This window comes from Ruminococcus sp. J1101004sp1_RTP21198st1_B9_RTP21198_201120 (genome assembly GCF_040924245.1).
Taxonomy (GTDB): domain Bacteria; phylum Bacillota; class Clostridia; order Lachnospirales; family Lachnospiraceae; genus Blautia_A; species Blautia_A faecis.
Genome location: NZ_JBCOMI010000032.1, coordinates 1 through 44,079 on the forward strand (window position 1 = coordinate 1; position 44,079 = coordinate 44,079).

Consider the following 44,079-nt stretch of genomic DNA (forward strand, 5'->3'; position numbering starts at 1 on the left):
TTGCGCCGGCGAGTGAGTAATACACATTGTCCAAATGCGTCCGCATTGAAGAACTTTTAATCAACTAAATAGCAATTGATTTATAGGAGATATTATGAATCCAAAAGCTTTAAAATCACTTGAATACTACAAGATCATCGACCAACTGACAGAGAAGGCTTCTTCCCAGATGGGGAAAGACCTGTGCAGGCACCTCCTGCCCTCTGAAGATGTTTACGAAATCCGTCATATGCAGACCCAGACCAGAGACGCCCTCACACGCCTTTTCCAGAAAGGAAACATCTCCTTTGGAAGCGTAAAAGACGTGCGCGGCTCACTGAAACGTCTGGAAATCGGAAGTTCCCTTGGAATTTCCGAACTCCTTGCCATTGCCGGACTTCTGGAAAATACCAACCGTGTCAAAGCCTACTCCCGAAATGAGCGCGGAGATGCAAGAGAAGACTCTCTGGACGGCATGTTTGAGAGTTTGGAGCCATTGACTCCCCTCTCAGCCGAAATCCGCCGCTGCATCATTTCCCAGGACGAAATCAGTGACGACGCCAGTGCCGGTCTGATGCATGTACGCCGCAGCATGAAAGTTGCCAATGACCGCATCCACACCCAGCTGGCCTCTCTGGTAAACGGCAGCGCCCGTAATTACCTTCAGGACTCCGTTATCACCATGCGAAACGGCCGCTACTGTATCCCGGTAAAAGCCGAATACAAAGGTCAGGTTCCAGGTATGATCCACGACCAGTCTTCCACCGGCTCCACTTTATTCATTGAGCCTCTGGCGATTGTCAAACTAAACAACGACATCCGCGAGCTGGAGCTTCAAGAACAGAAAGAGATTGAGGCAGTTCTCGCTGCCTTAAGTGAACAGACAGCCCAGAATGTGGACGCCATTCGCGCAGACCTTGACATTATGATCCAGCTGGATTTCATTTTTGCCAGAGCAGGACTTGCACTGGATATGAATGCCACAGAACCCATTTTCAATACAGAGAAACGCATTCACCTGAAACAGGCACGCCACCCGCTCATTCCCAGAAAAAAAGCCGTTCCCATTGACATCCGTCTTGGAGAAGACTTCGACCTCCTTGTTGTAACCGGACCAAATACTGGTGGTAAAACCGTTTCCCTTAAGACAGTTGGACTTCTGACCCTGATGGGACAGGCGGGACTTCACATTCCAGCCCTGGACCGCTCCGAGCTTTCTGTTTTCCGTGAGGTTTACGCAGATATCGGGGACGAGCAGAGCATCGAGCAGTCTCTCAGTACCTTTTCCTCACATATGACCAACGTAGTGTCTTTCCTGAAAAAAGCAGATCAGGACTCTCTGGTGCTTTTTGATGAGCTTGGCGCTGGTACCGACCCGACAGAAGGAGCGGCACTTGCCATCTCCATTTTGTCCTTCCTGCATGAACAAGGCATCCGCACTATGGCAACCACCCATTACAGTGAACTGAAAGTTTACGCCCTGTCCACTGACGGCGTTGAAAATGCCTGCTGTGAGTTTAATGTGGAAACCCTGCGTCCTACTTACCGCCTGCTCATCGGTGTTCCTGGAAAGAGTAATGCCTTTGCGATTTCTTCCAAACTTGGACTTCCGGACTTTATCATTGAGCGCGCCAAAGATCAGATCAGCCAGAAGGACGAGTCCTTCGAGGATGTACTTACCTCCCTGGAAAACAGCCGCGTGATCATCGAAAACGAGCGTCAGGAAGCAGAGCGTTACAAAACCCAGATTGCTTCCTTGAAACAGGAGTTAGAGTCCAAGCAGGAGAAGCTGGACGAACGTAAAGAGCGGATCTTGCGCGAAGCCAACGAAGAAGCCCGTAAGATTCTTGCAGATGCTAAGGAATACGCAGATCAGACCATGAAAATGTTCCACAAATTCCAGAAAGATCACGTGGACACTGCTGCCATTGAAAAAGAACGCCAGAATCTTAGAAACCGCATGAACAAAGCCGAAAAGGGCATGTCCATAAACACCACCGTAAAGAAACCGAAAAAAGAGCTGAAGCCTAAGGATCTTTCCCTTGGAGACACCGTTCAGGTACTGAGCATGAATCTGAAAGGAACTGTCAGCAGTCATCCCGATTCCAAAGGCTTTCTTTTTGTACAGATGGGTATCATCCGTTCCAAAGTTCATATTTCTGACCTGGAGCTTGTTGACGAACCAGTTATCAACACTCCTGGACTTTCCAGAACAGGAGCAGGCAAAATCCGCATGTCCAAGTCTACCAGTGTTTCCACAGAGATCAATCTTCTTGGAAAAACTGTAGATGAGGCTGTGGCAGAACTGGATAAATATCTGGATGACGCTTATCTGGCACACTTAAAGAGCGTGCGTATCGTACATGGTAAAGGTACCGGTGCCCTTCGAAAAGGAGTACACAATTATCTCCGCCGCCAGAAGCATGTGGCAGATTTCCACCTGGCTGAATTTGGCGAAGGAGATGCTGGTGTTACCATTGTAGAATTTAAGAAATAACTATATTTTATAAGGAGAAACTATGGTTGCTAAACAGAAAATCCTCATTGTCGATGATGACAACAATATTGCAGAGCTGATTTCTCTGTATCTTACCAAAGAATGTTTCGAAACAAAAATTGTAAACGATGGCGAGCTGGCTTTAAAAGAATTTCAGACTTTTCGCCCGAACCTGATTCTTCTGGATCTGATGCTTCCAGGTATTGACGGCTATCAGGTCTGCCGTGAGATCCGCCACACCTCAGACGTGCCGATCATTATGCTTTCCGCAAAAGGAGAAACCTTTGACAAGGTACTTGGCCTGGAGCTTGGCGCCGACGACTACATTATCAAGCCTTTTGATTCAAAAGAACTGGTTGCCCGTGTCCGTGCAGTTCTACGCCGTTTCCAGCCCAAACAGGCTGCAGTTGTAAGCGATGAGAAATGTGCCACTTATCCGGATCTTATTGTCAACCTTACCAACTATTCCGTTACTTATATGGGAAAACAGGTAGACATGCCGCCTAAGGAGCTGGAGCTTCTCTATTTCCTTGCTTCCTCACCCAATCAGGTATTCACCAGAGAGCAGCTTCTGGACCACATCTGGGGCTACGAATATATTGGCGATACCAGAACTGTAGACGTTCACATTAAACGTCTGCGCGAAAAAATCAAAGATCATCCGAACTGGTCTATTTCAACAGTCTGGGGAATCGGATACAAGTTTGAGGTAAAAAGCGAATGAGAAAAACGGTTCACAGCAAACTGATCTGCAGTTACATTTTCATTGGAATTGTAGGCTTCCTTTTCGCTACAGCAGGTGGCTCTCATTTCGTGGAAACCTATCTGGAAGAAGAAGTTGGCGCAAGGCTGTATGACAGTGCTGTACGATTTGCTTCTGATGCTGTCACTGTACAGCAGGTTGCAGACAATGATAGCAAAGAACTGGAAAAGATTATGGATATTCTGGCTTCCGGAGAGGAAGCCGGGATACTGATCCTGGATAAAAATTTCCATGTGATCGTGCAGTCCTCAAATCTGGAATATAACTTCAGTTCTGCGAAATCCACTGCCGATTCTGAAGTTCAGACTTCAGAAACAGATAAAATCCCAGAGAATGGAGCATCCTCTGAAAAAGTCTCTGCTGCAAACACAATTTCCATACCCTATTCTGATCTGGATTCCTGGCTTAATACCCAATATCAGATCAGTAATTTTTATGGCTATTTTTCCAGTCCCCATCTTAATGTGATGATACCGGTGGAAAATTCCGGTGTAACAGAAGGCTATGTTACCTACCATTATGACATGCAGCAGCTTTATCAGAAACGAAGCGGTCTTCTTGGAATTCTTCAGATGGTTTTTTTTGCCGTGTATGCCTTGTGCGGACTGCTCCTTCTCTGCTATCAGAAATGGATCCATACTCCAATGGAGCAGATCATCAAAGGGGCATCCGAATATGCCAACGGAGATCTGAGTTATCGCATTCCAGTGAAATCCGAGGACGAAATGGGCTATCTTGCCAAAACCCTGAACTACATGGCAGACAAGATCAACCAGAACGGAGAATACCAGCGCACCTTTATTGCTAATGTTTCCCACGATTTCCGCTCTCCTCTGACTTCCATCAAAGGATATGTGGAGGCAATTCTGGATGGCACCATTCCCCCGGAATTACAGGACAAATATTTAAACATCATTTCCCATGAAGCTGACCGTCTGGAAAAACTGACGCGAAGCCTTCTGGTGCTGAATGATCTGGATGAACGGAAACGGATGATGAATATCCGCAAATTTGATATTAATGATGTGATCAAAAATACTGCCAATACTTTTGAGGTAATCTGTTCCAAAAAGAATATTGACCTGGAACTGCTGCTTTCCGGAAGAGAGCTGTTCGTAGAGGCAGATATGGAACAGATTCAGCAGGTACTGTACAATTTATTGGACAATGCAATCAAATTCAGTAATGACAATTCCTCGATCAACATTGAAACATCCGTAAAAAATGATAAGGTTTTCGTTTCTGTGAAGGATCACGGAGTGGGAATCCCCAAGGACAGCCTGTCCAAGGTGTGGGACAGATTTTACAAGACAGATACCTCCCGCGGAAAAGACCGGAAAGGTACAGGACTTGGGCTTTCTATTGTAAAAGAGATCATCAAAGCTCATAATCAGAATATTAATGTGATCAGCACAGAAGGTGTTGGAACAGAATTCATTTTTACTTTAAAGAAAGCAAAATAAATTATTCAGCAATTCTTTTTATAAACGAAGACCTGGAGCGTGTTCGAAAAAAGCTCCAGGTCTTTTACTATTTCCAGTCATACTTGCGCAGATGCCCCTCCAGTTTCAGATGGGCAAAGTCATGCTGACGAAAGGCTTCATAAAGAATAATGGCAACCGAATTACTCAAATTCAGAGATCTTGTTTCTCCCAGCATGGGAATCCTTACGCAGGTCTCCTGATTGTCACGGAGAAGCTCTTCCGGGATTCCTGCACTCTCCTTGCCAAACATGATAAAGCAGTCGTCCTCATACTTCACATCCGCATAAGTCTGAGGAGCTTTTGTAGTCGCATAATAAATCTTCGCTCCAGGATTTCTCTCCAGAAAATCTTCATAATCCAGATAAGTAGTTACATCCAGATCTTTCCAGTAGTCCATTCCGGCACGTTTCAGTGCTTTCTCACTTAATGAAAATCCCAACGGCTCGATCAGATGGAGCCTGGTTCCTGTAGCCACACAGGTACGTCCTATATTTCCTGTATTTGCCGGAATCTCCGGCTCATGAAGTACAATGTTTAATGTTCCCATAGTTTTTATACTCTCCTGTAATTACTGCAGTTTTATTTCGATTTTAAGGCAGAATCTTATATATCTCGTCTTTAGCCGGCCGCTCCAGATACCTGCCATTCCCGTTGTAGTAAAGCATTCTGTCATTTCCAGCATTCGTCTGTCCAATCACGGCTGCCATCATGCCCATTCTGCGAAGCTCCTGCACCAATGCTTCTCCTGCCGGAATACCGATCAGAACAGCCCCTTCCGAATTCAGCTTATAAGGATTAATGTCAAAGATTTCACAAATTTCAATTGTTTCCTGGCGTATGGGTACCTTGGAAAAATCCATTTCCAGTCCCACCTGGGAAGCCTCCGCCATCTTCCACAGAGCACTCAGAAAACCGCCCTCGCCCATTGCATAAAAAGCGGTAGCGCCAGCTTCTTTTACATTTATCTCATCCGCTATCCCGTAAAGGGTTCTCAGATTCTCTGCCTCCCGCAAAAAACCTTCTGAAAAATGCTCTCTTAAAATCTCATGCTTTTCCCTTGCAATCTGCGCTGTGCCGTAAAGAGCAATGGCTCCAGCCACCACCAGTTCGTTTCCAGGCGTAAGAAGCCCGCTGATTTCAGCCTGCAGTGCTTCCATAGCCGCTTTTCCAAGCCTCATTTTCTCTTTTCCCTACAGAAGAAGAGAAATGACAGTAGGAACTACCATTGCCAGAACAAGAATAACAGCAATGATCGCAGTTACAAGTTTTCTTTTCTTTGGATCAAACATTCCCATAATTTTTTAACCTCTCATAACCATCCGGCACTTTACAGACTACAAATATACGCCATGTCAATACGGCCAGCCGAACAGTTACACCCTTTCTTTATTATATCTGAATTTCCTTCACTGCCGCATTATGAAGCAGTGGATCCCGGTTTTCATAGTCAAACAGCAATATTTTTCCATCCCGGAACACCTCAATATGTGCTGTCCTTGGCACCTTTTCCTGGCGCCTGTACTCCCAGACTGCTTTCTCATAGGGCTTCTGGTCATACTCAAAGGATGGATGGCTTTTCAGGTTTTCGCGAAGATACAGGTCGTAGATCATGCTGTCTGCCACCTTTTCCCAGGTCGCAGTTTCCATTCCTCTGCAATCTTCCGCAGCTTTTCCCGCAGGATTCTCCACCTCAGGATCCTGATTTCCAGATTTTCCTGCGGATTTTTCTTCCAGTTCTTCCTTCACAAACTCCAGCAGGATCTCATATCTGCGCATTCTGGAATGGGAAATCTCTGAATAACCTTTTTTCTCATAAAACTGTCCCAGCTTCTCATACAATGTGAAAGCATCCTCAAACAAAGGCTCCACACAGGCGATGGTATTCTGAAACTGTCCACTATTATAGTACAGTTCCACCATACTTTCCACCATTTTCAGCTTCAAAATGTCTTCATATGGCAGCCACCTGGTTCCCAGTACTTCATATGGCTCCAGTTCTTTATGCACAATGCCATATTCTTCTGTCATCGCTTTCATATGAGAGCCCTTCAGAACCTTCAGAAATCCAAGCTGAAGCTGCTGGGGACGAAGTGCATAAACATCATTGAAGGACCGGTGAAAGCTGTCATAATCCTCATAAGGAAGACCAGCGATCAGATCCAGATGCTGGTGAATATTCTTAAAACTGTGGATGCGTTTTACAATCCCTGCCAGCTTCGGAAAATCCATAGTCCTGTGGATAGCACGAATAGTGTCCGGATTTGTGGACTGTACACCGATTTCCAGCTGGATCAGCCCCGGACGCATGGTGCTCATCAGTTCCAGTTCATTTTCCCTCAACAGATCTGCGGAAATCTCAAAGTGGAAATTGGTAATTCCATTATCATGGTCTTTTATGTACTGCCAGATGGTCATTGCATGATCGTGCCTGCAATTAAAGGTTCTGTCCACAAATTTCACCTGTGGTACTTTGTGATCCAGGAAAAACTGAAGTTCTTTCTTTACCAGTTCCAGGTCGCGAAAACGCAGTTTCTTGTCCACAGAAGACAGACAATAGCTGCATGAAAAAGGACAGCCCCGGCTGCTCTCATAATAGATAATACGGTTTTCAAAATCCTTCAGATTTTCGTAAGCAAAAGGTACCCTGCTTAAATCCATGATCTGCCGCCATCCGTTATTCTGAATTGTACCGTCTGGTTTACAGTACACAAGTCCGGTGGTTTCCTCCAGAGAAGGACTTCTATTCACATAGTGCTTCACCAGTTCCAGGAAGGTCTCCTCTCCTTCTCCAACCATTATACCATCAAATGCCGGATTTTTTTTCAGAAATTCCTCTGCATCATACGATACCTCCGGGCCTCCCGCCCAGAAAGGAACATCCGGCAGGATCTTTCTCAGATCCTGCATCAGTTCCCGCACAAAAGTAATGTTCCAGATATAGCAGGATATGCAGATCACATCCGGGTGACATCTGTAAATATCCTTCAGAATGTCATCCTTCTGCTGATTGATGGTGTATTCCCGAAGTACAACATTGCTGTCATATTCTTTTGCGCAGGCTTTCAGGTTAAAGACAGCCAGATTGGAATGTATATATTTTGCATTACATGCTGCAAGTAATATCTTCATCGTTCTTACTCGTCCAGAAGTTTCTTTAACTCTTCTTTATCCGTAAGACCAACCAGACGGTGTGCTTCTGCTCCGTTCTTGAAAATGATCAGGGTAGGAATGCTCATAACCCGGAACTGCTGTGCAAGCTCCATGTTCTGATCCACATCAAGCTTTCCTACTGCATAACCTTCCTCTCCCAGTTCCTCCACGATTGGCCCCTGACGCATGCATGGTCCGCACCAGGTTGCCCAGAAATCAAGAAGAAACGGTTTCTCGGATTTTAATACTTCCTCTTCAAAATTCTGTGTTGTGATTACTTTTGCCATAATTGATCCATCCTTTCTATCGGTCTATTCTTCTCTCTGATTTCATGCCGAAATTCTACTTTTTTTGTCTGTTTCTCACATACTGGTTTGCACTGAGTCCTGCCTGGGCACCATCGTAAACTGCCTTTGCCACCTGCAAAAGACCGCCGGTACAGTCACCTGCTGCAAAAAGCCCCGGAATGGTGCTCTCCATCTTTTCGTTTACCTTGATGTTACCTTTCTCAGTAAGTGCCGCGCCCATCTGTCTTGCCATCTCTGCACTTCCTGCAGTTCCAAGAGCTACAAAAACGCCGTCTGCCGGGACAAATGTCTCCGTGGAATCCCTTACCGGACTCTCCGGGTTATGGAGCTCTGAAGCTTCCATTTCAGCTTCCTTTCCTTCTGGCAAAAGCTGAAAGTTCTTCTCTCCGTCAGTATCTGATTTTGCATCCGTCTCAGACTGAGAGATCAGACGCAGTCCGGACACCTTCTCGTCTCCCTCTACAGACTGAATTTTCATTGTATTCACCGCAAAAGAAGATTTCCTGGAAAACTCCGGTTCTTTCCCATCTGTGTAAATGGTAACAGAACCAGCCATAGGTGCCAGTTCTTCTGCCTCATGAAGAGCGAAGTCGCTGTTTCCAAGCACTGCAACATCCTTTCCCCTGTAGAAAAATGCGTCGCACACAGCACAGTAGCTGACACCTCTTCCCTCAAGTTCCTTAATCCCCGGAATTGCAGGAGCCTTTCGTTTGCTTCCTGTGGCAAGGATCACGCTGATGGTGTCAAAATCACCTGCTGTTGTCTTTACTGTAAAAGTATCAAACCCGCCAATCCCCAGCACCTGTGCCTCCAGGATCCGCACGCCTAATGCTTTTGCCTGTGCAAGTCCTGTCTCAAATAATTCTTTCCCGGAAACAGGATGTTCCATACCATAATAATTCTCTATTTTTTCTGCTTTTTCCAAAGCACCAATGCCGTTATTGATCACCAGTGGATTCATATTTGCCCGGGCAGCATACAAAGCTGCGGAAATTCCTGCCGGTCCGGCACCGATAATGATTATTTTTTCCATATACTTCAGAATCACCTGCCTTTCTCATGATTCCAATCTTTCCCATATATTGTTATTTTTCTTACAATTTCACGGTTCAGTATCTTCACAGTTATACCCTTCCCGGAATAGTACCTGTTAAATAGTTACCTGACAATATACTTTCCATAAAAGAAATTCAGACTTTTCATTTTTCGTCGGTTCTTTTTTCGTCTATAGCCTTCTCTGCATAAGCCAGTCCCCAGAATATCACAGCTGGCATACACGCCATCAACGGAAACGCATAACGCAGAAGACCGTTTACCGGAGAAGCTATACAGATTGCCACATTCAGCGCCGGGGCAGCCAATACCAGGATTCCTTTCCATCGCTTCCTGTAGATCAGATATCCAAGGAGCAGAATCACGATCCATGTGTAGGTTCCCGCATTGCAGATCTGCGCAAGACCTGGAATCTGACTCCACAGATCGGCATAGCGTTTCAGCTGATTCCTTGTCTCTGCGGAAAAGATCTGATGATAATCTGACTCTTCAATCAGCGGCTCATTTACTGTATAGAAGCGGTAGGAGCTCTGCGCGGTGCAATTATGAAATGGGTAATAATATCCATAGCTGTTATGAAGTGTGGCTTCTATATACACCCCCGGATGCCTCAGAAACATGCTGAACCAGGCATTAAAGTAGCGTTTCAGCTTCGCCATGGTAATATGTCCGCCGCGATAAGTTGCCTTTACCGGATCAGACAGTTCCGGATTATACAAATCCGCAATCTCATCATACTTCATCACCCCGTCAATTGCTTTAGCTTCTTCCTTTGTCACATCATCCGGATATTCCTTCAGATATCTGGCTGTCTGCTGCATTGGAATTGAGAAAAATACTCTGGATGGGAAATTACCAATGTATAGTCTCGGTGCCACTTCTTTCTGAAGCCCCATGTAGCCCACTGTCACAAGGATCACCATTCCAACTGCATACAGTCTGCGTTTTTTTCCAAGGAAAAAGAATAACAGGATAAATGCAGGAAGCACCATGTAAAGTCCATTATTTCTGGTAATGCACATGCCAAAGCCAACCAGAAACAGCACTGTCAGCTGCTGTCTTAAAGACTGACCGCTTTTTTCCCGAAGGGTGGGAATGCAGCATTCCACATAGATTACCATGAAAAGGGAAAACAGAGCGCTGAAACTTCCATCCTTAATGATCGTCTGGGAATAAGCTCCAAATACAGGCACAAGACTGAAAAATGCAATACAGCAGATATTGAACCATCTTGGTGCTCCCCATGATTTCAGTTTATAACAAACAGTGGCATAACATACCGCATAAATCAGTGCCAGCACGCCAACCACCATGAAAATGCCCCAGTTATCACTGATCACATTTCCAATTGTCATCAAGGCTCCCATTATAAGGCTTAATTCCCATGGATGCTTGTTTGTAAATCTCTGATTTCCGGCAAACATATTCAGCTGCCGGAAGCCATCATAGGGAACACTTCCTGGCCAGAAGATCAGGATATAGGGAAGCCATCCTGCCAAAATCAGCAAAAATGCTACCAGAAGGTAGTGTTTTTCCATAAATTCCGGAAATTTCTTTATATTCCTGCTGTGCAGAAAAGGATGCTTCTCTCCATATGCATATAAAAGACTGATCACTATATCAAACAGAAAAAAGAATCCTGCCCATGTAAGCAATGCGATCAGAATCTGATTTCTCCCAGCTGTAAAGAAGGTCCAGTTTCCCTGCACGGAAAAGGACATTCCGATCAGCATAAAAACAGAAAACATGGCGGCGATCAGATGCGTGATCCATTTACAGCTTCTGCAAAAATTCTTCCAGCATTTCATGTACAATGCAATGATTGCAATGAGAACCACCAGTTTGTCGATTCCGATTCCTGTCATCTCTTTCTTGCATAAAGAAAGAAATGTTTCTCCCGGATTATCTGCCGAACCAGCATACAAGCCCGTCATGGAAAGAGCAAACACTGTTAAAATGGCGGCAATAAACGGCAAAGTATATTTTTTTAATTTTTTTTCCACCAATAAATCCTCCCGACTTTTATCACACTGCCATTCTAACATTACTATATATGAAAAGCAAGGCGTGGTTTTTACAAGGTAAATTTTTGGAATTTACAGATTTTTTGAAATTTTTGTTGCGTCAAAGCAGTTTCTATGCTATTATATGCACTGTAAGTTCAGAGAACTTATAAATGCCCAGATAGCTCAGTTGGTAGAGCAGAGGACTGAAAATCCTCGTGTCGCTGGTTCGATTCCGGCTCTGGGCATTTTTTATTTTTCAAACACGCTCTGGAAAAAGCCGCCCCCGAAGGGGCGGCCTCATTTATTTTGTAAGCATTTTATCTAATGTTTCGTTCAGCATCTCTCTGGATGTCACCTGTATCGCCTGAATTCCTACCTTCTTCGCACCTTCCACATTATCCATGCGGTCATCGAAAAACAGACACTCTTCTGCTTTCAGACTATATTTCTCCAGAAGGATTTCATAAATTTTCCTGTCTGGCTTCAGGGCATGAACCTGATAGGAAACAACTCCCCCATCAAGTACATTCAGGAATTTCGCTTCCTTGGTGTGCACATGGAACAGCTCTTCTGAGTAATTGGAAAGCAGGTAAATCTTATAACCCTTTTCCTTCAGCGCTGCAACCTTGTCCCAGACCTCCGGGCGCTTTACAGCCATCTGCTCTCCGTTTCGAAGGAACCAGCCCATCACATCCACATCGTCCGGGTACTTCAGTTCATACTGATGAATGGCTTCCTCAAGGCTCAGCTTTCCTCCGTCAAGTCCCTGTACCCAGATCTCATTGTCAAACATTTCCCCGCCAATTCTCTTCGCCTCAGCTTCAGAAAGACCGTAGTCCCTGGTCAGCATCTCAAACCAGCGATACTCCACCAGTACATCTCCAACATCAAAAATTAAATTCCGAATCATTAGTCTTCATAACCATTCGGGTTATTGCTCTGCCATCTCCAGGAATCCTCGCACATCTCACGGATGCCATTCTCAGCTGTCCAGCCAAGCTCTTTCGCTGCCTTGGAAGCATCACAGTAGCAGGTAGCAATATCGCCTGCACGACGTGGTTTGATCGCATATGGGATCTTAACGCCTGTTGCAGCTTCGAAGTTCTTCACAATATCAAGAACACTGTAGCCTTTTCCTGTGCCAAGGTTGTAGATTGCAAGTCCAGGATTCTCCTCGATCTTTTTAAGCGCTTTTACATGACCTTTGGCAAGATCTACTACATGGATATAATCTCTCACGCCGGTTCCATCCGGAGTGTCATAGTCATTACCGAATACGCCAAGCTCTTTCAGTTTGCCAACAGCAACCTGTGTGATGTATGGCATAAGGTTGTTCGGGATACCATTTGGGTTCTCGCCGATGGTTCCGCTCTTGTGGGCACCGATCGGATTAAAATAACGAAGCAGCATTACGTTCCACTCCGGATCTGCTTTCTGGATGTCTGTAAGAACCTGCTCCAGCATGGATTTGGTCCAGCCATATGGGTTGGTACACTGTCCTTTCGGGCATTCTTCTGTGATCGGGATCTGTGCCGGATCTCCATATACAGTTGCAGAGGAAGAGAAAATAATATTCTTAACACCATGTTTTCTCATTACATCTACAAGAGTCAGGGTTCCTGCAATATTATTCTCATAATATTCCCAAGGCTTTACAACGGACTCTCCAACAGCCTTCAGTCCGGCAAAATGAATACAGGAGTCAATGTCTTCTTTGTCAAAAATCTGGTCAAGGGCTTCCCTGTCCAGGATATCTGCCTTATAAAATTTAACCGGCTTGCCTGTGATCTTGGAAACTCTGTCAAGGGCCTTCTCGCTGGAATTAGACAGATTATCCAGAACTACTACGTCATAACCGGAATTCTGAAGTTCTACAACTGTATGGCTTCCAATGTATCCTGCACCGCCTGTTACTAAAATTGCCATGATATTTTCCTCCTCGTTTACTGCAAAGTTCCCACCACTCATCACAATCAATAAACAAATAACCTTCTGCTGTTTTCTCTTTTCGCAGCACTCCACGAAATGTTATCCGCAAACAGCAGCTGTGATGGTTTATGTCCATTCTTTGCAATCCTTATTAGTAACCTGGAAGGCATTTTTTATGCCTGCCAGGTTTAGAATACCACTATTTATATTTTTCTACAATAGCTTTCATCTTAGATAATTTCTGTTCCATATCCCAGACCAGCTTAAACTGGGTTCTTGCGCGGTCCAGATTATGATTTTCGCGATGAATGCGGAAGTAATGATCTCCCTCCAGATGATCTGCCAGGAAACGCATTCCACACTCAAAGGTCATCAGGATTGCACCCATCGGAAGCATTTCCACCTCCAGATCTGTGAGGGCACCGCCGCAGCCTTCCAGAAATCCTTTTACATACACCTCAAACAGATGAAGGTCACAGGACACTTTGGAAATATCCTGCTCATCCTCTGCTGCCGTGCTTGCGCCGAAACGAATGGAATCACCAAAATCATTCAGAGAAAGTCCCGGCATTACCGTATCCAGATCGATCACACAGATTCCCTTATGTGTAACATTGTCGATCATGATATTATTCAGCTTTGTGTCATTGTGCGTTACACGAAGTGGCAGCTTACCTGCATCCAGTAAATCCACAAGTGTATGGGCCAGCTGCTCTCTTTCCAGGACAAACTGTATCTCCTTCTGAACATCAGCAGCCCGTCCGCATGCATCCTCTTCCACAGCTTTTTTAAAATCAGCAAATCGTTTCACAGTATTATGGAAATTCGGAATTGTCTCGTGAAGCGTATCTGCCGGATAATCTGCAAGAAGACGCTGGAAATTACCAAATGCAAGAGCACTCTGGTAAAAATCTTCATCATTTTCCACCTGTTCAAAACAGGTTGCATCCTCAATAAACAGATATGCTCTCCAGTACTCTCCTTCTTTATCCACCAAATAAGGAGCTCCTGCACGGTCATTTACGATATTCAGGGTTTCGCGCTCTGCATCCCCGCCATTTTCCAGAATTTTCTTCTTCAGCCAGGAGGTGACGCCACTGATATTCTCCATAAGACCAACAGGATCTTTGAAAATCTGCTTGTTCATTTTCTGGAGAATATAGCGCTTCTGTCCGGCTTCTGTGGAAAATACAGCACAGTAAGTCTCATTTATGTGGCCATTTCCAAATATGCCGACCTCTTCAAGTTCACCGCCAAAATCAAAGCTGTTGATTACTTCCATCAGTTCCTGATGGTTTGCATCTTTTGTTTTTCCCACTTATTTTTCCTCCCAAAGCTTCTGAGGATAAAGACCGTCATCTTTCAGCTTCTGAATTGCAGCAACTACTACCGGCTTATCTTCTTTATAAGTAACTCCGTACCATTTGTCCATGGATTTCAGAACTTTGACAGTTGCTTTCTTCTCGCCAAGAAGCTCATCTACAACAAATGGAAGGAAATATTCGCATTTCAGAGGATTCTTTTCCACATTTTCTTTCAGGAATAATGGGAATCTGTCCTTCAGTTCTTTCAGAATGCTTGCAGAAAATCCCCACATATTCATAGACACCGTAGCATCCATAGGAAGCTCTGTCCATGTAGCACCATCATCCTCGGTATAAGCAGCACCGCCATCTCTCTTCTCAATATGGGTGCGCTCATTAATATCCTTCAGATATCCCTCTTCGTCTGTCACACAAACACCACGAGCCACATGTCCATTATCTGTCAATGTGTTCTCAAGCTTGTAGCCTACCATCATGTACTGATAAATACCGTCTTTATCCTGATTCTCTGTAAGGAAATCATACGCCATCTTAAATGCATGACGTCCATAATAATCATCCGCATTAATAACGGCAAAAGGTCCATCAATCACATCAATACAGCTCATGATCGCATGTCCGGTTCCCCATGGCTTCACACGTCCCTCCGGAACTGTAAAGCCTTCCGGCAGATTATGCAGATCCTGGAATACAAATTCCACCTGGATATGCTTACTCATACGATCTCCGATAGCAGCACGGAAATCAGCCTCATTCTCCTTCTTTATAATAAATACAATTTTTTCAAACCCTGCCTGAATAGCATCATAGATAGAAAAATCAATGATAATGTCCCCGTCCTTATCAATAGGATCGATCTGCTTCAGGCCACCATATCTGCTTCCCATACCTGCTGCCATTACTACCAATACCGGCTTTTTCATGTTATTGCTGCCTCCCATTTTTTATTTGTCAAAACGGATATTCCTGATCCGCTTTGTTGCTTATTCATAACGATACCAGGGACAAACAATTGCCCCTGGTTCGATGGTAACAGACAAATCTCTTCTTGTCAATTTCTATCAATTATTTCACAGGAAATACTCCGGTTTTAATATTCCCAGACCGCTCCCCAGCACTTTTCCTGACTTCAGATATTTCTTTGCAGCTCTCTGAAGAGATGTGTTCTCGGAATATACATTCAGGTTCCGCTGTACCTTTCCCCAAATACGCCATTCAGCCTCACGCTCATCCCAATCTGTTTCTACAATCTGAAATTGATTCTGAAACATAATGATATTGCTTTTCTCCGGCAAAATGTCTTTAAGCCCCGGATAGAGCAGCCAGGAATGACACAGATACGGCATCTCTTTTCCCCAGAAAGCCATTCCCTGAATAATGGATTCCCTCACACTCTCCAGTGTGAGCTTTTCGCCCTGTGGAATATGAATACTGATGATCGGATCTCCTTTTTTTACCATTCTTTCTCCTGCTGTAAAATTCCAGCGGGAATCCATGATTTCAAATTGCATTCTTCCAAGCCTGAAAATGGTAAGCTTCATATGGCGGAAAAACCAGTCGTATTCATCAATTCCATACTCTCCATATTCCAGAAAACAGTTTTCACACCAAAAGGTCAGATCGTAAAAAGTGTCCCTGAAAATTTCCCGGCTGATTCCCCGCTTTTCATAAGCATCATAGGTTTCGGCGCCCATGCGGCATAAATAATACAGAAACACAAGCCGATAATCCTTTTCCAAAAGAATTTTTTCATAAAACAAAGCTCTGTCTTTCTCATACAAAAGCTTATTTTCCTGATATTCTTCCTCCCCAATGCGTCCGGATTCCTGAAGCTCATTAAGCAGATGCACAGCCTCCGGCAGCATGTTGATTTCAGCTAAAAATTCATTTATTTTCATTGGCAAATCCTCTGAGATTTACAACCTGTCCCGTTATTCTTGCTTCCTCTGCTGCCAGTGCCATCAGATGACTCTCCACGGAAACAGCAGCGTCTGTTTTACCCTTTCTTCCTTCTCCTACCATACGGACAAAATCATGCATCATACTCATATCACTTCCGTTATGTCCGTTTGCAGGTGTGTGAAGCTCTATTGTCTCCAGATTCCCACTGACAAAATCTCTGATCTCAATAGTACCTGCATCCATATCGCCTTTGATCTCACCTTTTGTTCCCATAAGACGGATCCGTCTAGCACACTGGTCTGTAAAGGCTGTCATAAGGAAGGACGCTGTTACCTGATTTTCAAACTTTATGTCAACGGACTGGTGATCTACTACTGTATTATCACAGTGGAATACACATCTTCCGTAAGGTCCTTTTTTCAAAGCCTCCAATACATGCTCCGGATCTGTCTGATCGGTCACTGCACGTACCAGATAGCCATCTAAATTCTCCAGATAAAAGCGTGGTGCATAGAAAGCACATTCATCTCTATGTGGGCATCCATCCAGACAATAAGCAGGAGCTCCTTCCGGTGCATTTTCCTCTGTAAAATAAGACAGTTCACCAAAGGAACTAAGGCTTTCGCATTTACTGTCTGCCAGCCACAGCATGATATCCATATCATGACAGCATTTCTGCAGGATCATAGGACTGGATTCCTCTGCATTTCTCCAGTTTCCTCTTACAAAGCTATGTGCCTGATGCCAGTAACCTACCTCTTCCATATGCTGGATAGTCATAAGTCTTCCTATTTTGCCTTCTTCCAGAAGTTCTTTTAATTTGGAAAAGAACGGAGAATACCGAAGTACGTGGCACACGGACAGAATACGGTCGTATTTCTTCGCCATCTCTCCCATTTCAATGATTTCTTTCTTGTCGGGAGACATGGGCTTTTCACAAAGTACATGATATCCCTTTTTCAGAGCCATGATCGTAGGCTCATAATGCATCCTGTCCATGGTGCAGATCATGGCACAATCTGCCAGCTTTTCTTTTCCAAGAAGCTCTTCATAGCTTTCGAAGCAAAGCTCTTCCGGAATATTGTGTCTTTTTGCAAAGCTCTCTCTGCGCTCTTTATCCGGCTCTGCAACTGCCACCACCTGAAATTCATCTGGATGGTCCAGTGCATACTGAGAATAAACATGACCTCCTCTAAGGCCTGCTCCAATTACAATACTCGTTACCTTTTTCATACTCTTTTACTCCTGTCGCAAACGTATTTTTAAAACCGTATCTTTTTCATCTGGCAATGGATAGGTAAATACCGGATCATCTCCGAAGGAAACAAAGGCCACATCCGGATACAGCACCGTATTCCATGCTTCCCCTCTGTTCACCTCACTGCCGTCTGCAAGATATGTAACAGATTCCAGCTTATCCGGGCCGATTCCATACAGCGGAAGTGCTCCAAGCGGTGTCTCATAAACATGAGCATAAATGATGTCACCTTTCTGGGTATATCTTCCCCAATCCGGCTTTTCCAATTTGGAAATTCCGCATCCGTAAATGCTCTCCCCATTTTTTTTCATCCATTTTCCAACTTCTGTGAGAATCTGAACACTCTCCTCCGGAATATTTCCACGGGCATCTGGTCCCACGTTCAGGATCATATTTCCACCCTTGCTGGCACATTCCACCAGCTTTCTTACAAGCATCTGAGGGGTCTTATACTGATGGTCGAAATTGCAATATCCCCAATGATTATTCATAGTGGCACAAAGTTCCCATGGAATGGGTTCTCCCTTGTCATCACATACTCCTTTTGGAGGAATGATCTGCTCCGGACTTGCAAAATCACCGCTGTAAATCAGTGGTTTCTCTGTTGTAATGCTGCCATGGTTATCCCCCGCACCTTCCAGACGGTTGTCAATGATCACATCCGGCTGATACTTTCGAACCATTTTGATCAGCTCTGTGGCTTTCCATTTTTCTCCGGTCATATCGTCATAGGAAAAATCGAACCATAGAAGATCCAGCTTGCCATACCCTGTTACAAGTTCCTTTATCTGGCCATGCATATACGCAAGATATCTGTCAAAATCAATTTTTTCATCTTTATATGCCGGATTGTTTCGCATAGGATGCTGCCTGTCTCCATATTTAGGAAAATCCGGATGATGCCAGTCGATAATGGAAAAATAAAGACCAACCTTTAATCCTTCCTCTCGGCATGCATCTACAAATTCTCTTACCAGGTCTCTGCCTGCTTTTGTGTTTGTTGACTTGTAGTCTGTCAGTTTAGAGTCAAACAGACAAAATCCGTCATGGTGCTTTGCTGTAAGTACCACGTACTTCATGCCTGCTTTTTTTGCCAGACAAACCCATTTCTTCGGATCATAATCCACAGGATCAAACTGATCAAAATACTTACTGTATTCCTCAATTGTCATTTCTTTCTGTGACATCATCCATTCACCGCATGCTGGAATGGAGTATAATCCCCAATGAATAAACATACCGAATCTGTCTTCCATAAACCATTTGGTGCGCTGTCTTATTTCCTCATTCATGTTTCTATTCTCCTGTCTTCTTCATTATATCAGAAAATTTTGTATATTCAGCATTTTTATCAAAAAACTTTCATTTCACCTGTCAACCTTTCACGGCTCCGCCAGACAGTGCCTCAATAAAGAATCTGCTGAAAATACAGTACAGAAGCACAGGCGGAAGAATGATAATCACCATAGCGGAAAAAAGTCCGTTATAATTGGTGTTAAAGGCTGTTGTGAAAGTAGACAAAAGCGCCGGTACTGTCAGCTTTTCCCTTGTGATCAGCACAAGAGAGGCCCAGTAATACTCATTCCAATTATTCAAAAACGCAAGCACAGCTGCTGTCATAATTCCCGGACGTGCAATTGGAAAAATTACTTTCATCCAGGTCTGTACATACCCACATCCGTCAATTCTCGCCGCCTCTTCCAGCTCTCTTGGGATATTGTCGTAATAGTTTTTGATCACAAAAAAACTCACTGCAATTCCACTGCAGGAATAAATCAGGATCAGCGCAGATCTTGTATCATATAAATGCAGGCGGTTTACCAGATTATATACCGGATAAGTAAGGGCTGTGGCTGGGATAAACATGGTGGAATACAAAAGTACATTTACCAGTGCTTTTCCTTTGAATTCCATTCGCGCTACCACATATGCAGACATGGAAATCATCACCACACTGATCACCACGGAAACACCTGCGACAAAAAGACTGTTTCCAAAATATCTCATCACATGTAAATCTTTAAATGTGGAAATATAACCATCCAGACAAATGGATTCCGGAAGCTGAAAGCCAGGTCTCGCCATAGGATCTTTTTTCAGGCTGGATAAAACCAGCCAGCCAATGGGAAGCAACGACACGATCAGCGCCCACGCAAGACAAATGTAAGTCACGATCCTGGTTCCCGCCGGCATACTATTTACACCTTTCAAGGTATTTGTTTTTTTCATATTCATCCTCTTTTCCTTCTTATTCTTTCTCTTTCCTGAAAGAAATGCTGTATACAAAATTAATCACCAGAATGATCACCATCCCAGCCAGGATCTGGATCATTGCCACTGCATTGGCTCGTCCAAACTGGGTTCTCGGACTGGTAATGGCAAGCTCGCGGATAATGTAACTGATACTGTAGGTTCCTGCAGCTCCTTTTGTCAGGAAATAAACCTCGTTATAAAGAAGGAAGCCGGAGGTTGCAGCAAGAACGGATACTGTTTTTAAAGTTCCTTTGATCATAGGGATTGTAATATACCAGTCCTGTCTCAGACCGCTTGCCCCATCCAGCATAGCCGCTTCTCTTACCTCTTCCGGCACTGCCATAATATTCCCCAAAATCATTAAAGTTGTAGTTCCTGTAAAGAAAATATAGGCACAGGTCATGGCCACAAAAGCCGGTCCTTTCAGAAGTAGGATATTATCCCTGAATTCTTTGTTGAAAAGACGAATGATCGGGTTGATAATTCCATAAGAAGGGTTGTACAATTGTAAAAATACAATGCCCATAGCGGCAGTTGAGATCATATTCGGAATAATATAGACATTTCGTACAAATTTAATACCTTTTACCTTTCTGGACAGGGCCAGAGCGATCAAAGCAGCAATGGGAATCTGTACCACTGTTCCAAGAATGGCCCAGGTGGTTGAATTTTTCAGTGCTTCCCAGAAAAATGGATACTTGTTAAAAATATAATCATAATTATCCCACAAATTGCTCCAGCCGAAAAACTCCGGACTAGTAATATTGGTATAATCCCATTTGCAGAAAGAAGTGATAAACACCGTAATAATGGGATACAGATAAAATACGCAAAATGCGATCAGGGTAGGCGCAAGAAACGCTATAATAAATCCTTTTCTCCGCGTACCCAGCTTATTCTTTCTTTTTTTCGCAGCATTCTGATTTTCCAAATTCATACCTCCAAAAAGGGAAGAGATTTCTCCCCTCCCTCTTCTATTTCATTCATAGTTTCTGTTCATCACAGCTGTGTGCTTTAAGCAACCAACGCGATCAGCTCTGTCTGAAGTGCTGCAAATCTTGCATCAATATCTGTTCCTGATACCGCACACTCCATCAATGCATTGATGATAGCTTTGTCCACGTCAGATCCCCAGGTATAGTTCATGTCAATCACTACAGTATCAGCTTCATTTACCTGAGAACAAGCCTGTGCAAGCTTTCTTGTAGCTGCATCATCACTCTCTTCTGCAAGTGCGTTCAAATCAACTGTTGTGTTACATGGATTTGCCTGTACGCCAGTGAAGATTTTTTCTTGAACCTCAGCACTTGTCATATATTTGATAAACTCAAGTGCCAGCTCTGTTTTCTCATCACTCATGTTATTTGCCACAGCAAGTCCGCCGCCTGCAGAAGCGATTGCAATATTTCCAGGGAATAAAGCAGGCTCAATGGCATCTGTTAAAGACGCATCAATTCCACTTGCATTCCATACACCATTGAAAAGAACACCAGCCTTACCATTTGTATTAAATTCTGCCATAAGATTTCCGTTATCATCTGTAGTATGCTCAGAACCATTTGCCTGATCCAGGTTTGCAGCAGTCTTAAATGCAGCTGCAAATTCCTCTGAATTGATGGTGTCCTCTGTCAGCTCAGATTCCAGCATTTTCTTTCCTTCATCTGTAGAAGCCATAACTGTGTTTACAATATAGCTGGAGCCCTGTCCTGCAATGTATCCGTACACATCCTCGTCCAGAGCACAGATTTTTTCCATTGCTTCTCCAAAAGAATCCCAGTCTGCAAACGCCTCCTCTGTAATTCCGGCTTTTTCAAAAATATCGGAATTATACCATAAGCCACGGCTCTCAATCTGATCATGCACTGCATAAATATGACCATCCATATCATGCTGTGTATAGTTAAGACCAACTGCATCCTGCAGACCATTTTCATCGATATACGGTTTCAGATCGTATACCAGATCCTGGGAAAGTGCTGCCTGCGGAACTCCGCCACCGCCTACATCTACCAGATCCGGGAAGGAACCGCCAGCAACCTGTGCACTTACAATGTCATCTCTGTTTTCTACAGCGATTGGTTTGAATGTAACTGATCCATCAGCATGTTCCTTTGCGAACTCATCATAGATATCCCTCATAACCTGAGCTGCAGCCCACTCGCTCTCATCCTGGTAATATCCATGGTAAAATTCCAGAACATCATCATCTGCATAAGCAGTCGTTCCAAATCCAACCAGTGCAGTAGTCCCCATTGCTGCTGCCAGTAAAACACTTACCATTTTTTTCTTCATTACAAAAATCCTCCTTCATAAATTATACGTCTTTGCTTTAACTGTCCTTATTTTACCCTTGTTTTTGGTATTTTTGAATGAATCCCGTTTGCAATTTACAGGTATTTATTGACATTTTCACAATAAAAATAAGGAAAATATTTACCTGACGGCAATATTTTCCTTATCTTTATTTTCCCTATTTATCTATTTTCATTTCACCCAGCTGCCGGGTAAAAGCTTCCGGTGAAATTTTACCGGTAAGCTCTCTGAAAATGTTTTCTGTAAAATAGGCTTTCTGTTCATAAGTCCACAGATTATCCGGAACTTCAATTTTATCCTCTGCGCTTAATACCAGGGAAGCAGCCTGAAACAGCCGCGGCATTTCCTTCTCGTAAGAATCCAGAACTACCTGCTTATTCGCCGGAATCTGCTCTGTTTCCTCCAAAATCCGCGTCTGCACCTTCTTGCTTAGCATATATTTCAGGAACCGGATGGAAGCCTCCTCTTTCTGTTCGTTTCCACTTTTTCCAAGCACATAACCAAAACAGGCAGATTCGCAAGACAGCTTCTTCCCGGATGTAGTTGGAAGCAGTGCATACTTGGCATTAATGTTTTCGGAAATCATGGAAGCGCCCCATACGCCATTCACATATATGGCAAGCTTTCCTTCATTGAACAATCTGGTCTCATCCAAATAACTGTATTCTGCATTTTCGGAGGTGGAATATACATAAATTTCCTGCAGCCGTTTCAATACCTCTGAAATTGTACCGATATCGTTTCTGTCCTTTTCTGTACCTTCTTCCAGAAGCATATGATCCATAAAATAAAGATAGCCCTCCGGAGATGTCTGAAGCGAAGCAATTTCATTATTCTCACGTTCCGACCATTTCCAGATTTTGTAGCACATACCGCGAAAAGCATCCCAGGTCCTGGGAATTTCCTTTACGCCAGCTGCGTGCAGAATATCTTCATTATACCAATAACCACCACTTAAGGACAAAACATCTGACACTGTAAACAGCTCCCCTTCTTCTGTGGTCCAATAGTTCAGATTGGTCTGGGAAATATTGGAGGCAAACTCTTCATCTTTTTTCACATAGGGCATAATATCCAGCGCCATATCATTTTCTACAATAAAATCATAGGTTGTATTCTGTCCCATACCGCTGAAGGTAATCACATCCGGCATATCTCCCACCATGATCATGTCCTCCACCTTACGCAGCATTTCCTTTCTTCCTGGCATGGAGATCAGCTGCACCTCAATGTCCGGATTCTCCTTCTGAAATCCATCGTAAATATCCCTCATAGCTACATGATCTTCACCAGTTCCGCCCCATGCATGAATCATTGTGATAGTTACAGGCTCTTTTTCTTCTTTCCCGCAGCCTCCAAGGATCAGACTCCCGGCTATTCCGATACTAAAGAAAAGACCTCTAATTTTTCTCTTCATGTTGTTCTCTTTTCCTGAATTCTTTTGGTGATACCCCGGTTATCTTTTTAAACATTTTTGAGAAATAACCAGCATCTTCCACTCCTACCGCTTCTGAAATCTCATAAGTCTTCATCTCTGTATTCTGCAGATATTCTTTTGCCTTTTCCACCCGTTTCATTAAAATCTCATCAAACAGATTCACACCTGTTTTATTCTTATAATAACGGCTGAGATAGCTGCGGTTCACATGCAGGGTATCTGCAATATCATCCAGCGTGATCTTTTTGCGAAAATTTTCTTCCAGATACTGTTCAATCTGATCAAGCAGTGATTCCGGTTCTTCTGCCTTCGTATGCTCCTGGATTTCGATCTCCTTTTTCAGTCTGGATAGCTTTCCAATTGCTTTTTCCACTGCCAGTGGAAGTTCGTCTATAATGGAAATCTTAAGCACATACTCACATACACTGTATTTAATGGCACGTTTGGCATACTCAAAATCTGAATATGCGGTAAGGATGATCACCTGGGTTTCCGGGCAGGTTTCGTATACATATTTACATACTTCTAATCCGTCAACACCAGGCATCTGTATATCTGTGATCACAATGTCCGGCATTTCTCCCCGGATCTTCTCCAATAGTTCCTGTCCATCACTGACTACGCTCTCCAAAGAACAGTCCATTTTTTCCCAATTTATCAGTTTCTGCAAAGCCTCTCTGATGTATCCTTCATCATCGGCTGCTACCACTTTCCACATAATTTCCACCTCTTTCAATTGGAACTGCAATTTCTATTTCCGTTCCCTTTCCCGGTTCGCTCCAGACCTGAAACTTGTAATAATCTCCATACAGGATCCGGAGCATTTTCTTTGTATTTTCCCAGCCCACATGGGTATGAGGAGTTTTTTCTTTATTTTCCTCTGCCTTCGTCTGATTCCGACAAACGCCTACTCCATCATCTTTTACCCAGATGTAGAGCATTTCCCTTTCATATAAAAGGACCTGCAGATTTCCTTTTCCACGCTTTGGTTCCAAACCATGCGAAACTGCATTTTCCACCAGTGGCTCAATAAGAAGACGGGGAATCAGATCTTCGCCGATTTTTTCATCTTCAAGCTTCACCTCATAAGACAGTTTATCCTGGTAACGGCTTTTCTGCAGATATAAATAAAACTGAACTATTTCCAGTTCCTCTTTTACCTTTATCTTAATCTCTTTTTCCCGGAATATCTTACCCTGCATCAGTCTGGAAAAAGCATTCAGTCCATCGTAAACTTCTTCGTTTCCAGCCATTTTCGCTTTCAGACTCAGCATGGCCAGAATATTAAACTGGAAATGCGGATTTATCTGGGACTGCAGATATTTTACCTGAGACCGGGCTGCCACAATTTCTTTTTCATAAACCTGAGTAATCAGATATTCGATCCTGTCTGCCATCTCATTAAACACGATTCCCATGTCATGAAATTCCTGAATAGAGGAATCTTCCATTCTGGCATTCAGATCCGGTTTTCCAAAAGCCTGTATGCTTTGGATCATCCTGGTAACCGGTTTGGTGAAACGGTAGCTGATAGCATATGCAACCAGAAATGCAATTCCCAGTACCACAATAAGACCCACAAGAACGATAAAAAGAGTGGGCTTCAAAATAGAAAAAATATTCCCATACCCTACTGAGATCACTGTACGTACTCCAAATCCACAGAGATTTCCATAACCAATCACCTTCGTACCTGCCAGGTCTTTTGTTCCATTCCATGAATTCTCAGAAGTCTGCAGCTTTTTCACCAGCTCCTGAGCTCCTTCTGAGGCAAGCAGCTGATCGTTTTTATCCAGGACAGCCCATCCTCCATTATGATACAGCTGTACCGTTTCCAGAACTTTCGCTACTGCACTCTGACTGATCTGCACGATTCCGATTCCTTTTTCCCTCATATTTTCATCATAAATTCTAAAAAAAATATTTAATTCATCTTTATCAGACAAACAGGCGTACTGGTCACTGGTACTTTTAAATTCCTGCTGCATGTTTTCGTATTTTCGCTTCTGTTCTCTCCCGGCAGCCAGTGTGGTGGCATAATAGTGCTCATAAATACATTCATTCCCATTATTAAACAGATAAATTCCAGTAACAAAAGGAAGCTGGCGTTCCACCATATTCCGCTCTGAAAAAAGCTCCATGCTGTAAGAAAGCTGTGGTTCTATTTCCTCCAGGTCGTATTCTTCTTTCTGAAAAAAGTCATCCAGTACCGTATTATGACGTATGGCGATCACACTATCCTCAATAAACTGCATATGAGCCTCATACTGCTGACTGGTATATCGAAGTACATATTCAATATCTTCCTGTGTTTTCTGAAAGAAGAAAGAGAAAAAGACATAGAAAACAGCTGCACATACAGACAGTAAAGTACATACAGAGGTCAGTATCATCAGAAATGTAAGTTCCCTTTTCAGAGTGTAGTTTTTTTTCATTTTATTTATCCCCAGGGTAAATTTCTATATTATAAATTCATTATAGGAAAAGCTTTCGAAACTTGCAATCAGTTTTCACCAAAAAAAGCAATAAAAAGCAGAAATATTTATAGCATTTCACCTAAATATAGGGTATACTGTTATTGTCTGAAAGAACAAGGGCAGGGTTTTTATATGACAGCATTCTGATAATGCCGTTATTTTTTTGCACCTTGTTAAAGTGATCATACTCACTTATTGACAAAGAAGGAGAGGTAAAATGAAAGTAATTAAAGTTAAGAATTATGAAGAGCTGAGCCGTACTGCAGCTACCATTATCGCCGGTGTTATTTTGTCCAAACCGGATTGTATCCTTGGACTTGCTACCGGTTCTTCCCCGGTAGGTACCTACGATCAGCTAGCTGCTATGTATGAAGAGGGAATACTGGATTTTTCCCATGTAAAATCTGTGAACCTGGACGAATATGTAGGACTGGACGGATCCAATGACCAGAGCTACCGTTACTTCATGAACAAGAACCTGTTCAGCAGAGTCAATATAGATATTAAGAATACCTATGTTCCGGACGGAACCAATCCGGATACAGAGGCCTGCTGCGAAGCTTACAATACACTGCTTAAGAATATAGGAGCTGCAGACCTTCAGCTTCTTGGAATAGGACCTAATGGTCACATCGGATTTAATGAACCAGACGACCATTTCCAGGCTGGCACACACTGTGTAGATCTTACAGAGGCTACCATCCAGGCGAATAAACGCTTTTTTGCAAGCGAGGAGGATGTGCCTCGCAAGGCTATTTCTATGGGAACTGGCAATATTATGAGCGCAAAGACCATTCTTCTTGTAGCTAACGGCAAGAATAAAGCCAAGGCTCTCGCTGCTGCGATCAAAGGACCTGTTACCCCACAGTGCCCGGCTTCCATCCTTCAGTTCCATCCCAATGCAATTATTGTGGCAGATGAGGATGCACTGAGCGAACTGTAATTAAAAAAAAGGAGCTGCTTCAATATGTTCCAAAAAGGCTTTCTGCAAGCTGTACGTCACAATTTGCAGAAAGCCTTTTTCAACACGCTCTAAAAAAGCAGCTCCATTTTTGTACCTTTTCCAAGATCGCTGTCCACATTGATCTGTGCATGATGTAAGGTTGCCCCGTGCTTTACAATGGACAGTCCAAGACCGGTTCCTCCAGTCTGCCGCGAATGGCTTTTGTCCACCCGGTAAAATCTCTCAAATATTCTTTTCTGTTCAGATTTCGGAATTCCGATTCCATCATCCTCAACCCGGTAAAAAGGACGATTCCCTTTTCTGCCTACATAAATATGAATGTGTCCTCCCGGATTGGTGTAACGAACAGCATTGTCCGCAATATTGTACAGCATTTCATATAAAACATGCCGTACTCCCTGAATGTTGATTGGAATACCACAATAATCCAACGAAATGTTTTTCTTTTCCGCATGATCCCGGAGATTGTTTACCACATCCTTTGCCAGCTCATCAAGCTCCACACTTTCCATGGAGACCACTGCATCCTGCTGTTCATCCAGGCGCGACAGCTGGATAATATCTGCCACCAGATTTCCCAGACGATTGGCCTCCTTATAGATTCGTCCTGAAAAATCAGCAATATTCTCCGGTCTCACCATTCCATTCATCATCAGCTCCGCATAACCGGAAATAGACATCAGAGGTGTCTTTAATTCATGGGAAACATTTGCAGAGAATTCCCTTCTCACAGCCTCAGTCTTCTTCAACTCCTCCAGCTGGCTTGCAATCTGCTTATTCTGCTGATCCACCCGCATCAACAAAGGACGGAGTTCTTCGTAGCATACATTCGAAAGAGGATGCTCCAGATCCAGGTTGTTCACCGGCTCGATCAGACTCTTTGTCTGCCTTTGCACCAGAACGATCTCTACCAGAATGATCAACAGCATCAAAATTCCAAGCCAGATAAAGCTGCTAAGCAACGTATGGAACACACTGTCTGTTGTTTTTGCCAGGCGGAGGATTCTGCCATCATTCAGCTTCACCGCATAATAAAAGGTCTGGTGTGACAAGGTTTCCGAATAACGGACGATTTCTCCCTGTCCATCTTCCATAGCCTGGATAAATTCCGGACGGCTGCTGTGGTTTGGAAGTTTTGAAGCCTCTGCCTCATTATCATAGAGTACGTTTCCCTCTGAATCGGTGAGCGTAATACGGGTATCTGTGGTTTTTCCCACATTTCCGTTTAAATACTCTTCTCCAACTTCTTCAATCCCCACTTTTACATATTCAGCTTCATCTCGGACGCCCTTTTTCATAGTACTGTTAAACTTATCATACATCACAAAGCTGGCGGCTATAAAGGTAAGGATAACCGTGAGAACGATCATCACACTGGTATGACTGAGGATTTTCTTTTTCATCCCTGACTGCCTCCCTTGTCTGCCATTCTGTAACCTACGCCGCGGACAGTCTCGATTAGTCTGCCGGCATCCCCAAGCTTCTGCCGAAGGGTTCGCACATGTACATCCACAGTTCTGGTCTCCCCGTCAAAATCATAGCCCCATATATGGCACAAAATCTGGTCACGGGTCATAACGATTCCTCTGTTTTCCATAAGATACAGAAGAAGTTCAAATTCCTTGCGGGTAAGCTCCACAGGCTGCTCATCACAATACACCTGATGACGGCCTGGAAAAATACGAAGTTCCTCACAGCTAAGCTCTCTGTCATCTCCGTGGCGGCTGCTGCGCCTAAGCACCGCCTTCACCCTGGCTATAAATTCCATCATTCCAAAGGGCTTGGTAATATAATCGTCTGCACCGGCTTCCAGAGCACGAACCTTATCAAATTCTGCTTCCTTGGCAGTTACCATAATGATGGGAATATCTCTGGTTCCGGAAGATTTTTTCAGTTTTTCCAGAATGGAATATCCATCCTCTCCCGGAAGCATAATATCAAGAAGAATCAGCTCTGGTTCCTCCTCTGCAAGGGCTTTCCACAATTCCTGGGAGTCTTCTAACCCTCTTGCATGAAATCCGGTCGTCTCTAATGTATATACTAAAAGATCACGGATGTTGTTATCATCTTCAACACAAAAAATCATTTTTTAGTATTCTCCTCCCATGTCTTACCTATTTTTTACATTACCTGTAAATCATCATTATTTCTTAGTATACGTACTTTTTTCCCCTTATACAAGTGCACAACTGTAAAGTCACGGTAAAAAGCAGGAAAACAGGTTACCGTTCACGACCTGACCAGTAACACGCTTCGCGATGAACAGAAATCATACATTCGCATGTTTTCGCGCCGCAAAAATTATATTACCAGTCGCTGCCTCCGGAAATGATTCTCACAGGAATTTTTCCAGAGCAGCAACTGGCAACATCTACTCTCCCGGTTACGGAAGCATATAGTTCACACGGGCAACCTCCAGTTCGTGATGGAAATGTTCTCCCGGTGCATTTTTTACAGTGTCAAGGTGACTGTGGGTATCATAAAGATCCTCATGCACCTGAGTCACACAGACTCCGATATTGGAACAATGATCTGCGATTCTCTCCAGGCTGGTTGTAATGTCAGAAAGCACAAATCCCATCTCTATTGTACATTCTCCGGCACGAAGACGATTTACATGGCGTCTTTTCAGCTCACGGCTTAGCTCATCGATCACTTCTTCCAGAGGCTCAATTTCTTCGGCTGCTCTCATGTCCTGGTTTGCAAAAACGCTATACGCTTTTTCCACAATATCCGACACGGCTTTTTCCATAATGTGAAGTTCCTGCACTGCCTTGTCTGAAAAGCGGGCATTTTTTTCTGAAATTTCCTTTGCAGATTTCATAATGCTAAGTGCGTGATCGGAAATACGCTCAAAATCTCCGATACAGTGAAGCATAATGGACAAGCTGTGGCTGTCTTCCAGAGAAAGATCTTTCTGATTCAACTTGATCAGATAGGTTCCCAGTTCGTCCTCATAGCGGTCAACCTTTGCTTCAATCTTTTCCACACGGAAAGCTGTCTCCTCCTGGAAATCATCCAGCAAACCAAAAGAAAGGTTCAAAGCGGTTTTGGACTGCTCTGCCATTTTCCTGGCAGCTGTTTTGCTCTGCTCAATAGCAATACCAGGATTACTAAGAAAACGGGATTCCAGGATCATAAACTCCTGATCTTCTGCGGAAATAACTTTCTCCTCTTTTGTATCACGGACAGTTGCACATGCCATTTTTACAAGCATATCTCCAAATGGAAGAAGTACAAGTGTTGCAATGATGTTAAAGGCACTGTGGATCACTGCGATGCCGGCAGGACCTGCCACTTCTTCAATGAAAGAGAAATGTAAAAATCCATTCAGCACATAGAATACAACCATAAATGTAACAGTTCCTACAATATTGAAGTACAGATGAACGATTGCTGCACGTTTTGCATTCTTAGTAGCACCGATTGAAGAAAGCATTGCTGTAATACAGGTTCCAATATTCTGTCCCATGATAATCGGAAGCGCTGCTCCGTAACGGACTGCACCAGTTACACAAAGCGCCTGGAGAATACCAACAGAAGCTGATGAAGACTGAATAACAGCAGTCAGAAGTGCACCGGCCAGCACACCTAAAACAGGGTTGGAGAACTTCAGAAGGATGTTTGTAAATTCCGGTACCTCTGCCAGAGGTTTTACGGCACCGCTCATGGTATTCATACCGAACATCAGCACTGCGAAACCAACCAGAATGTTTCCAATATCTTTCTTCTTTTCATCATGAAGGAAGACAATAAAAACAACTCCGATCAATGCCAGAATCGGTGAAAATGAGTTTGGGTTCAAAAGTCTTACAAAGAAATTGGAGCTTTCAATTCCTGCCAGGCTGAGGATCCATGCGGTAACAGTAGTACCGATATTTGCGCCCATAATAAAGCCAACAGCCTGGGACAGATGCATGATTCCCGAGTTTACGAAGCCGACTACCATAACTGTGGTTGCCGATGAAGACTGAATGATTGCAGTAACTGCTGCACCAACCAAAACTGCTTTCACACGGTTAGATGAAAGGTTTTCCAGAATCTTTTCCAGTTTACCGCCGGAAAGCTTTTCCAGACCGTCTCCCATTACCTGCATTCCATAAAGGAACATCGCCAGTCCTCCGACCAATGTCAGAATGCTAAAAAAATCCATTACGTTTCCTCTCCTTTTTTATCCTTTTAAAAGTTTATTGGGTTCTTAATTTCTTTTGTTTACAAAACCAATATAAGTGGGCTATGTAAAGTTTCGGGTGAGAAGAATGTTAAATATATGTAAAATACTTTACAATCTTGGATTTTCTTATACCGAAAAAATGTAAAGCCAGGCTGTTGAAAATGTAAAATATTTGTTTGATAGTTGATTTTACTGTATTTTCCAAATTTTACATTCAAAAAAATCCCCCAGGAAACATGAAGAATAATTTTACAATTATCGCTGCATATCTCATGAGGGATTTTTATATAATACGTGTAATGATTCCGTATCTTCACTGTTACACGCTCTAATACTTTTAAAATCCTCGGATTTCCTCTTCCTCTGAATGGGTTTTATCGATGGAGCGGATTTCCAGAAAATAACTGTAATTGTCATTTACCTTTACTTCCACTCTGTCGCCAATCTTATGTCCTTTCAGTGCCATGCCAATCGGAGAGTCAATACTGATTCTGTTCTCCATGGAATTTCCCCGGATGGAAGTAACAAGCTTATATTTCTCAATCTCGTCATCTTCCTCAAAATAAACTTCTACAATGTCATCCATTCCAACCTCGTCACTGCAGGATTTATCAGAAACGATGGTTGCTGTTTTTAACATATTCTCCAGATAGCGGATGCGACTCTCGTTCTGATTCTTATGACGCTTGGCAGCGTAGTATTCAAAATTCTCACTTAAATCGCCCTGGGCACGTGCTTCCTTTACTGCCTCAATTGCCTCTTTGCGGACAACCAGCTTACGGTGCTCAATCTCCTGTTCAATTTTCTCTACGTCTTTTTTGGTGAGCTTCTCTCTCATTTTTATACATCTCCTTTATAGCTGCAACACCACTTTGCACACCACCTTAACAGATGGCAAAGAGTTTGTCAAATTGCCAATGGAAAACATTAATTCCAATAATGCTATTGTTCACTCCATGAACAGAAACCCTATAATTTCTTTTTCCCCAGTCGGACTTCTTCCATCAGCTTCGCAGTCTCAGCATCTGCATGATCAAAAAGATAGGTATGACTGGACTGGCGGTGCTGATGCCATTCCTGGCGGAGCTGCTTTCTGGTCTCTTCGATTTCTTCTTTCAGACCTCTTGCGGAAATACGGTTGGCGCCCTGACCCATAATGATAATCTGTTCCAGTCCGTCTGAAGTAGCAACCGTTACCTGATGCTGTCTGCCGATTTTGTGGACTGTTTTTTCAATATATTGATCGGCAGTCTCCGCTTCTTTTGTGTAAACCACATGAATATTGTGATAAGTAAGCACTTCCTCCTGGTGTCCCTCCACCTTGTAAGCATCAAATACAAGAATCAAAGTACATTTCTTATATCCCTGATAATTACTTAAAATATCCATCAGCTTCGTCTGTGCTGCACGGACATCCGCATCTGCCAGTTCTTTCAGCTCCGGCCAGGCAAAAATAATGTTATAACCATCCACAAGAAGGTATTCTTCCTGGTCTTTTTTTGCAGAAGAACTGCTGCCAGAATAAGATAGGGCACTTACCACTTTTTTATAAGAAGACACGCGGTCTCTTTTCACCGGACCAAAGGTACGCTCAAAAATGGCCTGAAGTTCTTTGTCATCCTCATAGCTTCCACGGTAGGCAGATTCCGGCGGCTGGTAACCACTTCCCGCATGACTTCCACTTCCAGATGTATTTCTGGCAGTTCCTGTACTACCAGCTCCACTGCGTGCTGAATTTCTGGCACTTTGAGCAGTATCGTCTCCACTTGCAGGATTTCCAGAGCCTGACGCAGCATCCTCCCAGTCTTCCTCGCTGAGATCATCCTCAAACTCTGCCATAATCCCAGTATCCAGGTGCATATACTCTTCCACTTCATACCATGGCACCACAAATCCGGCTCCATGGGCACAAAATACAGACCCGGTAGGATTATCCAGATCCCGCTCAGAATCGTAGCCGATCTGTTCCACGATCTCATCTTGATTTTTACAAGGCTCATATCCTTTTAAACTGCAGAACAGTCTTCCCATTCCCCTTGTATAAGAAACTACTTCTTTCTGGTAATCGCGCATAGTCGAAACAGGCGCTTTTCCCTTCAAAATAGCGGTATTTGCCTCTGTCTCCATAGGAAGAAGAGTTCCCTGCATTTTCTGGATATCATTCATTGCACGGCCAACAACCTCCACCGGCACTTCCAGCCGAAATTCATAGTAAGGCTCCAGCAGAACATTCTGTGCTTTCTTAAGCCCCTGACGGATAGCCCGATAAGTAGCCTGACGGAAATCTCCGCCTTCTGTGTGTTTCTGGTGGGCCCGTCCGGTAAGCAGGGTAATCTGCATATCTGTGATCGGTGCACCAGTCAGCACTCCTCTGTGTTCCTTTTCTTCCAGATGAGTGAGGATCAGTCTCTGCCAGTTCCGGTCCAGCACATCCTCACTGCAGGCGGTAAAAAACTGCATTCCGCTTCCTTGCTCCCCTGGTTCCAGAAGAAGGTGAACTTCCGCATAATGGCGCAAAGGCTCAAAATGTCCCACACCTTCCACAGGTGCCGCAATGGTTTCTTTATATACAATATTTCCCGTTCCAAAATCCACAGCCACATGGAACCGCTCCCAGATCAGCCTTTTCAGGATCTCGATCTGCACATCTCCCATGAGCATGGCGTGGATTTCTCCCAGCTGCTCGTCCCACACAATATGAAGCTGAGGATCTTCCTCTTCCAGTTCTCTCAGCTTCTTCAGCATCTGATGCACATCGCAGCCTTCCGGCAAAATAATCTGATAGTTCAGTACCGGCTCCAGTACTGGCATATTGGAATTCTCTGTCACGCCAAGTCCCTGTCCTGGAAAAGTATGGGAAAGACCTGTCACTGCGCACACGGTTCCCGCGGGCACTTCTTTCACCAATTCAAATCTGGCGCCAGAGTAAATCCGGATCTGGTCAGCCTTTTCCTCCCATACTTCCTCTCCTGCTGCCACATTTCCCTTGCTGGTAATAAGAAGTTCTTTTACTTTCAGTGTCCCGCCTGTAATCTTCATATAGGAAAGACGGTTTCCCTGATCGTCTCTGGCGATCTTATAAACCTTCGCACCAAAAGCCTCAGGATATACCGGCCATCTGGTGTACCTGTCCAGTCCGTGGATCAGCTTCTCCACCCCTTCCATTCTCAGTGCAGAACCAAAATAGCATGGAAAAACCTTTCGATCTGCGATCAGACCGGTAATCTCTCTCCTGGATACTTCTCCTGTTTCCAGATATTTTTCCAGCAGTTTCTCGTCACACATGGCAAGGCTCTCCAGAAATTCTTCAGAAAATTTATTTTCCATCAAATTCTGCTGTTCTTTTTCACCAGCCGGTAATTCCGGTTCCAAATCCCCATCAGCATTTTCATTTTCTGAAAAATCCATGCAGTTCTCATTCAGCCTTTTTTTCAATTCGGTCAAAAGAGCATCGTGGTCCGTTCCATCCTGATCCATTTTGTTCACAAAAATAAATGTGGGGATCTGGTACCGCTCAAGCAATTTCCATAAAGTCACCGTATGTCCCTGCACACCATCTGCACCGTTAATCAAAAGCACTGCATAGTCCAGAACCTGCAAGGTACGTTCCATCTCTGCAGAAAAATCCACATGCCCAGGCGTATCCAGAATGGTAACTCTTGTTTCCGGGAATTCCAGCACTGCCTGCTTGGAAAAAATCGTGATTCCCCGCTCGCGCTCAAGGGGAGAGGTATCCAGATATGCATCCTTGTGATCCACTCTTCCAAGCTTTCGTATCTTGCCGCTTAAATATAAAAGTGCTTCTGACAATGTAGTTTTTCCTGCATCTACATGAGCCAGCAGCCCCATACAAATATTTTTCTTTATTTTCTCTGACTGTTCACCCACGAAAACGCCTCCTGTTGTAAAAATCTCTTGTTTCAGTATATCACAACAGAAGGCGCCAGTCGAGACACAGGTGTTTATTTCATTATTTTCAATAAATCACCTTATGGTTACTGTCCACTGGCAATATTCCGCCAGGTGTTTTTACTATGCAAGTCCCGGACAGCAGCAATGAATAAACCATGCCTGCTTGATTGAATTCATGGATAGGGGTTCGGGCCAGAGCATGTTTGAAAAAGACTTTCTGCAAGATATATGTTGCAATTTGTTTTATAATAAAATTGTTTTATCTTTACAATATTTGATAACATGGTATAATTCATACGTGATAAAAAAAGTACAATAATAAAGTAATTATTCCACAAAGCATGTAGCTGTGAAGGTACTGAACAATTACACAATAGAACCGATTGATGCAACGTTATATTTTAGAGCGTGTATCAACAGAAAGTGAGAACTTCCATATGAATCCCTTAAAAAAAATATACTGTCGGATTTTTCAGAATGTATTCAAATTTGCCCTTCCATTCCTGCCATACCGAAATCCGGAGATCATCAGCAGTCTGAAAGCTATTCCTGATGTGCTGAAAAAGAAAAAATGTGAAAATGTGCTGATTATTACAGATGCAGGAATCCATAAGCTTGGTCTTACAGACCGCCTTGAAAAAGTGTTGACAGACAGCAGCATTCCCTATATCCTTTATGACAAAACAGTAGCAAATCCTACCACTGTGAATGTGGCTGAGGCACTTGAACTTTATCATGAAAATAACTGTCAGGCCATTATAGGCTTCGGCGGAGGCTCCAGTATGGACTGCGCCAAGGCAGTAGGCGCTAGAGTCGCCAAACCTCATCAGTCTCTTGCAAAGATGAAAGGAATCCTGAAAGTGCACAAAAAGCTTCCACTTCTTATCGCCGTTCCAACCACTGCAGGAACCGGAAGCGAAACTACACTGGCAGCAGTAATCGTGGACGCCGAAACCCGGCATAAATATGCCATCAATGACTTCCCGCTGATTCCCCGATACGCTGTGCTTGACCCCAAGGTCACATTAAGCCTTCCACCATTCATCACCGCTACCACAGGTATGGATGCACTCACCCATGCAGTGGAAGCTTATATTGGTAATTCCACTACACCAGGCACCCGTAAAAATGCCTGGGATGCAGTGCAGCTGATTTTCGAAAATCTGGACACTGCTTACACCGACGGAAGCAATAAAGAAGCGCGCCGGAATATGCTCCGCGCCTCTTATTTCGCTGGCTGCGCTTTTACAAAATCCTATGTAGGCTATGTACATGCAGTTGCCCATTCTCTGGGAGGACAATACAATGTTCCACATGGACTTGCCAACGCTGTACTTCTCCCTTATGTTCTGGAAGCTTACGGAAAAACAATTTATAAGAAGCTGGCAGCCCTTGCTGTTGCTGCCGGGGTTGCCTCCAAAGAAACACCGGAAGAAGAAGCCGCATTAAACTTTATCCAGGCGGTCAAAGACATGAAGGCCCGCTTCGGAATCGGCGATACCATCCCGGAAATCCAGGAAGAAGACATTCCGAAGCTGTCACACTATGCGGACAAAGAGGCGAATCCGCTGTATCCGGTACCGGTACTGATGGATGCACAGGAGCTGGAGAAATTTTATTATATGCTGATGCCGGCTAAAGAAAACACAGTGCAATAAAAAGATAAAGTGTGTTTGAAAAATGCCATATTGTCACCTTTATAACATTACATTCGGTAATCTCAATTTAAATAAGATAGTTTTGAATTACCCCCTTTATAGCCTTTTACATTATGTAAACTATATTTCAAAACATCAAATACATTATAAATAATCAGAAAGGACTTTCCCATGACCCAGGAAGCAATCCAGGAAATCATCCGCAAGCAGCGGAACTATTTTTATACAGGCGCTACCTTAAATATTGACTTTCGCATCACTGCCTTAAAACGGCTGCAAACCTCCATCCAGTCCCACCAGGAGCAGATCAATGCTGCCCTGAAGTCAGACCTTGGAAAAAGCAGCTTCGAGAGCTATATGTGCGAATCCGGTCTCGTTCTCAGCGAGATTACCTATATGCTGAAGCACATCCGCTCTCTTTCCAAAGAAAAAACAGTGCACACACCACTTGCCCAGTTCCATTCCAGAAGTTACATGAAGCCGTCCCCATACGGTGTCACCCTGATCATGAGTCCATGGAACTATCCCTTTCTTCTCACCTTTGATCCACTAGTAGACGCCATCGCCGCCGGAAACACTGCAGTATTAAAACCCAGTGCCTACTCTCCTGCCACCAGCAATATCATCTGCGAAATCGTCCGCGAATGTTTTCCGGAAGAATATGTAGCCGTTGTTATGGGTGGACGCCAGGAAAACTCCTGCCTTCTCCAGGAGCACTTTGACTACATCTTTTTCACCGGCAGCCAGGCTGTGGGAAAAGAGGTTATGCGCCATGCCAGCGAACACCTCACTCCTGTTACCCTGGAGCTTGGGGGAAAAAGCCCCTGCATTGTAGATAAATCTGCAAATATCAAGCTTGCCGCCAAACGTATTGTATTTGGAAAATATCTGAACTGTGGACAAACCTGCGTAGCCCCTGACTACATTTACTGTCACAGGGAAGTGAAGGATGAGCTTCTGAAGCAGATTCAGAAACAGATTCGTAAACAATTTGGTAAGTCACCTCTGGATAACAAAAATTACGGAAAGATCATCAACGAAAAGCATTTCAACCGCATTTTGAACCTGATCGATCCTGCCAAGGTTGTCTGTGGCGGCAATGCCCATCCGGAGACTTTACAGATCGAGCCTACCGTCATGGATCAGGTAACCTTTGAAGATGCCGTAATGCAGGAAGAAATTTTCGGTCCGGTAATGCCTGTCCTTACCTTTACTTCCATAGATGAAGTAATCCGAAATGTAAATTCCATGGCACATCCTCTGGCTCTTTACATTTTTGCCCAGGACAAAGCCATCTGCGAAAAAATCACCTCTGAATGTGGCTTCGGCGGTGGCTGTATCAATGATGTGATCATTCACCTCGCCACCAGCGAAATGCCATTCGGCGGCTTTGGCGAAAGCGGTATGGGAAGCTATCACGGCCAGAAAGGCTTCGAGACCTTTTCCCATTACAAGAGCATCGTAGACAAAAAAACCTGGATTGACCTGCCGATGAGGTATCAGCCTTATAGACGGATTTATGATAAGCTGATCCATATTTTCTTGAAATAAAGTGTTACTATTACTTTGGCTCGTTGCTCGCGTAAATAAAAAATAAGGAGGTCGAAACTATGTGTTTTAATTTCAATAGCTGCACCGAATTATTTAATGCGATTTGCAAAATGTTTAACATTGGTTGTTAATTAATATGACAAAAGAGCCGCATTTTTACTATGAAAGTTCCAAGTCCAAAGTTGACATGTCCCTTTCGTAAAAATGCAGCTCAATAACAATTATTCTACTCCCTTAATCCTTTCCACAATACTTCCATTCCAACCTGTGAGATCACTGTCCATAAAATTGGATACAATGGTTCTTGCAGCCTGGCTGTCCAGCATGGTCACAACACAAAGGTACACAGACAAACTGGCAGCCAGAGACAACAGTACCATAAAAGTCCTCTTCTTATCTTTTGTGAACTGTTCCCTGGAAAGTCTTGTGAGCAAATTTCCCTCTCCTGCTTTTCTTGTTTTTGATGCGTTATGAGAAGGACGATAGCCAAGTACCTCGATAGGCGAAACAGCAGCTTCCATTTTTGCAGGTTTCCGGCTGGCAAGAAAGATGATAATTCCAACACCAGGCTTGTCATGCACCTCCGGTTCACAGTAAAATCTTGTAAAAATCTGTGCCTGCCGCTCTGGTGCAATCCCTTTTCCATAAAAGCCGCCCCCAAAACTCCATATCCTGACTTTTTCAAAGAAAAACAGATTGCCTGGTTTAAATCATAGTCGTCTTGCATATAAGGAAACCCGCCGTCCCTGCTGATCTGTCACACGGGTTCGATAATACTGCGTTCCCTTCATACTCACCGTACCATAATCGGGAAGCATCATTCTTCTTGGTTCTCCATTTGAGAGCAGGGCGGCGATTGATAACATTAACTTGCTTTTCCCATCGCCGGGATTGCCCTGCAACAGAGTAACCTTGCCAAACGGAATATACGGATACCACAGCCATTTCACTTCTTTCGGCTCAATTTCGCTTGCCTTGATAATTTCAAGAGGTACAGTTACATTCATTTCATTTTCAATCATTTTCATAGTTCTTTGTTCTCCTTTTCGATAAATATTTTGGGCAATGCACCACAACACAGCGAAAACTCTGCTTACAGTCATTCCTGCATTTTCTGCAAAGTTCGTTGTAGGTAATGCGGTTTCGATCATTCAGAAACAACGCCCACTCTTGTTTCCGTTTCTTGCTCATTCTCGGCATATCAATCCACCTTTCCGTCTGAAAATAAAAACCACAGGAAAGATACATTAAGCCTTGTTTGTGTCATTTCTCGGGGCGAAAATCAGGGAAAATTTCCTTTCTAAGCCTTGCAAAAAATTGCAAGGTGTTTGTACTAACCTGTGGTTGTGTATGAAATTGTGGGTTTGGGTAACAAAAAACACCGTATTTCTACGGTGCGTTCTGTCAGATATATTCTGTTTTATGATTGCAGAAAACTGGAATTCACAGTTCTTCCATCCTTCCCATCTTCAGCGCCATAACAAGAGTTCCGGCTGCCATCACAAAGACACCAATTTCAATCACATAGATGGGAAGAAGCGCCGGACCTGCCACGGCAAAGAAGTCCACGATAAAATGAATCCCATATGCAAGAACCGCTGTAAAAGCCGCTGTCCTGCATTTGCCTGCCTTTACCGCCCGGTAGATCAGCAGTGACAACCCGATATGCAGAATGATGGCACTGATTCTTTCGATTCCGCTTACAAAAAAGAGTGGTGCCGGTGTTGTCCATAGGGCCGACAGCTGTGACACGGTCTGGTTTGCAGACTCAGCAGGAAGTGCCGCCAGCGTATTCTGCATGGCTCCGCTGTTGATCATCAGCATGGACACAAGATTGCTGATTCCGGAGAGTCCTCCGATCAGAATGGCCTCTACACCGCCATGCCCGATTCCATACATCAGTGCATTTGGAAAATCCAGCCATTTCTTCATCCAGAACTTCATGGCAATCAGTCTTCCGGTCTCTTCAAAAACCGCTGCAGCCAAAGCCGCGTACACATAGTAAAGCCATGGCCTGCTCTGTGCGTTCAGTCCGCAGAACTGAATGACAAGAACATGCAGCTGCTGCTCCAACAGCATGGCAAACAGCAGATAGGTTCCTGCTCCGATAAAGAACGAGGAAATCCTTGCCTTAAGCTTCACCCTTCCTGCAATGAACAAAGCAATCGGTACCCCCATCGAGAGGACAACGGAGCTGATAACTCCCGCTATCGCCAGACCTGATATTGTGTTCAATTCCATCTTTATACCTCCCTGATTCTCAAAAAATTCCTTTATTGTATTTGAACTGTCCATACAATATAAAGCCTAATCCGACAATAACTGCTGGAAGAATGATATAATCTATAATTATTTCACTCCAAAACGAAACAATAAAACCTAATACAAGAGATATTCCTATAATCAGCGTTCCTGTGCCGACTGTTTTTCCATACTTTGGTATATCTTCTTCCTTTACTTTTCGCCTGTTATAAGAGTGAATTGTGCTGATATTGCCTTTGATATTTACAATTCCCACAACAGATATGAACACTCCCAAAATCAACATTATAATATTTTCCATAATGACCTCCTAAAAATAGAATAGTTCCTCAAATTTTTTGTCCAATGCAATACAAAGAATTAGAGCCAATTTTGCAGTTGGATTAAACTGTCCTGTTTCAATAGAACTAATGGTATTTCTTGATACCCCTACCATTTCTGCAAGCTGAGCTTGAGAAAGATTTGCTTCTGTGCGAACTTCCTTTAAGTGATTTTTCAGTTGTAATTGTTCTTTCATATTCTCACCTCTAAAAGGTGGCTAACAAATCCAACAAATGCCAAAATGGAAAGCACAAAAAACAGAACAGTCAAGACCAAATCGCTCTTTCGCTTCATTTTGATAAAACGAACTAACCATTGTGTTGCAATAATGCTGAAGTATATAACCCACGGACTGTAAATCATAGTATGAGCAAGCACAGAAGATAACAGCGAAAGCAAACAACACACTAAAGCACCAACTCTGCTTGCGTGACTTCCGGCTTGATATATCACTTCCATTTCAGCCAAGTCCTTATTGCGATGTTCTTTTCTGCTTGCATTTAAGATTTCGTCCTTTTTCATAAAAACACCTCCATGCCAAGTTTTCTTTGCATATTTAAATTATATACATACCAAGTTTTCTTGTCAATAGAGTTCATAAAAAAGTTACAACCGATATAAGAGATAACTTTTCTACCACTTCGATTATACTCACGACTTAATGACTTCTTGAATACTTGCCGAAAAAGAAAAACTGCCATCGGTTTGACAGCAGTTCTTCTTCGGTTGGTATCCGTTAGGAATACACAATATCATTCAATACAATCTCATCGGCACAGGCTCGAATGTTATTCATCAATCCTATCCATCTCATCATATCCGCTGCTTTCAGTTCTTCCGTTACACCCTGCTTCTTTGCCATTTCCTTTATCAGATATTCCGCCATATCACGAGCCGAAGTATCAATTTCGGCAAGGTGTTCATATAACTTTCCGCTTGTCAGCAGATTAAAATATAGCACACGCTTATGTTCCCTCAAATATCGTTGCCGCAACCATCCGTATTTTGAAAGGGGAGGACTTTCCTCTACTGTCAGGCAGGGATAATAGTAATCTCCGATGAGTTCGTATCGGATACCTGTTCTTTCGTCTGTAATAAATCTTTGCATAGTGTTTTCTCCTTTTGCTTCTTGTGGTAAAACTCCAATGATTTTTTGTTGTGGTTTACCTTTGTACATTCATCTGAACAGAATTTCTGCTGACTGTGTGTAGGCCAGTAGGTACTGCCACACACAGCACATACACGCTGACGATAATAGTGATTGAAGAACGGTTACTGCGCTGTTGAAAAATGCCATAAATGTGTACCTCCTTGTACGATGCGCCCTAATGGGCTGATGAATAGTGAATGTCCCCCTGCATATGCACCTGCAAAAGGGCAAAAAAATAGCCAGGTCTCCCATTTCAATCAGAAACCTGGCTATGTAAAAAGGGCGGCTCACCGCCGCCCTCATCGTTAATATTCTGTGCTCAATAGAAAATCTGCAATGTGCATACTCTTAATGCCCTGGTAATTGCCTCCGGCAAATTCATCGGTTCTTAAAACATACTTCGGATAGTTATCCCGGATTTCCAGCAGCCGTTCATATTCGCGCTTTTCTGTTTTTTCGGATTTAATCTCCTGTGTGACCTGCACATACAACCGGTCATTCTGCTTCTGCGCCACAAAATCGACTTCACCATCCGGCGTTTTTCCAATCATCACGGTATATCCTCGTCTGCAAAGTTCCAGATACACCACATTTTCCAGACTGGAAGCAACGCTGTCTGGTGTATAGCCCAGCACGCTGTAACGTAAAGCGGTATCAGCAAGATAAAACTTCTCCTGCGTTTTCAGAATCTCCTTCCCGCGCAGGTCGTATCGAGAACAACGATGAAGAAGATATGCTTTCTCCAGCTTTTCCAGATAACTGTACACCGTTTCATTGTCGATTGAACGATGCTCCGATTTCAGATAATCCGAAATTGATTTTGCCGAGAATGAATTTCCCACATTCGCAAACGTGTACCGAACCACCCGTTCCAACTGGTCGATCTTACGAATCTGGTTTCTCTTTACGATATCCGAAAAAATTGTAGAATTATAGATGTCCCGGACAATCGTATAAACCTCATCCTGTGAATACTCTCGCAGGTGTGTTGCAGGGAAGCCACCCAAGCGGATATAGTCTGCCAGTTCAGCATGGATATCCTTTACCTGTGTATACTGCTTTTTAAATTCCAGATATTCCTGAAACGAAAGCGTATAGATACGGAAGGAAACATATCGTCCGGTCAAGTAAGTCGCTATTTCCGAAGACATCATTCTGGAATTGGAGCCTGTCACATAAAGGTCAACATCATAATCCGTTGCCAGGGAGTTTACTACTTTCTCCCAGCCTTCAATTTCCTGAACCTCATCCAGAAAGAGATACGTTCTCCCAGTTGGCTTTAGCTTTTCTTTGACAGCCTTGAACATATCCTTCGTTGTCATATCCTCATAATCCATAGAATCGAAGCGCATGCTGACAATCCTCTCAGACGGAACACCATGCTCCTGTTGCAGCTTCTCCATGATCATTTTAAGGACTGTGGATTTTCCGCAGCGGCGAACACCCGTCAACACTTTTACAAAAGGTGTGTCGGTGTAGGCCATAATCTTATCGACGTAGAGCGGTCTGTCTATCATAGGAACCACCTCCATGGTTCCATAATACCGCAAGCGCATAAAAAAATCAATAGGTTTTGCGATTACAAACCGCAACTTTCATTGATTTTCATTGACTTTTTCGGATTGTGTCGAATTCTGTTTCTTTGCAGTTTCAGAATATCGTAGTTTAACCCAAAAGTCCAGAAAGCAGCAGCACCAGAGTCGTGCCGATCAGTACCACGCCGCCGCCAGCATACAGGCAGCGTCAAAGGACGCATGGCGAATAACAATCCGACAGTAGGTATCATGGGCATAACGGATATGTTCTTGATAGGCTTCCTGTTCGGTCATGGAAAATCCCCCTTTCTTCGATTATGGGAAAGGGCTGTCGGGAAATTGAACCGCTCCCCGTCAAGTAGACAATTGAAAAAATATAAATTTTTCCTGCCAGCAGAAATTTATCTGCTGGCAGTT

The 44,079-nt window shown here is 43.6% G+C and carries 37 protein-coding genes, 1 tRNA gene and 4 pseudogenes; 7 read left to right on the top strand and 35 right to left on the bottom strand.

Annotated elements, in window-relative coordinates:
- The first annotated feature begins 94 nt into the window (after positions 1 to 94).
- The 3 genes from AB5618_RS17470 to AB5618_RS17480 are packed head-to-tail and all read left to right on the top strand — an operon-like array spanning position 95 to position 4,702.
- The gene (locus tag AB5618_RS17470; RefSeq protein ID WP_195589120.1) at positions 95 to 2,476 is read left to right on the top strand and encodes an endonuclease MutS2; all 2,382 of its coding nucleotides are present in this window, start codon (positions 95 to 97) and stop codon (positions 2,474 to 2,476) included.
- Between the two features lie 22 nt (positions 2,477 to 2,498).
- Positions 2,499 to 3,200, top strand: coding sequence for a response regulator transcription factor (locus tag AB5618_RS17475; protein WP_118582333.1), 702 nt, complete (start codon positions 2,499 to 2,501; stop codon positions 3,198 to 3,200).
- Entirely contained in the window at positions 3,197 to 4,702 is a 1,506-nt protein-coding gene (locus AB5618_RS17480) for a HAMP domain-containing sensor histidine kinase (protein WP_148461667.1), read from the top strand. Before AB5618_RS17475 ends, AB5618_RS17480 begins: the two co-directional genes overlap by 4 nt.
- Before the next feature lie 67 nt (positions 4,703 to 4,769).
- On the opposite strand, the gene AB5618_RS17485 is transcribed toward AB5618_RS17480, so the two are convergent.
- The 6 genes from AB5618_RS17485 to AB5618_RS17510 form a co-directional block, all read right to left on the bottom strand.
- A complete protein-coding gene (locus tag AB5618_RS17485) occupies positions 4,770 to 5,270 on the bottom strand; it encodes a tRNA (cytidine(34)-2'-O)-methyltransferase (protein ID WP_148461668.1) in 501 nt (166 codons plus the stop codon).
- A gap of 43 nt (positions 5,271 to 5,313) precedes the next feature.
- Positions 5,314 to 5,901, bottom strand: coding sequence for an AIR synthase-related protein (locus AB5618_RS17490; RefSeq protein ID WP_148461669.1), 588 nt, complete (start codon positions 5,899 to 5,901; stop codon positions 5,314 to 5,316).
- A 211-nt stretch (positions 5,902 to 6,112) separates the two neighbouring features.
- Complete coding sequence (locus AB5618_RS17495; RefSeq protein ID WP_173735094.1) at positions 6,113 to 7,852, bottom strand: B12-binding domain-containing radical SAM protein; 1,740 nt, start codon at positions 7,850 to 7,852, stop codon at positions 6,113 to 6,115.
- A 5-nt stretch (positions 7,853 to 7,857) separates the two neighbouring features.
- Positions 7,858 to 8,160, bottom strand: coding sequence for a thioredoxin (gene trxA, locus AB5618_RS17500; RefSeq protein WP_118582321.1), 303 nt, complete (start codon positions 8,158 to 8,160; stop codon positions 7,858 to 7,860).
- Positions 8,161 to 8,215: 55 nt separating this feature from the next.
- Positions 8,216 to 9,214, bottom strand: coding sequence for an NAD(P)/FAD-dependent oxidoreductase (locus AB5618_RS17505; RefSeq protein WP_173716894.1), 999 nt, complete (start codon positions 9,212 to 9,214; stop codon positions 8,216 to 8,218).
- 166 nt (positions 9,215 to 9,380) lie between these two features.
- The gene (locus AB5618_RS17510) at positions 9,381 to 11,237 is read right to left on the bottom strand and encodes a DUF6020 family protein (protein WP_118582318.1); all 1,857 of its coding nucleotides are present in this window, start codon (positions 11,235 to 11,237) and stop codon (positions 9,381 to 9,383) included.
- A 175-nt stretch (positions 11,238 to 11,412) separates the two neighbouring features.
- Here AB5618_RS17510 and AB5618_RS17515 point away from each other — a divergent pair.
- Positions 11,413 to 11,485, top strand: a tRNA-Phe gene (locus AB5618_RS17515).
- 56 nt (positions 11,486 to 11,541) lie between these two features.
- Here AB5618_RS17515 and AB5618_RS17520 read toward each other — a convergent pair.
- From AB5618_RS17520 to AB5618_RS17580, 13 genes are all read right to left on the bottom strand, one after another.
- Positions 11,542 to 12,150 carry an HAD family phosphatase gene (locus tag AB5618_RS17520; RefSeq protein WP_173735095.1) on the bottom strand — a complete coding sequence of 203 codons (609 nt, stop codon included), beginning with the start codon at positions 12,148 to 12,150 and terminating at the stop codon, positions 11,542 to 11,544.
- Entirely contained in the window at positions 12,150 to 13,166 is a 1,017-nt protein-coding gene (galE, locus tag AB5618_RS17525) for a UDP-glucose 4-epimerase GalE (protein ID WP_118582312.1), read from the bottom strand. Before galE ends, AB5618_RS17520 begins: the two co-directional genes overlap by 1 nt.
- 202 nt (positions 13,167 to 13,368) lie before the next feature.
- Positions 13,369 to 14,451: a phosphotransferase enzyme family protein gene (locus tag AB5618_RS17530; RefSeq protein ID WP_173735113.1), complete on the bottom strand. Its 1,083-nt coding sequence runs from the start codon at positions 14,449 to 14,451 to the stop codon at positions 13,369 to 13,371.
- A gap of 36 nt (positions 14,452 to 14,487) precedes the next feature.
- Positions 14,488 to 15,417 (bottom strand): sugar phosphate nucleotidyltransferase, encoded by a 930-nt coding sequence (locus tag AB5618_RS17535; RefSeq protein WP_173735096.1) that lies wholly within the window; start codon positions 15,415 to 15,417, stop codon positions 14,488 to 14,490.
- A gap of 147 nt (positions 15,418 to 15,564) precedes the next feature.
- A complete protein-coding gene (locus tag AB5618_RS17540; RefSeq protein WP_118582306.1) occupies positions 15,565 to 16,392 on the bottom strand; it encodes an acyltransferase domain-containing protein in 828 nt (275 codons plus the stop codon).
- Positions 16,379 to 17,629 (bottom strand): Gfo/Idh/MocA family protein, encoded by a 1,251-nt coding sequence (locus AB5618_RS17545; RefSeq protein WP_118582303.1) that lies wholly within the window; start codon positions 17,627 to 17,629, stop codon positions 16,379 to 16,381. The genes AB5618_RS17540 and AB5618_RS17545 overlap by 14 nt, the downstream gene beginning before the upstream one ends.
- Positions 17,630 to 17,635: 6 nt before the next feature.
- Positions 17,636 to 18,946 (bottom strand): alpha-L-fucosidase, encoded by a 1,311-nt coding sequence (locus AB5618_RS17550; protein ID WP_173716896.1) that lies wholly within the window; start codon positions 18,944 to 18,946, stop codon positions 17,636 to 17,638.
- A gap of 82 nt (positions 18,947 to 19,028) precedes the next feature.
- A complete protein-coding gene (locus AB5618_RS17555) occupies positions 19,029 to 19,883 on the bottom strand; it encodes a carbohydrate ABC transporter permease (RefSeq protein ID WP_148461675.1) in 855 nt (284 codons plus the stop codon).
- A gap of 19 nt (positions 19,884 to 19,902) precedes the next feature.
- Positions 19,903 to 20,838: a carbohydrate ABC transporter permease gene (locus AB5618_RS17560; protein WP_227199100.1), complete on the bottom strand. Its 936-nt coding sequence runs from the start codon at positions 20,836 to 20,838 to the stop codon at positions 19,903 to 19,905.
- Between the two features lie 83 nt (positions 20,839 to 20,921).
- Positions 20,922 to 22,199, bottom strand: coding sequence for an ABC transporter substrate-binding protein (locus tag AB5618_RS17565; protein WP_148461677.1), 1,278 nt, complete (start codon positions 22,197 to 22,199; stop codon positions 20,922 to 20,924).
- Positions 22,200 to 22,377: 178 nt separating this feature from the next.
- Positions 22,378 to 23,637 carry an ABC transporter substrate-binding protein gene (locus AB5618_RS17570; RefSeq protein ID WP_148461678.1) on the bottom strand — a complete coding sequence of 420 codons (1,260 nt, stop codon included), beginning with the start codon at positions 23,635 to 23,637 and terminating at the stop codon, positions 22,378 to 22,380.
- Positions 23,621 to 24,376 (bottom strand): response regulator, encoded by a 756-nt coding sequence (locus AB5618_RS17575; RefSeq protein ID WP_148461679.1) that lies wholly within the window; start codon positions 24,374 to 24,376, stop codon positions 23,621 to 23,623. The genes AB5618_RS17570 and AB5618_RS17575 overlap by 17 nt, the downstream gene beginning before the upstream one ends.
- A complete protein-coding gene (locus tag AB5618_RS17580) occupies positions 24,351 to 26,093 on the bottom strand; it encodes a sensor histidine kinase (protein WP_148461680.1) in 1,743 nt (580 codons plus the stop codon). The genes AB5618_RS17575 and AB5618_RS17580 overlap by 26 nt, the downstream gene beginning before the upstream one ends.
- Before the next feature lie 259 nt (positions 26,094 to 26,352).
- Between AB5618_RS17580 and nagB the strand changes: the two genes are divergently transcribed.
- Positions 26,353 to 27,078 carry a glucosamine-6-phosphate deaminase gene (gene nagB / locus AB5618_RS17585; protein ID WP_118582282.1) on the top strand — a complete coding sequence of 242 codons (726 nt, stop codon included), beginning with the start codon at positions 26,353 to 26,355 and terminating at the stop codon, positions 27,076 to 27,078.
- 19 nt (positions 27,079 to 27,097) lie between these two features.
- Here the strand turns inward: nagB and AB5618_RS17590 are convergent.
- The 6 genes and pseudogenes from AB5618_RS17590 to AB5618_RS17615 form a co-directional block, all read right to left on the bottom strand.
- Positions 27,098 to 27,148: pseudogene (locus AB5618_RS17590) on the bottom strand (DUF6783 domain-containing protein); the annotation flags it as partial.
- Between the two features lie 19 nt (positions 27,149 to 27,167).
- Positions 27,168 to 28,502 (bottom strand): ATP-binding protein, encoded by a 1,335-nt coding sequence (locus AB5618_RS17595; RefSeq protein ID WP_195379425.1) that lies wholly within the window; start codon positions 28,500 to 28,502, stop codon positions 27,168 to 27,170.
- Positions 28,499 to 29,185, bottom strand: coding sequence for a response regulator transcription factor (locus AB5618_RS17600; protein WP_173718208.1), 687 nt, complete (start codon positions 29,183 to 29,185; stop codon positions 28,499 to 28,501). The genes AB5618_RS17595 and AB5618_RS17600 overlap by 4 nt, the downstream gene beginning before the upstream one ends.
- A 297-nt stretch (positions 29,186 to 29,482) precedes the next feature.
- Entirely contained in the window at positions 29,483 to 31,252 is a 1,770-nt protein-coding gene (locus AB5618_RS17605; RefSeq protein WP_148461683.1) for a Na/Pi cotransporter family protein, read from the bottom strand.
- Positions 31,253 to 31,610: 358 nt separating this feature from the next.
- Complete coding sequence (gene greA / locus AB5618_RS17610; RefSeq protein ID WP_148461684.1) at positions 31,611 to 32,111, bottom strand: transcription elongation factor GreA; 501 nt, start codon at positions 32,109 to 32,111, stop codon at positions 31,611 to 31,613.
- A gap of 131 nt (positions 32,112 to 32,242) precedes the next feature.
- On the bottom strand, positions 32,243 to 35,122 hold the full coding sequence (locus AB5618_RS17615) for an NYN domain-containing protein (protein ID WP_368366932.1): 2,880 nt from the start codon (positions 35,120 to 35,122) through the stop codon (positions 32,243 to 32,245).
- Positions 35,123 to 35,622: 500 nt separating this feature from the next.
- On the opposite strand from AB5618_RS17615, the gene AB5618_RS17620 reads away from it, so the two are divergent.
- On the top strand, positions 35,623 to 36,843 hold the full coding sequence (locus tag AB5618_RS17620; RefSeq protein ID WP_173735105.1) for an iron-containing alcohol dehydrogenase: 1,221 nt from the start codon (positions 35,623 to 35,625) through the stop codon (positions 36,841 to 36,843).
- A 171-nt stretch (positions 36,844 to 37,014) separates the two neighbouring features.
- On the top strand, positions 37,015 to 38,394 hold the full coding sequence (locus AB5618_RS17625) for an aldehyde dehydrogenase (protein ID WP_173735106.1): 1,380 nt from the start codon (positions 37,015 to 37,017) through the stop codon (positions 38,392 to 38,394).
- 539 nt (positions 38,395 to 38,933) lie between these two features.
- On the opposite strand, the pseudogene AB5618_RS17630 reads toward AB5618_RS17625, so the two are convergent.
- The 10 genes and pseudogenes from AB5618_RS17630 to AB5618_RS17675 form a co-directional block, all read right to left on the bottom strand.
- Positions 38,934 to 39,038 (bottom strand): annotated as a pseudogene (locus AB5618_RS17630) (sensor histidine kinase); the annotation flags it as partial.
- A gap of 186 nt (positions 39,039 to 39,224) precedes the next feature.
- A pseudogene (locus AB5618_RS17635) lies at positions 39,225 to 39,473 on the bottom strand (AAA family ATPase); the annotation flags it as partial.
- Positions 39,409 to 39,594: a hypothetical protein gene (locus tag AB5618_RS17640; RefSeq protein ID WP_226854288.1), complete on the bottom strand. Its 186-nt coding sequence runs from the start codon at positions 39,592 to 39,594 to the stop codon at positions 39,409 to 39,411. The pseudogene AB5618_RS17635 and the gene AB5618_RS17640, both read right to left, overlap by 65 nt.
- A gap of 243 nt (positions 39,595 to 39,837) precedes the next feature.
- Complete coding sequence (locus tag AB5618_RS17645) at positions 39,838 to 40,635, bottom strand: YhfC family intramembrane metalloprotease (protein ID WP_244095555.1); 798 nt, start codon at positions 40,633 to 40,635, stop codon at positions 39,838 to 39,840.
- A 19-nt stretch (positions 40,636 to 40,654) separates the two neighbouring features.
- Positions 40,655 to 40,957 carry a hypothetical protein gene (locus AB5618_RS17650; protein ID WP_008121271.1) on the bottom strand — a complete coding sequence of 101 codons (303 nt, stop codon included), beginning with the start codon at positions 40,955 to 40,957 and terminating at the stop codon, positions 40,655 to 40,657.
- Positions 40,958 to 40,966: 9 nt separating this feature from the next.
- Positions 40,967 to 41,173, bottom strand: coding sequence for a helix-turn-helix transcriptional regulator (locus AB5618_RS17655; protein ID WP_003865061.1), 207 nt, complete (start codon positions 41,171 to 41,173; stop codon positions 40,967 to 40,969).
- Complete coding sequence (locus AB5618_RS17660) at positions 41,170 to 41,499, bottom strand: DUF6442 family protein (protein WP_173735108.1); 330 nt, start codon at positions 41,497 to 41,499, stop codon at positions 41,170 to 41,172. Before AB5618_RS17660 ends, AB5618_RS17655 begins: the two co-directional genes overlap by 4 nt.
- Positions 41,500 to 41,713: 214 nt before the next feature.
- Positions 41,714 to 42,085, bottom strand: coding sequence for a TnpV protein (locus AB5618_RS17665; RefSeq protein WP_173735109.1), 372 nt, complete (start codon positions 42,083 to 42,085; stop codon positions 41,714 to 41,716).
- A 347-nt stretch (positions 42,086 to 42,432) separates the two neighbouring features.
- Positions 42,433 to 43,644: an ATP-binding protein gene (locus AB5618_RS17670; RefSeq protein ID WP_173735110.1), complete on the bottom strand. Its 1,212-nt coding sequence runs from the start codon at positions 43,642 to 43,644 to the stop codon at positions 42,433 to 42,435.
- A 198-nt stretch (positions 43,645 to 43,842) separates the two neighbouring features.
- Positions 43,843 to 43,956: pseudogene (locus AB5618_RS17675) on the bottom strand (sigma-70 family RNA polymerase sigma factor); the annotation flags it as partial.
- Between the last annotated feature and the right edge of the window lie 123 nt (positions 43,957 to 44,079).

Excerpts from the sequence above, each read along its gene's own strand:
- AB5618_RS17470 (WP_195589120.1), top strand. The coding sequence starts at position 95 with ATGAATCCAAAAGCTTTAAAATCACTTGAATACTACAAGATCATCGAC.
- AB5618_RS17475 (WP_118582333.1), top strand. The coding sequence starts at position 2,499 with ATGGTTGCTAAACAGAAAATCCTCATTGTCGATGATGACAACAATATT.
- AB5618_RS17480 (WP_148461667.1), top strand. The coding sequence starts at position 3,197 with ATGAGAAAAACGGTTCACAGCAAACTGATCTGCAGTTACATTTTCATT.
- AB5618_RS17485 (WP_148461668.1), bottom strand. The coding sequence starts at position 5,270 with ATGGGAACATTAAACATTGTACTTCATGAGCCGGAGATTCCGGCAAAT.
- AB5618_RS17490 (WP_148461669.1), bottom strand. The coding sequence starts at position 5,901 with ATGAGGCTTGGAAAAGCGGCTATGGAAGCACTGCAGGCTGAAATCAGC.
- AB5618_RS17495 (WP_173735094.1), bottom strand. The coding sequence starts at position 7,852 with ATGAAGATATTACTTGCAGCATGTAATGCAAAATATATACATTCCAAT.
- trxA (WP_118582321.1), bottom strand. The coding sequence starts at position 8,160 with ATGGCAAAAGTAATCACAACACAGAATTTTGAAGAGGAAGTATTAAAA.
- AB5618_RS17505 (WP_173716894.1), bottom strand. The coding sequence starts at position 9,214 with ATGGAAAAAATAATCATTATCGGTGCCGGACCGGCAGGAATTTCCGCA.
- AB5618_RS17520 (WP_173735095.1), bottom strand. The coding sequence starts at position 12,150 with ATGATTCGGAATTTAATTTTTGATGTTGGAGATGTACTGGTGGAGTAT.
- galE (WP_118582312.1), bottom strand. The coding sequence starts at position 13,166 with ATGGCAATTTTAGTAACAGGCGGTGCAGGATACATTGGAAGCCATACA.
- AB5618_RS17530 (WP_173735113.1), bottom strand. The coding sequence starts at position 14,451 with ATGGAAGTAATCAACAGCTTTGATTTTGGCGGTGAACTTGAAGAGGTC.
- AB5618_RS17535 (WP_173735096.1), bottom strand. The coding sequence starts at position 15,417 with ATGAAAAAGCCGGTATTGGTAGTAATGGCAGCAGGTATGGGAAGCAGA.
- AB5618_RS17540 (WP_118582306.1), bottom strand. The coding sequence starts at position 16,392 with ATGAAAATAAATGAATTTTTAGCTGAAATCAACATGCTGCCGGAGGCT.
- AB5618_RS17545 (WP_118582303.1), bottom strand. The coding sequence starts at position 17,629 with ATGAAAAAGGTAACGAGTATTGTAATTGGAGCAGGCCTTAGAGGAGGT.
- AB5618_RS17550 (WP_173716896.1), bottom strand. The coding sequence starts at position 18,946 with ATGAATGAGGAAATAAGACAGCGCACCAAATGGTTTATGGAAGACAGA.
- AB5618_RS17555 (WP_148461675.1), bottom strand. The coding sequence starts at position 19,883 with ATGAAAAAAACAAATACCTTGAAAGGTGTAAATAGTATGCCGGCGGGA.
- AB5618_RS17565 (WP_148461677.1), bottom strand. The coding sequence starts at position 22,199 with ATGAAGAAAAAAATGGTAAGTGTTTTACTGGCAGCAGCAATGGGGACT.
- AB5618_RS17570 (WP_148461678.1), bottom strand. The coding sequence starts at position 23,637 with ATGAAGAGAAAAATTAGAGGTCTTTTCTTTAGTATCGGAATAGCCGGG.
- AB5618_RS17575 (WP_148461679.1), bottom strand. The coding sequence starts at position 24,376 with ATGTGGAAAGTGGTAGCAGCCGATGATGAAGGATACATCAGAGAGGCT.
- AB5618_RS17580 (WP_148461680.1), bottom strand. The coding sequence starts at position 26,093 with ATGAAAAAAAACTACACTCTGAAAAGGGAACTTACATTTCTGATGATA.
- nagB (WP_118582282.1), top strand. The coding sequence starts at position 26,353 with ATGAAAGTAATTAAAGTTAAGAATTATGAAGAGCTGAGCCGTACTGCA.
- AB5618_RS17595 (WP_195379425.1), bottom strand. The coding sequence starts at position 28,502 with ATGAAAAAGAAAATCCTCAGTCATACCAGTGTGATGATCGTTCTCACG.
- AB5618_RS17600 (WP_173718208.1), bottom strand. The coding sequence starts at position 29,185 with ATGATTTTTTGTGTTGAAGATGATAACAACATCCGTGATCTTTTAGTA.
- AB5618_RS17605 (WP_148461683.1), bottom strand. The coding sequence starts at position 31,252 with ATGGATTTTTTTAGCATTCTGACATTGGTCGGAGGACTGGCGATGTTC.
- greA (WP_148461684.1), bottom strand. The coding sequence starts at position 32,111 with ATGAGAGAGAAGCTCACCAAAAAAGACGTAGAGAAAATTGAACAGGAG.
- AB5618_RS17615 (WP_368366932.1), bottom strand. The coding sequence starts at position 35,122 with ATGGGGCTGCTGGCTCATGTAGATGCAGGAAAAACTACATTGTCAGAA.
- AB5618_RS17620 (WP_173735105.1), top strand. The coding sequence starts at position 35,623 with ATGAATCCCTTAAAAAAAATATACTGTCGGATTTTTCAGAATGTATTC.
- AB5618_RS17625 (WP_173735106.1), top strand. The coding sequence starts at position 37,015 with ATGACCCAGGAAGCAATCCAGGAAATCATCCGCAAGCAGCGGAACTAT.
- AB5618_RS17640 (WP_226854288.1), bottom strand. The coding sequence starts at position 39,594 with ATGCCGAGAATGAGCAAGAAACGGAAACAAGAGTGGGCGTTGTTTCTG.
- AB5618_RS17645 (WP_244095555.1), bottom strand. The coding sequence starts at position 40,635 with ATGGAATTGAACACAATATCAGGTCTGGCGATAGCGGGAGTTATCAGC.
- AB5618_RS17650 (WP_008121271.1), bottom strand. The coding sequence starts at position 40,957 with ATGGAAAATATTATAATGTTGATTTTGGGAGTGTTCATATCTGTTGTG.
- AB5618_RS17655 (WP_003865061.1), bottom strand. The coding sequence starts at position 41,173 with ATGAAAGAACAATTACAACTGAAAAATCACTTAAAGGAAGTTCGCACA.
- AB5618_RS17660 (WP_173735108.1), bottom strand. The coding sequence starts at position 41,499 with ATGAAAAAGGACGAAATCTTAAATGCAAGCAGAAAAGAACATCGCAAT.
- AB5618_RS17665 (WP_173735109.1), bottom strand. The coding sequence starts at position 42,085 with ATGCAAAGATTTATTACAGACGAAAGAACAGGTATCCGATACGAACTC.
- AB5618_RS17670 (WP_173735110.1), bottom strand. The coding sequence starts at position 43,644 with ATGATAGACAGACCGCTCTACGTCGATAAGATTATGGCCTACACCGAC.